The organism is Acinetobacter sp. YH01010, assembly GCF_013420775.1.
Lineage (GTDB): Bacteria > Pseudomonadota > Gammaproteobacteria > Pseudomonadales > Moraxellaceae > Acinetobacter > Acinetobacter amyesii.
On the sequence record NZ_VOYF01000006.1, the window covers coordinates 114,452 to 170,292 of the forward strand.

The 55,841-nt window shown below is 42.4% G+C and carries 65 protein-coding genes and 4 tRNA genes (2 of these 69 running past the window's edge); 49 read left to right on the top strand and 20 right to left on the bottom strand.

The window, feature by feature from the left end:
* Positions 1-47: the 3' portion of a TIGR00730 family Rossman fold protein gene (locus FTT77_RS07360; protein WP_180026064.1), read on the top strand. The gene continues 559 nt to the left of window position 1, outside the view; the window shows 47 of its 606 coding nt (coding positions 560-606); the start codon falls outside the window, past its left edge; its stop codon occupies positions 45-47.
* Positions 47-454 carry an NUDIX domain-containing protein gene (locus FTT77_RS07365; RefSeq protein ID WP_180026063.1) on the top strand — a complete coding sequence of 136 codons (408 nt, stop codon included), beginning with the start codon at positions 47-49 and terminating at the stop codon, positions 452-454. Before FTT77_RS07360 ends, FTT77_RS07365 begins: the two co-directional genes overlap by 1 nt.
* Positions 455-500: 46 nt before the next feature.
* Here the strand turns inward: FTT77_RS07365 and FTT77_RS07370 are convergent, their stop codons facing one another.
* On the bottom strand, positions 501-1,133 hold the full coding sequence (locus FTT77_RS07370; protein ID WP_180026062.1) for a ComF family protein: 633 nt from the start codon (positions 1,131-1,133) through the stop codon (positions 501-503).
* A gap of 146 nt (positions 1,134-1,279) precedes the next feature.
* The gene (recG, locus tag FTT77_RS07375) at positions 1,280-3,325 is read right to left on the bottom strand and encodes an ATP-dependent DNA helicase RecG (protein WP_180003443.1); all 2,046 of its coding nucleotides are present in this window, start codon (positions 3,323-3,325) and stop codon (positions 1,280-1,282) included.
* Positions 3,326-3,384: 59 nt separating this feature from the next.
* On the opposite strand from recG, the gene FTT77_RS07380 reads away from it, so the two are divergent.
* Both FTT77_RS07380 and FTT77_RS07385 read left to right on the top strand, forming a co-directional pair.
* Positions 3,385-4,164: an NAD-dependent epimerase/dehydratase family protein gene (locus FTT77_RS07380; protein ID WP_180021597.1), complete on the top strand. Its 780-nt coding sequence runs from the start codon at positions 3,385-3,387 to the stop codon at positions 4,162-4,164.
* Positions 4,165-4,362: 198 nt separating this feature from the next.
* Entirely contained in the window at positions 4,363-4,911 is a 549-nt protein-coding gene (locus tag FTT77_RS07385) for a methyltransferase domain-containing protein (RefSeq protein ID WP_373685436.1), read from the top strand.
* Between the two features lie 87 nt (positions 4,912-4,998).
* Here FTT77_RS07385 and plsB read toward each other — a convergent pair whose 3' ends face one another.
* Positions 4,999-7,572: a glycerol-3-phosphate 1-O-acyltransferase PlsB gene (plsB, locus tag FTT77_RS07390; RefSeq protein WP_180010517.1), complete on the bottom strand. Its 2,574-nt coding sequence runs from the start codon at positions 7,570-7,572 to the stop codon at positions 4,999-5,001.
* A 287-nt stretch (positions 7,573-7,859) separates the two neighbouring features.
* On the opposite strand from plsB, the gene FTT77_RS07395 reads away from it, so the two are divergent.
* On the top strand, positions 7,860-8,732 hold the full coding sequence (locus tag FTT77_RS07395; RefSeq protein ID WP_180026061.1) for an acyl-CoA thioesterase II: 873 nt from the start codon (positions 7,860-7,862) through the stop codon (positions 8,730-8,732).
* 249 nt (positions 8,733-8,981) lie between these two features.
* The gene (locus tag FTT77_RS07400) at positions 8,982-10,241 is read left to right on the top strand and encodes a dicarboxylate/amino acid:cation symporter (RefSeq protein WP_180026060.1); all 1,260 of its coding nucleotides are present in this window, start codon (positions 8,982-8,984) and stop codon (positions 10,239-10,241) included.
* Here FTT77_RS07400 and FTT77_RS07405 read toward each other — a convergent pair.
* The 7 genes from FTT77_RS07405 to FTT77_RS07435 all read right to left on the bottom strand — a co-directional run bounded on the left by FTT77_RS07405 (position 10,238) and on the right by FTT77_RS07435 (position 17,621).
* Entirely contained in the window at positions 10,238-10,663 is a 426-nt protein-coding gene (locus FTT77_RS07405) for a VOC family protein (RefSeq protein WP_180026059.1), read from the bottom strand. The genes FTT77_RS07400 and FTT77_RS07405 overlap by 4 nt on opposite strands.
* Positions 10,664-10,883: 220 nt before the next feature.
* Positions 10,884-11,828 carry a metal-dependent hydrolase gene (locus FTT77_RS07410; protein ID WP_078189287.1) on the bottom strand — a complete coding sequence of 315 codons (945 nt, stop codon included), beginning with the start codon at positions 11,826-11,828 and terminating at the stop codon, positions 10,884-10,886.
* 157 nt (positions 11,829-11,985) lie between these two features.
* Positions 11,986-12,846 (bottom strand): ribosome biogenesis GTP-binding protein YihA/YsxC, encoded by an 861-nt coding sequence (gene yihA, locus FTT77_RS07415; protein ID WP_180010522.1) that lies wholly within the window; start codon positions 12,844-12,846, stop codon positions 11,986-11,988.
* Between the two features lie 85 nt (positions 12,847-12,931).
* Positions 12,932-13,375, bottom strand: coding sequence for an Rrf2 family transcriptional regulator (locus tag FTT77_RS07420; RefSeq protein WP_078192461.1), 444 nt, complete (start codon positions 13,373-13,375; stop codon positions 12,932-12,934).
* 86 nt (positions 13,376-13,461) lie between these two features.
* The gene (gene hmpA, locus FTT77_RS07425; RefSeq protein ID WP_180026058.1) at positions 13,462-14,670 is read right to left on the bottom strand and encodes an NO-inducible flavohemoprotein; all 1,209 of its coding nucleotides are present in this window, start codon (positions 14,668-14,670) and stop codon (positions 13,462-13,464) included.
* A gap of 150 nt (positions 14,671-14,820) precedes the next feature.
* The gene (locus FTT77_RS07430; protein ID WP_180026057.1) at positions 14,821-16,404 is read right to left on the bottom strand and encodes a helicase HerA-like domain-containing protein; all 1,584 of its coding nucleotides are present in this window, start codon (positions 16,402-16,404) and stop codon (positions 14,821-14,823) included.
* A gap of 14 nt (positions 16,405-16,418) precedes the next feature.
* Positions 16,419-17,621, bottom strand: coding sequence for a PLP-dependent transferase (locus FTT77_RS07435; RefSeq protein WP_180026056.1), 1,203 nt, complete (start codon positions 17,619-17,621; stop codon positions 16,419-16,421).
* A gap of 158 nt (positions 17,622-17,779) precedes the next feature.
* Here FTT77_RS07435 and FTT77_RS07440 point away from each other — a divergent pair, with 158 nt between their 5' ends.
* The 31 genes from FTT77_RS07440 to FTT77_RS07590 all read left to right on the top strand — a co-directional run bounded on the left by FTT77_RS07440 (position 17,780) and on the right by FTT77_RS07590 (position 34,978).
* Entirely contained in the window at positions 17,780-18,517 is a 738-nt protein-coding gene (locus FTT77_RS07440) for a type 1 glutamine amidotransferase (RefSeq protein ID WP_180026055.1), read from the top strand.
* Positions 18,518-18,785: 268 nt separating this feature from the next.
* Positions 18,786-19,097 (top strand): 30S ribosomal protein S10, encoded by a 312-nt coding sequence (gene rpsJ / locus FTT77_RS07445; RefSeq protein WP_000070912.1) that lies wholly within the window; start codon positions 18,786-18,788, stop codon positions 19,095-19,097.
* Positions 19,098-19,156: 59 nt separating this feature from the next.
* Entirely contained in the window at positions 19,157-19,795 is a 639-nt protein-coding gene (rplC, locus tag FTT77_RS07450) for a 50S ribosomal protein L3 (RefSeq protein ID WP_078189280.1), read from the top strand.
* 11 nt (positions 19,796-19,806) lie between these two features.
* Positions 19,807-20,409 carry a 50S ribosomal protein L4 gene (gene rplD / locus FTT77_RS07455; protein WP_078189279.1) on the top strand — a complete coding sequence of 201 codons (603 nt, stop codon included), beginning with the start codon at positions 19,807-19,809 and terminating at the stop codon, positions 20,407-20,409.
* Positions 20,406-20,726: a 50S ribosomal protein L23 gene (gene rplW, locus FTT77_RS07460; RefSeq protein ID WP_005012992.1), complete on the top strand. Its 321-nt coding sequence runs from the start codon at positions 20,406-20,408 to the stop codon at positions 20,724-20,726. The genes rplD and rplW overlap by 4 nt, the downstream gene beginning before the upstream one ends.
* A gap of 11 nt (positions 20,727-20,737) precedes the next feature.
* On the top strand, positions 20,738-21,562 hold the full coding sequence (rplB, locus tag FTT77_RS07465) for a 50S ribosomal protein L2 (RefSeq protein WP_078189278.1): 825 nt from the start codon (positions 20,738-20,740) through the stop codon (positions 21,560-21,562).
* Between the two features lie 19 nt (positions 21,563-21,581).
* Positions 21,582-21,857, top strand: a complete 276-nt coding sequence (gene rpsS, locus FTT77_RS07470; protein WP_004281508.1) for a 30S ribosomal protein S19 — start codon at positions 21,582-21,584, stop codon at positions 21,855-21,857.
* 11 nt (positions 21,858-21,868) lie between these two features.
* Positions 21,869-22,198 carry a 50S ribosomal protein L22 gene (rplV, locus tag FTT77_RS07475; protein ID WP_035265103.1) on the top strand — a complete coding sequence of 110 codons (330 nt, stop codon included), beginning with the start codon at positions 21,869-21,871 and terminating at the stop codon, positions 22,196-22,198.
* 1 nt (position 22,199) lies between these two features.
* Positions 22,200-22,952: a 30S ribosomal protein S3 gene (gene rpsC / locus FTT77_RS07480; protein WP_078189277.1), complete on the top strand. Its 753-nt coding sequence runs from the start codon at positions 22,200-22,202 to the stop codon at positions 22,950-22,952.
* 3 nt (positions 22,953-22,955) lie between these two features.
* Positions 22,956-23,369 (top strand): 50S ribosomal protein L16, encoded by a 414-nt coding sequence (rplP, locus tag FTT77_RS07485; protein WP_068909575.1) that lies wholly within the window; start codon positions 22,956-22,958, stop codon positions 23,367-23,369.
* The gene (gene rpmC / locus FTT77_RS07490; RefSeq protein WP_005012982.1) at positions 23,369-23,566 is read left to right on the top strand and encodes a 50S ribosomal protein L29; all 198 of its coding nucleotides are present in this window, start codon (positions 23,369-23,371) and stop codon (positions 23,564-23,566) included. The genes rplP and rpmC overlap by 1 nt, the downstream gene beginning before the upstream one ends.
* The gene (gene rpsQ, locus FTT77_RS07495; RefSeq protein ID WP_078189275.1) at positions 23,563-23,820 is read left to right on the top strand and encodes a 30S ribosomal protein S17; all 258 of its coding nucleotides are present in this window, start codon (positions 23,563-23,565) and stop codon (positions 23,818-23,820) included. The genes rpmC and rpsQ overlap by 4 nt, the downstream gene beginning before the upstream one ends.
* A gap of 89 nt (positions 23,821-23,909) precedes the next feature.
* Entirely contained in the window at positions 23,910-24,278 is a 369-nt protein-coding gene (gene rplN, locus FTT77_RS07500; RefSeq protein WP_005012978.1) for a 50S ribosomal protein L14, read from the top strand.
* A gap of 9 nt (positions 24,279-24,287) precedes the next feature.
* Entirely contained in the window at positions 24,288-24,605 is a 318-nt protein-coding gene (rplX, locus tag FTT77_RS07505; RefSeq protein ID WP_078189274.1) for a 50S ribosomal protein L24, read from the top strand.
* A gap of 15 nt (positions 24,606-24,620) precedes the next feature.
* Entirely contained in the window at positions 24,621-25,157 is a 537-nt protein-coding gene (rplE, locus tag FTT77_RS07510) for a 50S ribosomal protein L5 (RefSeq protein WP_067762907.1), read from the top strand.
* Positions 25,158-25,166: 9 nt separating this feature from the next.
* Complete coding sequence (gene rpsN, locus FTT77_RS07515; protein WP_067762906.1) at positions 25,167-25,472, top strand: 30S ribosomal protein S14; 306 nt, start codon at positions 25,167-25,169, stop codon at positions 25,470-25,472.
* Positions 25,473-25,484: 12 nt separating this feature from the next.
* A complete protein-coding gene (gene rpsH / locus FTT77_RS07520) occupies positions 25,485-25,880 on the top strand; it encodes a 30S ribosomal protein S8 (RefSeq protein WP_078189273.1) in 396 nt (131 codons plus the stop codon).
* A gap of 13 nt (positions 25,881-25,893) precedes the next feature.
* Positions 25,894-26,427 (top strand): 50S ribosomal protein L6, encoded by a 534-nt coding sequence (rplF, locus tag FTT77_RS07525; RefSeq protein WP_078189272.1) that lies wholly within the window; start codon positions 25,894-25,896, stop codon positions 26,425-26,427.
* A 14-nt stretch (positions 26,428-26,441) separates the two neighbouring features.
* On the top strand, positions 26,442-26,792 hold the full coding sequence (gene rplR, locus FTT77_RS07530) for a 50S ribosomal protein L18 (protein ID WP_067762903.1): 351 nt from the start codon (positions 26,442-26,444) through the stop codon (positions 26,790-26,792).
* 2 nt (positions 26,793-26,794) lie between these two features.
* Positions 26,795-27,292 carry a 30S ribosomal protein S5 gene (gene rpsE / locus FTT77_RS07535; RefSeq protein WP_067762902.1) on the top strand — a complete coding sequence of 166 codons (498 nt, stop codon included), beginning with the start codon at positions 26,795-26,797 and terminating at the stop codon, positions 27,290-27,292.
* A gap of 6 nt (positions 27,293-27,298) precedes the next feature.
* A complete protein-coding gene (gene rpmD / locus FTT77_RS07540) occupies positions 27,299-27,475 on the top strand; it encodes a 50S ribosomal protein L30 (RefSeq protein WP_005012961.1) in 177 nt (58 codons plus the stop codon).
* A gap of 3 nt (positions 27,476-27,478) precedes the next feature.
* Positions 27,479-27,919 carry a 50S ribosomal protein L15 gene (gene rplO / locus FTT77_RS07545; RefSeq protein WP_078189271.1) on the top strand — a complete coding sequence of 147 codons (441 nt, stop codon included), beginning with the start codon at positions 27,479-27,481 and terminating at the stop codon, positions 27,917-27,919.
* Positions 27,920-27,964: 45 nt separating this feature from the next.
* The gene (secY, locus tag FTT77_RS07550) at positions 27,965-29,284 is read left to right on the top strand and encodes a preprotein translocase subunit SecY (protein WP_171263746.1); all 1,320 of its coding nucleotides are present in this window, start codon (positions 27,965-27,967) and stop codon (positions 29,282-29,284) included.
* Positions 29,285-29,304: 20 nt separating this feature from the next.
* On the top strand, positions 29,305-29,421 hold the full coding sequence (gene rpmJ / locus FTT77_RS07555; protein ID WP_000867907.1) for a 50S ribosomal protein L36: 117 nt from the start codon (positions 29,305-29,307) through the stop codon (positions 29,419-29,421).
* A 107-nt stretch (positions 29,422-29,528) separates the two neighbouring features.
* Entirely contained in the window at positions 29,529-29,885 is a 357-nt protein-coding gene (gene rpsM / locus FTT77_RS07560) for a 30S ribosomal protein S13 (protein WP_078189269.1), read from the top strand.
* Between the two features lie 19 nt (positions 29,886-29,904).
* On the top strand, positions 29,905-30,291 hold the full coding sequence (gene rpsK, locus FTT77_RS07565) for a 30S ribosomal protein S11 (protein ID WP_001040166.1): 387 nt from the start codon (positions 29,905-29,907) through the stop codon (positions 30,289-30,291).
* A gap of 12 nt (positions 30,292-30,303) precedes the next feature.
* Positions 30,304-30,930, top strand: coding sequence for a 30S ribosomal protein S4 (gene rpsD, locus FTT77_RS07570; protein WP_078192454.1), 627 nt, complete (start codon positions 30,304-30,306; stop codon positions 30,928-30,930).
* Positions 30,931-30,947: 17 nt separating this feature from the next.
* Positions 30,948-31,955 carry a DNA-directed RNA polymerase subunit alpha gene (locus tag FTT77_RS07575; RefSeq protein WP_004650465.1) on the top strand — a complete coding sequence of 336 codons (1,008 nt, stop codon included), beginning with the start codon at positions 30,948-30,950 and terminating at the stop codon, positions 31,953-31,955.
* Between the two features lie 18 nt (positions 31,956-31,973).
* The gene (gene rplQ / locus FTT77_RS07580) at positions 31,974-32,339 is read left to right on the top strand and encodes a 50S ribosomal protein L17 (RefSeq protein ID WP_005012953.1); all 366 of its coding nucleotides are present in this window, start codon (positions 31,974-31,976) and stop codon (positions 32,337-32,339) included.
* 216 nt (positions 32,340-32,555) lie between these two features.
* Positions 32,556-34,046: an NAD(P)/FAD-dependent oxidoreductase gene (locus tag FTT77_RS07585; protein WP_180026054.1), complete on the top strand. Its 1,491-nt coding sequence runs from the start codon at positions 32,556-32,558 to the stop codon at positions 34,044-34,046.
* 134 nt (positions 34,047-34,180) lie between these two features.
* On the top strand, positions 34,181-34,978 hold the full coding sequence (locus tag FTT77_RS07590) for an alpha/beta fold hydrolase (RefSeq protein WP_257246880.1): 798 nt from the start codon (positions 34,181-34,183) through the stop codon (positions 34,976-34,978).
* Between the two features lie 44 nt (positions 34,979-35,022).
* Here the strand turns inward: FTT77_RS07590 and FTT77_RS07595 are convergent, their stop codons facing one another.
* On the bottom strand, positions 35,023-36,195 hold the full coding sequence (locus FTT77_RS07595; RefSeq protein WP_180109105.1) for an acyl-CoA dehydrogenase family protein: 1,173 nt from the start codon (positions 36,193-36,195) through the stop codon (positions 35,023-35,025).
* A 182-nt stretch (positions 36,196-36,377) separates the two neighbouring features.
* Between FTT77_RS07595 and FTT77_RS07600 the strand changes: the two genes are divergently transcribed.
* The 5 genes from FTT77_RS07600 (at position 36,378) to FTT77_RS07620 (ending at position 41,691) form a co-directional block, all read left to right on the top strand.
* Positions 36,378-36,635, top strand: coding sequence for a succinate dehydrogenase assembly factor 2 (locus FTT77_RS07600; RefSeq protein ID WP_078189264.1), 258 nt, complete (start codon positions 36,378-36,380; stop codon positions 36,633-36,635).
* Entirely contained in the window at positions 36,628-37,014 is a 387-nt protein-coding gene (locus FTT77_RS07605; RefSeq protein WP_078189263.1) for a hypothetical protein, read from the top strand. Before FTT77_RS07600 ends, FTT77_RS07605 begins: the two co-directional genes overlap by 8 nt.
* A 520-nt stretch (positions 37,015-37,534) precedes the next feature.
* Positions 37,535-38,599, top strand: a complete 1,065-nt coding sequence (locus FTT77_RS07610) for a hypothetical protein (RefSeq protein ID WP_168379121.1) — start codon at positions 37,535-37,537, stop codon at positions 38,597-38,599.
* Between the two features lie 43 nt (positions 38,600-38,642).
* Entirely contained in the window at positions 38,643-39,215 is a 573-nt protein-coding gene (gene rrtA, locus FTT77_RS07615) for a rhombosortase (protein ID WP_168379122.1), read from the top strand.
* 190 nt (positions 39,216-39,405) lie between these two features.
* On the top strand, positions 39,406-41,691 hold the full coding sequence (locus FTT77_RS07620; RefSeq protein WP_180026052.1) for a TRAP transporter large permease subunit: 2,286 nt from the start codon (positions 39,406-39,408) through the stop codon (positions 41,689-41,691).
* Positions 41,692-41,778: 87 nt separating this feature from the next.
* Here the strand turns inward: FTT77_RS07620 and FTT77_RS07625 are convergent, their stop codons facing one another.
* The 5 genes from FTT77_RS07625 to rnr all read right to left on the bottom strand — a co-directional run bounded on the left by FTT77_RS07625 (position 41,779) and on the right by rnr (position 48,042).
* On the bottom strand, positions 41,779-42,654 hold the full coding sequence (locus tag FTT77_RS07625) for a DMT family transporter (RefSeq protein WP_180008432.1): 876 nt from the start codon (positions 42,652-42,654) through the stop codon (positions 41,779-41,781).
* Positions 42,655-42,720: 66 nt separating this feature from the next.
* Positions 42,721-43,158: a hypothetical protein gene (locus FTT77_RS07630; protein WP_180026051.1), complete on the bottom strand. Its 438-nt coding sequence runs from the start codon at positions 43,156-43,158 to the stop codon at positions 42,721-42,723.
* A gap of 16 nt (positions 43,159-43,174) precedes the next feature.
* Positions 43,175-43,384: a YheV family putative zinc ribbon protein gene (locus FTT77_RS07635; protein WP_171256675.1), complete on the bottom strand. Its 210-nt coding sequence runs from the start codon at positions 43,382-43,384 to the stop codon at positions 43,175-43,177.
* Between the two features lie 40 nt (positions 43,385-43,424).
* The gene (locus FTT77_RS07640; protein WP_180026050.1) at positions 43,425-45,464 is read right to left on the bottom strand and encodes a M3 family metallopeptidase; all 2,040 of its coding nucleotides are present in this window, start codon (positions 45,462-45,464) and stop codon (positions 43,425-43,427) included.
* A 160-nt stretch (positions 45,465-45,624) separates the two neighbouring features.
* Complete coding sequence (gene rnr / locus FTT77_RS07645; RefSeq protein ID WP_180021624.1) at positions 45,625-48,042, bottom strand: ribonuclease R; 2,418 nt, start codon at positions 48,040-48,042, stop codon at positions 45,625-45,627.
* A gap of 268 nt (positions 48,043-48,310) precedes the next feature.
* Here rnr and FTT77_RS07650 point away from each other — a divergent pair.
* From FTT77_RS07650 to FTT77_RS07665, 4 genes are all read left to right on the top strand, one after another.
* Positions 48,311-48,400 (top strand) — tRNA-Ser (locus FTT77_RS07650).
* A 15-nt stretch (positions 48,401-48,415) separates the two neighbouring features.
* Positions 48,416-48,492 (top strand) — tRNA-Arg (locus tag FTT77_RS07655).
* A gap of 45 nt (positions 48,493-48,537) precedes the next feature.
* A tRNA-Arg gene (locus FTT77_RS07660) sits at positions 48,538-48,614 on the top strand.
* Positions 48,615-49,165: 551 nt separating this feature from the next.
* Positions 49,166-49,242 (top strand) — tRNA-Arg (locus FTT77_RS07665).
* A 92-nt stretch (positions 49,243-49,334) separates the two neighbouring features.
* Here FTT77_RS07665 and FTT77_RS07670 read toward each other — a convergent pair.
* Entirely contained in the window at positions 49,335-50,618 is a 1,284-nt protein-coding gene (locus FTT77_RS07670; protein WP_257223979.1) for an SRPBCC family protein, read from the bottom strand.
* Positions 50,619-50,802: 184 nt separating this feature from the next.
* On the opposite strand from FTT77_RS07670, the gene FTT77_RS07675 reads away from it, so the two are divergent.
* On the top strand, positions 50,803-51,300 hold the full coding sequence (locus tag FTT77_RS07675; protein WP_180026048.1) for a YcxB family protein: 498 nt from the start codon (positions 50,803-50,805) through the stop codon (positions 51,298-51,300).
* A gap of 32 nt (positions 51,301-51,332) precedes the next feature.
* Positions 51,333-51,974, top strand: a complete 642-nt coding sequence (locus FTT77_RS07680) for a fumarylacetoacetate hydrolase family protein (protein ID WP_180026047.1) — start codon at positions 51,333-51,335, stop codon at positions 51,972-51,974.
* A gap of 79 nt (positions 51,975-52,053) precedes the next feature.
* Here FTT77_RS07680 and FTT77_RS07685 read toward each other — a convergent pair whose 3' ends face one another.
* Both FTT77_RS07685 and FTT77_RS07690 read right to left on the bottom strand, forming a co-directional pair.
* Complete coding sequence (locus tag FTT77_RS07685; RefSeq protein ID WP_180109104.1) at positions 52,054-52,803, bottom strand: tetratricopeptide repeat protein; 750 nt, start codon at positions 52,801-52,803, stop codon at positions 52,054-52,056.
* Between the two features lie 95 nt (positions 52,804-52,898).
* Positions 52,899-53,714, bottom strand: a complete 816-nt coding sequence (locus FTT77_RS07690; RefSeq protein WP_180026045.1) for a helix-turn-helix domain-containing protein — start codon at positions 53,712-53,714, stop codon at positions 52,899-52,901.
* A gap of 103 nt (positions 53,715-53,817) precedes the next feature.
* Here FTT77_RS07690 and FTT77_RS07695 point away from each other — a divergent pair, with 103 nt between their 5' ends.
* Complete coding sequence (locus FTT77_RS07695) at positions 53,818-54,747, top strand: DMT family transporter (protein WP_180026044.1); 930 nt, start codon at positions 53,818-53,820, stop codon at positions 54,745-54,747.
* 54 nt (positions 54,748-54,801) lie between these two features.
* Here the strand turns inward: FTT77_RS07695 and FTT77_RS07700 are convergent, their stop codons facing one another.
* On the bottom strand, positions 54,802-55,841 hold the 3' portion of the coding sequence (locus FTT77_RS07700; RefSeq protein ID WP_078192438.1) for a YihY family inner membrane protein. Its footprint extends 208 nt past the window's final position; 1,040 of the gene's 1,248 nt are visible here — the last part of the coding sequence; its start codon lies beyond the right edge, outside the window — the gene reads right to left on this strand; it ends in the stop codon at positions 54,802-54,804.

Sequence of the window (55,841 nt, forward strand, 5' to 3'; positions counted from 1 at the left end):
GCATGGTTGAACGTACAGCCTTTATCGCGGATTTGGAACAAGATTGATGAAAACCATAACCGTTGCCGCAGCCATTATTTTAAATGAACAGCATGAACTCTTAGTGGTTCGTAAAAAGCACACGGCATTCTTTATGCAAGTGGGTGGTAAATTAGAACCCAATGAAGCCCCTGAAATTACCATGCTACGTGAAATTCAGGAAGAAATAGGCTGCGCTGCACAGATTGAGCAATTCATTGGTCGTTTTGAAACGGCAGCTGCCAACGAAGCCGATCATCTATTGGTGAGTTATGTCTATCTTGTTCAGTTGCAAGGCGAACCGAAAATTGATGCGGAAATTGCAGCGATGCAATGGGTCAGCTTAGATGATAAACAAACAAAACTCGCACCTTTAACACGTGAGGTGGTGATTCCTTGGGTGAAGCAGCAGGCGCGATCTCTTGCTGAAAGCTAAACCGCTTAGCTTGCTCAGTTTCTTTATTAGTGGTTGATGTTAGAAACTAAGGCTGTGCCGCAGCAATGCATGCGACATATACCTGCGTGCAATGTAGCTGATGTAACAGCGTACTTAATGCATGGATTGAACTCCCCGTGGTCACCACATCATCAATGATGAGGACTTTACGGAAACGGCGTTTTTCGGTTGGGTTGATAATAAATTGTTGTTCGATATTTTCTAGGCGTTCTAGCCGACTTAAACCTTTTTGAGCGTGCTGTGCTTGACGAATCACCGGTTGCCAAACAGGGATGCGCAATTTCTTTGCCATCATCTGTGCAACGAGCAGCATTTGGTTATACCCACGGTCTTTAAGGCGTTCTACTGAAATAGGCATGGGGACGATGGCTTGAACCCTAGCTAAGCGCAAGCTTAAAAGGCTCTGTGCCAGTAAATTTTGATAGTGCAATTGTTGCTCATACTTATAGCTTTGAATGATGCGATCTATAGGGAAATCATAGTAAAAGGCACAAGAGATGCTGTGTTCATGGCGATCAACCGCTTGTTTAAACCAAGGCAGTTGTGCCCAGCAGTCGGTACAAAGCGAATGATGTTGTTGTCGATCGATACCGCAGAGCAGGCAAGGGGAAACGCTCTGTATTCCTTTTTGGATGAAGTGTTGGATAGATTGGAGCATGTTTTTATTCTAATCATTCTTTTTTGAGTATTTTGCACAGTTCGTGGTGAAGTGCAATCACAACACCACAGCAACCTGTTCGACAAGCTTATTGGTTCAAGCCAATCTGTATAATTAGGATGATCGATCTGTCATCCTAATAATTATTATACATAGGCGTATCGAGGAGCTTCCGGCAGCCATCGTTTTAAAAGCGCTTGAGCCTGTGCAGGATAGTCATTCAGGACTTGTTGAGCCACATAGTGAGCCTGATTGAGTAAATGGTCATCTCGCTCTAATTTTGCTACACGAAAGCCCATATCGCCCGTTTGTTTAGTGCCGAGGAGCTCACCGGGGCCGCGAATTTCCAAATCTTTTTCAGCAATAATAAAGCCGTCATTGGTCTCGCGCATAATGCGTAAACGCTCTTGCCCATTTTGCGACAAGGGATTTTTATACAGCAAGGCACAGAAACTGGCTTTGGCACCACGCCCTACACGACCACGTAGCTGATGTAGTTGTGAAAGCCCTAGGCGTTCTGCATTTTCAATCACCATGATTGAGGCGTTCGGGACGTCAACACCGACTTCAATGACGGTGGTTGCAATTAGTAATTGCAATTCATTATTTTTAAATTGCTGCATCACTGCTTGCTTTTCATCGGCCTTCATTTTGCCGTGAACCAGACCAATATTGAGGTCTGGGAAGCGTTCTTTAATTTCATTAAAAGTTGCTTCAGCGGCTTGAGCATCTAAGGTTTCGGATTGTTCCACTAGGGTACAGACCCAATAGGCTTGTTTGCCTTCAGCACAATTGCTGGCAATCCGCTGTAGCACTTCTTCACGACGATCCAGTGGAATGGTGACCGTTTGAATCGGTGTACGACCGGGTGGTAGTTCATCAATGACAGAGGTGTCTAAGTCGCCATAAGCCGACATCGCCAAGGTACGAGGAATAGGGGTTGCTGTCATCACCAGTTGATGTGGTGTCATGCCATTGAGACCTTTGTTCCGAAGTGCCAAACGCTGATCGACACCAAAACGGTGTTGCTCATCAATAATCACTAAACCCAATTTGGCAAATTGAACATTGTCTTGAAATAAAGCATGTGTGCCGACCACTAAATTAGCAGAACCATCTTGAATACTTTGTTCTGCTGCAGCTCGAGCTTTACCTTTTTGCTTGCCTGAAAGCCAGGACACGGTCAGTCCCATAGGCTCAAACCATTTTTTGAAATTTAGATAATGTTGTTCGGCCAAAATTTCTGTTGGCGCCATCATGGCCACTTGCCAACCTTCCTCAAGCGCATGACAGGCTGCAACGCCTGCAACCAAGGTTTTACCTGCACCTACATCGCCTTGTACGAGTCGCAGCATAGGTTTGTTCTTTTTCAGATCGACCGCAATTTCTTTGGACACGCGTTTTTGTGCGCCGGTCATTTCAAACGGTAGTGTACTTAAAAGCTGTTTGGTGAAGTTCTTACTTGCAGAGAATGACGGTGCTTCGATTTGTTGAATATAAGCACGGCGGCTGAGCAAACTGACCTGATGGGCAACCAATTCTTCGAAAATTAAACGTTGCTGTGCAGGATGAGAACCTTGGCTGAGTTGCAACATATTGGCATCGACAGGGGGGTGATGAATATAGTCCAGTGCTTGTTTTAGGGCATAGCCATTGGTGAATTTTTCTGGCAATAATTCAGGTAAGTCATCACTATATAACTGTAGTGCTTGTTTGACGTATTCACGCAGTTTGGGCTGTGTTAAGCCTTCAGTTGCAGGGTAAATCGCAGTGAGTTGGGTTTGAGGTAAAGGCGTGTGTTCAGTAATCACCTGTAGTTCAGGATGATACATTTCTAAGCCACGAGCACCAACACGGACTTCACCAAAAATCCGTAAACGATTTCCCGGTTTTACCCGATCAGTAATGCCTTTGTAGATATGGTAAAAACGTAAAGTGACTTTGCCACAATCGTCATCCAAAAGGGCGGCCATCGATTTACGCTTACCGGGTGGGAAGTCGATATTTTTGACCGTGCCTTCTAGTAAATAACTGCGGCCCACGGTTAATTGGTTCATGGGGATGATCGTGCTACGATCTTCATAGTCGCGTGGCAGATGAAACAAAAGATCATCTGTCGTGAAAATATTTAGTTTTTCAAGTAAAGCAGCGGCGGCATTGCCAACCCCTTGCAATTGATGGACGGCAGCCATGTCCCCTCAACTTCGGTTTATATGATCTAAATGGATCAGTTCTGAGAATAGGTCGTTTGATGCATATTCTATTTATCGGTTATGGTAAAACATCGCAACGTGTTGCTAAACAATTATTTCAGCAAGGTCACCAAATTACTACAGTGAGTCGTAGTGCGAAAGAGGATGATTTTGCAGAACATTTAATCCAAGATGTTCACCAACTGGATTTGTCGCAGGTTCAACCGATTGATGTAGTCTATGTTCTTTTGGCTCCTGCACGTCATGCTCAACTCAATGCTGTGGATGCTTACCGACACACTTATGTCGATTCTGTACAGCCGATTGTTCAAGCATTAGCACATCATCCAATACAACGTTTAATCGTGGTGTCTTCCACTCGTGTCTATGGTGAACATGCGGGGGAGCGGATTGATGATGACACTGTGCCACATCCGATCGATGAGCAGGGCATGTTGTTACTGGAAATGGAGCATCGCTACACACAAGCATTTCCTAACGAATGCGTGATCGTACGTCCCTCTGGGATTTATGGCACATCGACAACACGAATGCAGAAACTGGCAGAAACGACTCATCGCTATCCCAATATTCATTGGTCAAATCGAATACATATCGATGATTTGGCAAAATTTCTGTGTCATCTACTTCACGTGGAACATCCTGAAAAATCATATATTTGTACTAATAACCAACCTCAACCTTTGCATGAGCGAATCTTGGAATTGCAAAGAGCTATGCATTTACCCGAATTGGTTTTAGAGAGTGAAGTAGAAACAGGTAAAAAGATTTATGCAACGCGGATGATGGAGAGTGGTTTTAAGTTAGCGCACGATTGATTGTGATGTGTATGTAAAATTGGCGTGACGTATAAAATTCAGAGCAGCTTTGTGAGTATTAAAAGAAATTCTATAAATGAATAAGATAGGTCTTTTACAACATGTATTGTTCAAATTTTCGGATGGATCTCAAAGGATAAAAATTAAATAATGACAAAATCATTTGCTGAACTTACTTAGAATCTACCCCATAGACCGATTCTGGAAAAAGCTTTGAGTTATTTTGAAAATTTACCAAAGATCTCGATTGATTGTGGTTGTGGTGCAGGAAATGAATCATCATTTCTACTCCGTCATAATTTTAAAGTATATGCATTTGATCCAACTGTTGAAGCTAAAAATATCTGTCTAAGTAAATTTAAAGACAATAAGAATTTTTTATTTTCTAATCAGGCCTTTGAAGACTATAGCTTTCCTAAAGCTAGTTTAATTATTGCTTTATTCAGTTTATTTTTTTGTTCTACGGATTCGCTTGAAAGTGTTTTAAAGAAAATGCAGGAATCCTTAAGTGAGCAAGGCATTTTACTCATACAACTATTAGGGAAAGATGATGATTGGGTAAATAATTTTTCTGAAAAATTTATAGGTTTTGAACAGGAAGAGCTTAAACAATTGTTTGATGCGGACTTTGATATTATTTATATCGATGAATTTAAAGGCAATAAACCGCTAGCCAATGGAAATCCAAAATTTTGGAATGTACATACCTTAATTTTAAAAAAGAAAATATTAAATACTTTTGTATAGTCCAAAAAATAGAGACAAGCTTTTTACAACTTGTCCCTAATTTTGCTCAAATTCTTTTGCTTTTATAGTGAAAAAAATCAGAACCGTTTATTTTTTCTTACGTTTCAAGCGCTTTTTAGCTTGTTCCGCAGCAACTTTATCTAGTGCTTCTTTTAACTCTTCATCACTAAAGGTTGTAATGTGCTGCAACATTTGCAGGGTCACATCATCCAAAACGAGGTTGGCATACTGCGCAACATTTTGGAAATTTTCATCAAACACAATGGCGTTGTTTTCATTGGTGCTGATATAACCTTGTTGGGTTAAGACTTTAATAAAGCTTTGGAATAAGGCCTTATCAAAGAACTCAGGCGAGTTAAATTCATACAACACAGATAGACGTTGACCAACCAAGTGACTGAGTTCTTCAACCTGACGCGTAGAGATATTGCCCGAACCACGTTGTGTGATTAAGGCCAAAGTCATGTAGTAACGCTCAAGACTTTGCATCACGGGTGCAGCTAAGACCACTAACTGATTGTGCTGCTCTGAGTTAGGCGCAGGGGAGATCAGGTTGCCTTCTGCATCTTCAGAAATTAGCTTGGCTTTGATCAGTACTTCTGCATACGCACAGATCTGATCTTTAAGTTCTTCATCATTCCATTTAAGGAACAACTCAGCTTTTAAGAACGGATACAGTGTACGAATGACATTAATTAAATCACCACGGCGAATAGAACCATTATGTTCAACCAAAGCGGCAATGAGTGATGGCAAAATAAATGCGTGCAGGATGTTGTTGCGGAAGTAGGTTAACAGCACCGCTTGATTATCAGCAATGGCAATAATATCGCCAAGGACATGATGAACACGTTTAATCAGCTTGAGTTTTAAACCATAAGCAATGATTTCTTTACCTGACAGCGGTGTTACTTGCATGCGCTCATCGTAAGGTAAGGCAGTTAAAAGATCACGATAGGTATCTAACTGCTTAATGCAAATCTCTTCATCTAAAGTATGTTTAGATGTTGCCAATAAAATCAGTGAAAGCAATGAAACTGGGTTCACCACTGCTGCACGGTTAATATTTTCTAAAATCACGTGTGCAGAACTGTTAATGGCATCCGAAACTTCTGGCGGAATTGGGTCGTCATTTTTCTCGATTTTGATGTTGCTTGCATTATGCTGTTTCAACATATCATCAAGGAAAACCGGCTCACCAAAGTTCAAATGCACTTTACCGAAAATACGTTCGATCTTACGCAGAGTTTTCATAATCCCGATGATCGATTCGCCCTCTTTCGGCTTACCATTCATTTCGCCAACGTAGGTCGCACCTTCCATTAAACGCTCATAACCAATATAGGTCGGTAAGAACACGATCGGTTTGGCTGGATTACGTAAATGACCATGGACAGTCATGGCGAGCATGCCGGTCTTCGGTGGTAATAAACGACCAGTACGTGAACGACCCCCTTCGATGAAGTATTCAAGCGGCGTATTACGCGCCAAAATACTGTAGAGGTATTCTTTAAATACGGTGGTGTAGAGACCATTGCCACGGAATGAACGACGAATAAAGAACGCGCCGCCGCCACGTAAAATTTGCCCGACAAATGGCATGTTTAAGTTATCGCCCGCAGCAATGTACGGCACCATCAAGCCACGTTTATAGATCACATAAGACAATAATAAATAGTCGATATGACTACGATGACATGGGGTGTAAATGATCTCATAGTCTTTGGCTAGTTCACGAACGGTACTGAAGTTATGCACTTCGACGCCATCATAAAGCTGTGTCCATAGACGAGTCAGGGCTAAGTCAGCAAAACGAACCGTTGAGGCTGAATAGTCAGAAACGATTTCATTTAAATAACCAATCGCACGACGTTCAGCTTCAACCATACTGATTTTACTGCGAATGCTTTCACGACGAATCGCATCTTGCACATCCGTAGATTTGATCAGGCCGTGCATCACATTACGACGATCAGATAAATCCGGCCCCAAAACTACTTCACGCTGTGCATCTAAATAATCATTCAGTGTGCTGACAATATAAGTCGCAGGTGACAAGTTTGGATGTGTAGTTTTGGCATATTCAACCAAACGACGCAAAGACTGTGGCTCATGGAATTCAAGGTAGGATTGACGACCGTGCAAACCAATATTGACCAACTGCTTCACTTTGCTTGGTGTAGACCATGTATCGGTAAATAATAATTTAAACCAAGAATCTTCTTTATCGGGTTCACGGCCCCACAGCACGGTTACAGGAACGAGCTCAACATCCGCATCAGGATTTTTTTCCAAAACCTCAATTAAACGTAATAAACGAGGTGGAAAGGCATGTGGCGGTGGATTGAGTAAATTGTCTTCATCATGATGTTGTAAAAACACCACAGAGGCTTTTTCTGTTTGCGTACCCACTGTCATTGGGTCGAGTGCAGGGTGTAGCTTTAAACGACGGGTTTCACCATCGACAATTAAAGCATTACTCCGTGAATGATTTTGCAGAACGTAGCAGGTAATTTTCGTTGTCTGTACGCCGGTATCTGTATCGGTTTCAGTCACTACAGGTTCTACAGGGACTTCACCTAAAACATGCGGTGTTACCACAAGGTCAAGCAGTTTACTCGAAAGCTTTCGATACATCTGACCAAAGCCGCTCTTGGACATACAAACTCCTACTTTTCATGACCAAACCACAGAGATTCTGAGGGGAATCTATTCTGCGTAATTGTACTTAAAAACTGTATGTCATTTTCTGACAAATTGCATAGATATTGTAAGATTTTATCGTTAAAAAACGTATTTTTAGCAGTTATATTGCATCAGCAAGGTGACAGATCAGTCAGCGAATCTTTAGGGTTTTAGTCTGGATTTATGGCAAAATGGAAAATATATTTAAACATCTGTTGATGTTGCCTGCGTTAGCTTAATCCCGAATGATAGATAGGTTTGTTATGAATGCCTTAACACAAGAGTTGGTTGATTTACTCAGCCTTGAAAAATTAGAAGAAAATATTTTTCGTGGGCAAAGCCGAAATTTGGTCGGGAAACGTGTCTTTGGTGGACAGGTTTTAGGTCAGGCGCTACGTGCGGCATCTTATACCACAGATCGACCTGCTCATTCCTTGCATGCCTATTTCTTATTCGGTGGTGATATCAATGCACCGATCATTTATGAAGTGGATCGTATTCGCGATGGACGTAGTTTTGTGAGTCGTCAGGTTCGTGCGATTCAACATGGTAAAACCATTTTTATGTGTATGGTGTCATTTGCAGAGCAAGAAGAAGGGTTGAACTACCAAGTTGCAGAGCCAGAATATCCAGCCGTGGAAGATTTAAAATCTGAAGCTGAGCTGAAAAGAATGATGGTGGAATTTGTCCCTGAAAACGTCCGTGCATCTTTTATGCGCGACCGCCATGTGGAAATTCGCCCGATTGATCCGCAAAACCCGTACCAACCGCAGCCTGCTGCGCCATCGTATGCACACTATATTCGTACCCATGACACGATTGCTGCCGATGTTGATGACATCTCTTTACATCAGGCCATTGCAGCATTCTATTCAGACTTTACATTGATGACGACTGCACTACGTCCACATGGTTTAAGTTATTTATCACCAAGTTTACAGTGTGCGAGTATTGACCATGCCATGTATTTCCATAAGCCATTCCGTGTAGATGAGTGGATGCTTTATGACATGGATGCCACGGTCAGTGCCAGTTCACGTGGTCTAAATTTCGGTCGCATGTGGCAAAACGGTGAGTTGGTCTGTAGTACGACACAAGAAGGCTTGATTCGTTTACGTGAAATTGAAACCCAATAAGCTTTGAGCACTATGTGTTAAGTCGTGCATGTTGAAATACTGAAAAAACCGAATCTTCTGATTCGGTTTTTTATATCCGTCAATTTTTGATATGAAGCTACTTGCGGAATGGAGTTATCTAGTTAGGGGTACTGTACAAGTTGAATGGAGCTGAATTCATGCTTTGCAGAAATGCAGCAGTACATGTGACAAAAAATTCCTCGATTCCCAATGGGTCGCATGGCATAGTGCCTGAATAAAGGATGATAAATGCAAGGCACAATGAGCTTAAATACGCAGATTTTAATTGCCGCAATATTGGGTGTGGCATTTGGGTTTTTATTAATTCAGTTTCCAGAGACGCAGTTTTTATCCGCCAGCCTGTATGGCTTGGGGATTGCCAGTAGTATTTTTATTGGTTTGCTGAAAATGATCTTGGTTCCCCTGATCTTTAGTTCGATTGTGGTGGGGGTATCGAATTTACAAGCGGGTGGTCAGCTGAGTCGAACGTGGAAAATTACCTTAGCGTGCTGTGTCACTACCACAACTTTGGCACTGATCTTGGGTCTAGCATGCGCGCATATTTTTAAAGTCGGGCAGGGCGTGGACATCGTCATGTTCCAAGATGTAATGCAACAGCATCAGAGTCCTGACACCCTCACAGCAGGTTCATTCTTTACCAATTTTATTCAAAATACACTGATCAATCCGTTTAAAGCCTTTAGTGATGGCAATGTACTCGCTGTCGTGGTGTTTTCACTATTTCTCGGTGTGGCCTTGGTCAAAGGCGGTGAAAAGTTCCGAAGCGTGAGAAAGCTCAGTCAGCAATTTTTTGACATCATGATGATGATCATTGGCTGGGTGATGAAGCTTGCACCGATTGGTATTTTCGCATTATTGGCTAAATTGATTGCTACAGAAGATATTTCGGTGTTGAGTCGCCTCGCGGAGTTTGCTGCAGTGGTCACTGGGACGACGATTTTCCATGGGGCAGTGGTATTACCTCTGCTGCTATGGATTTTTGGGAAAATGAGTCCTCTGACATTTTTTAGAGGAACACGAGCTGCCTTAATCACTGCTTTTGCAACCAGTTCAAGTTCAGCAACGATGCCACTGTCGATGAAATGTGCGCAGGAAAATTTAGGTGTACGTCCTCAAACGGCAGGCTTTGTGATTCCTTTGGGCACGCAGTTGAATATGGATGGTACAGCGCTGTATGAAGCTGCCGCGGCATTATTTATTGCCAACTTGATGGGTTTAGATTTAACCTTGGGGCAGCAGTTAATTGTCTGTGCAACCGCCATGATTGCGTCACTCGGTGCGCCGGGTATTCCAAGTGCTGGAATGGTGACGATGATTATGGTTTTACAATCAGTCGGGCTCCCTGCAGAAGCCATTGCGATTTTACTGCCGATCGATCGACTATTAGATACGGTGCGAACTGTGGTGAACGTACAGGGCGATATGATGATTAGTGTGGTGGTGGATCGTCATACGCGAGATGTAGATGAACCAGCATTATCAAATTAAGCAGATAAAGCACTGAAATGCGGGTTGTAGACGATCTCCCACAGATGCCCATCTAAGTCTTGAAAATAGCCTGCATAACCATCGTAAAACGTGGGCTGTGCGGGCTTAATTGTTTTTGCACCTGCGCGTTGGGCTTGTTGCATGATTTGATCGACGGCTGCGGGACTGTTGACGTTATGTTCAAGAGACATTTGAGTTGGACAAAACGCTGATGTACTGATTCCGGTGTTATGACTAAGGCTATCTTGTGGCCAGAGTGCGAGCTTTAAACCGTGTTGTAAATCAAAAAATGCCACAGCGCCATGTTCAAATTCAGTCCCAATAATCCCTGCGCTATTTAGACCTAAACCCTCCTGATAAAACGCGAATGCAGCGTGTAAATCTTTCACAGCCAGTGTAATAACGGAGATGTGAGCGTGCATGGAGATGCTCCTGAACGGTGTATTTTTATTTTAGGATAAGGCTGAGTATAAATGCATTTTAAAGAGAATAGGGAACTTGGAATAACTGTACTTTAAACATCGAACTTATGAGCCTATCCATCTTGAGTGTGTTGATTGCTCAGTAAAAAAATGGAGCGTAATGGATGTGAGCACAAAAAAAGCAGGGCGAACCCTGCTTAATACAAATTTTAAATGGTGTTTAAGCAACTTTCAGTGCGGCGCGTTTTGCAGCAGGAGAGTTGTCGAGATAGGCAATCGCATCTTCAGTTTTTGCTTCATGTACAGGATCGTACCAAGGCATTAAATACCCCAATTGCTGCGACACCAACCAAAGCGGATGTGGCAATAAGCGATTGTCTTTTTGCGCGATACGCGCCCATTCACGCCAAATCCACGGTTTATATACGGCAGGTTTAATCGATGCATAGCGCGAGTCTTGCTGCATGATATGTGCTGCACCATCGACCCATAGACCAAGTACGGCAGCAATCACGATCACACTTTGATAATAGCGAGAAATATAGCCCCCACCGAGATGACGATACAAATCAAAAGCCACGGTACGATGTTCTATCTCTTCTGCACCATGCCATTTTACTAGATCGAGCATATTCGGATCGGCACCGAGGCGTTCCCACTCTTTGTTATATAAAGCATATTTGCCTAGTACGCAGGTCATGTGCTCAACTGTTGCAATCACCCCTAAACGAAAGAGATCCCATTGATGATCCAAAGCTTTAGGTACGTTGAGCCCTAAAGGTTGGTCCGCAAGCAGTTTGCCAAAGAGGAAGTCCATGATTTCAAGGTTGCGTTGAATACTGATATTGCGCTGAGACAGATATTCTTTATTGGCAGAGTTATGCGCCTGAGCATGCATGGCTTCTTGGCGGATAAATGCTTTAACGTCCTCTGCTAATTTTTCATCTCTAATTTGTGGCAATACTTTGTTATACAGACGGCAAAACCAAAACTCACCAGCCGGTAAGATCATATTAATTTCATTAATAAAATAGCTGACAAATGGTTGGTTGGGCACCCAGTCAACTTGAGTATCTTGCCACTCAAATTTCACTTTGCGTGGCTTAATTTTATATTCGATTGATGATCCAAGTTTTGTGTTTCTCAAGCGGGAGAGTAATTTCATGACCTATCCTTGTTTTTATGTGATCGAGTACACATCTGATGTATTCAGTATCCAAAAAAAATCCTGCATTGTGATTAGCAATACAGGACATTTCATTATCTTCAGATGATACTTTTTGTCAGACAATCATCCTTGCGCTGACTTTAAAATTACTGGATTAGTGGTCTGAATTTTTGCCTTCAGCTTGGGGTAAATCTTCAGATGTAGTGTCGACGTCATCGAATGCTTCCGCATCTGCATCGATTTCAATATCATCTTCCGATGCTTCAGGAATGCTATCAAGATCAAACTCTGTCGATTGTTCTAGAGTGAAGTTAAGACGACCCGCCATGACACTCGCTAACTCTTCTAAACCTTGTTTATTCAATGATGAGAACAATTGGATAGAGAAGTTCAGCTTCATTTTTTTCAATGCTGCTTTCACTTCTTGTAGTGCTTTAGAGGCTGGGCCACGGTTTAATTTATCTGATTTGGTGAGCAGTACGTGCACGAACAATTTACGAGAATGTGCCCATTCCAACATCATGACGTCAAAGTGTTGTAGTGGATGACGGATATCCATCAACAGCACAAGACCTTGTAAACTTTCACGGTGTATCAGGTAGTTTTCTAACTCTTTTTGCCACACGATTTTCATCGCTTCAGGTACAGCGGCATAGCCATAACCCGGTAAGTCGACCAAACGTTGATCAGGATTTCCTAAACTGAAAAAGTTGATCATTTGGGTCCGACCCGGTTTTTTCGACGCACGAGCCAATTGTTTTTGGTTAGTGAGCGCATTAATGGCACTTGACTTACCCGCATTGGAGCGGCCAGCAAAGGCAATTTCATAGCCGGTATCTTCAACGCAGAGGTTGAGTTTAGGCGCACTCATTAAGAACTCAGCTTTGCGTAGCCAGTTGAGCGAGCGCACAGCATATTCAGTAATCGCAGAGTCTACTTTTTTCTCATAAGTAATCTTTTGCTTCGGCGCATTGGCCGCTTTACTGTTTCGTGATTTTCCTCTGTGCTGATGCATAACCCAACTTCAATAACTGATTTAACAACACGCATTATAAAGGAAGTCGGGCAGGCAAGCGAATTTTGTCGCAGGCAAAGTGAAATTAGAGATTGATCATTTGAATCGGAGATTGTGTTGTAAATTTAGATGCGCTGCTTGGTTGCAAGACATCGGCAAGTTTGTACTGATCGAGACTTTGATAAAACTGTTCTAAAGCTTGGTCTAAAATGCTTTTTAAACCACACTGACTGCGCAGTACGCAGGGTGGGTCATTGCATTCAACAATCTGGTGATTACCTTGCAAAATCCGTACGATTTGACCGAGCTGAGCCTCAAGTGCTTCAGGGTTAAGGCGGATGCCGCCACCTTTGCCGCGGCTGGTGATTAACCAGTTTTGCTTTGCCATAAAATGCACAATTTTCACCAAGTGATTACGCGAAACGTGCAGGTCTTCTGCAATTTCAGCAATGTTATAAGGCACATCACGAGGACGTGCGATATAGAGCAAAATGCGTAATGCATAATCGGTGAATTTATTGAGTTGCATGATAATACTGTGAGTCTGAGAGAAATAAATAAGGGCTAGTCTAGCATAACTAAACTAACCCTTTGTATTTCAGGTGAATAGCTTAGTTAGTGTTTTACACCACCAGTGCCGAAAGCTTCGCTGTGAATATTGCTAGCAGGAATACCACGAGCAATTAAAGCTTTCTGTTGTTCAGCCATAAATGGCATTGGACCGCAAAGGTAATAATCCGCATTGATCGGTAACAGTGCAGTATCCATGCTGCCTAAGTCTAGACGACCAGCAGCATCATAATCTTCACCTAATTTATCATTAGCATGAGGGAACTCATACGCTGTAAAGGTGCTAAGACGTGGGTATTTTGCTTCCAAATCCTGAATGTGTTTATGCATTGCATGCACTTGTTTGCTACGGCAGGCATGGATAAATGTTACAGGTTGTGGCATGTCTAAAGTCACCAACTGATTTAGCATCGCAATCATTGGTGTTAGACCTACACCACCACTGATAAAGACATTGCGTTTTTGTGAATCAATCAGGAAGAAATTACCTGTTGGTGCAGACACTTCGATTTCTGAACCGATCTCCAAGCCATGCAGTGTATTTGATACCCAACCTGGAACCAAGTCACCTTTCTGATCTTCACGTTTTACAGAGATACGTAAGTAGTTGTCTTGTGGGTTGGTCGACAGTGTATATTGACGTGGTTGTTTTAGACCCAGCTCATCGACCAATACACGTACAGAGATGTACTGACCTGCTTCATATTTTGGTAAATCACCACCATCAGAAGGCTCAAGGTAGAATGAGGTGATTTCATCACTTTCAGCCACTTTTTTCGCGATTTTGAAATTACGCCAACCTAACCAACTGCCTTTAGTTTGCTGATGTTGCTCATAAATCGCTTTTTCAGTGCTGATAAACAAGTCTGCCAATTGTCCATATGCTGCTGCCCAAGCGGCAATCAGTGGATCTTCCATTGAAATGCTTAATACTTCACTGATCGAGTGCAGCAAATTTTCGCCGACAATATTATAGTCTGGCGCTTGAATGTTAAGACTCACATGTTTATGCGCAATTAATTCTACAACTGGTAAAAGTACAGATGGGTCCTCAATATTTTCAGCATAAGCCAATACAGCACCCGCCAAGGCTTGTGCCTGAGCACCGCTGCGCTGATGTCCCATGTTAAAGGTTTCTTTGAGGTCAGGGTTATTGCCCAACATACGATTATAGAAGTAACCAGTCAGCGCGACACCATTTTCACGTAGAACAGGAACAGTAGCTTTTACTAGGTCAATTTGCTGCGGAGTCATAGCTGATCTCTCATGGCTGTTATTTATAAGATGTATTTAAAATACATTTTTAAATACATCCGCGCAATACATGTTTTAGTAAAAACCATAAAAAAATTATGGAATATAAAAAGATTCCATAAATTTGTACTTTTTAATTGGGCTTTTAGATTATTTCTTGCCGAAGAGAGAACCTAAGAGGCCACGGATAATTTTCTGACCTGTCGACCCACCCAAGCTGCGTGCTGCACTTTTTGCAAAAGTTCCTACAGTGTCTTGAATCAGTTTTTCACGTTGTTTGGCTGAGCGCTCAGCGTCTTTTTGTTGTTCGCGTGCAAGGCGTTCTTGTTCACGCGCTTGCTGTTTAGCGAGTGCATCCGCTTCCTTGGCTTTTTGTTTGGCCAAGGCTTCTTGCTCTTTGGCTTCTATTTTATCTTGTTCCGCTTGGATGGTTTGTTGTTGGCGTTCGGCCACTTTGTTTTGCAAAAGTTCATAGGCACTTTCACGGTCTGCTTCGGTGTCATACACACCTGCGACAACGCTATTTGCCATGAGTGCTTTACGTTCATCTACAGCAATTGGATTAAATGAAGAGTAGGGTGGCATCACCCAAGCACGCTCAACGATTTGGGGTGTGCCTTGTTCATCTAGACAGCTAATCAGTGCTTCACCTACAGCTAGCTCCGTAATCACTTGATCGACTTGAAATGCAGGATTGGCTCGGAAAGTATCTGCTGCGGTTTTTACGGCTTTCTGATCTTTTGGGGTAAATGCACGTAGCGCATGCTGAACGCGGTTACCTAGTTGTCCTAAAACACTCTCGGGTAGGTCAAGTGGATTTTGCGTTACAAAGTAAATCCCGACGCCTTTAGAGCGAATTAGACGAACCACTTGTTCAATCTTTTCTTGTAAAGCAGGGCTGGCATTATCAAACAATAAATGCGCTTCATCGAAGAAGAACACCAGTTTGGGTTTATCCATATCTCCAACTTCAGGCAATTGTTCAAACAGTTCTGACAGCATCCAAAGTAAGAAGGTCGCATAGAGCTTAGGGGTATTCATTAACTTGTCAGCGGCAAGCAGGTTGATGTTGCCACGACCTTGTGCATCCGTTTGAATGAAATCCATGATATTGAGCGCAGGCTCACCAAAGAACTTGTCACCGCCTTGATCTGCCAAGGCAAGCAAATTACGTTGAATTGCACCTAAACTTGCAGGCGATAAATTGCCATATTCATTTTTAAATTCAGCTGCATGTTCACTGACGTAGCTAATCATGGCTTTTAAGTCTTTAAAGTCGATGAGCAATAAGCCCTGATCATCGGCAATACGAAAGACCGCAGATAACACGCCTTCTTGCGTGTCGTTTAAATTCAGAATTCTGGCAAGGAGAAGTGGACCAATTTCAGAAATGGTGGTGCGAATGGGATGTCCTTGTTCACCAAACAAATCCCAAAACACCACAGGGGAGGCAGCAAAAGGAATGCTCTCGATATTTAAACTTTTAATTCGTTCGTCAAACTTAGGATTGCTTTCACCTGCTTTGGCAAGGCTAGAAACATCCCCTTTGGCATCGGCTAAAAATACAGGTACACCCAGCCGAGAAAAACTTTCTGCCAACACCTTCAACGTCACCGTCTTACCAGTACCTGTGGCCCCAGCAATCAAACCATGGCGGTTTGCAAATTGTGAATGAAGCACCACATCTTGTGTGGTGTCTTGTGTTTTTTTGCCAATAATAATTGGTGTACCCATAGATGTTCCTGTATTTATTCGAGTTGCTGTTTATTTAAATGTTGTAGTGCGTTTTCTATATCTTGTATTAAATCTGCAGGATGTTCTAGTCCTATACAAAAGCGAACCAGTAAGCCGGCTTGAATATGTGAATGTTCGAGTACACGCATATCTTTTAAGTTATATAGCATCACTAAACTGACTGGGCCACCCCAGCTAAAACCGAGCTTAAATAGTTTAAGTGCATCACAAAAGCGGCGTACATCTTGCAGGCTATATTTTTCATTAAATACCACGCTGACCAAGCCGGCACTGTGTTGTTCTGTACAAATTTCTTTCCAATACTGATGTCCTGCGGAAGCTTCATCAGCAGGATGTAAAACCTGTACAAAGGCTGGTTGCTGTTTTAGCCAATTTAATAAAGTTAAAGCACTTTGTGACTGGTGTTCATAGCGAAGGCGCATAGAAGCCAGACTGCGTTGTACTTGCGCGGCGTCATCACCAGAGATACTAATGCCTTGAATGGCGTGCGCACGAAACAGTTTGTGATGAAGCTTTTTATCTCGTGTAATTATCGAACCCATCAAAATATCCCCGCCGCCACTTGGGTATTTGGTCAAGGCATGTACACTGATATCGACACTCAGATGCTCAGCACTGAAATCAAAAGCATTAAAGGCAAGTCCTGCTCCCCAAGTATTGTCCAGTGCAGTGAGAATGTTGTGGGCTTGGGCTTTTTTGACCAAGCCGACTAAATCTGGAAACTCTAAAGTGACAGAACCTGCCGCTTCTAACCAGATAAGCTTGGCTTGCGCTGAAGGTGTGAATGAGTTGACATCAATCGGGTTATAAACCTTGACCACGATACCGTAGTGGGTTTCTAGGTTGCGTAGATGTTCCATATTTGGGCCATAGATATTATCTGCGACCCAAACCTCATCCCCTTGACTTAAAAAACATGAATTGACCAAATTAATTGCAGACAAACCGCTTGGTGCAAGTAAGTGATACAAGCCTCCTTCAATCTGAGCAAGCTGATCGCCTAGGGTAAATGTCGTGGGGGTACCATGCGTGCCATAGCTATAGTCATAATCATCGGTCCAATGGCGATTAAATAGCGCATCTGTATTTTCGAAAATTATAGTGGATGCACGAAACAGGGGAGGTTGAACACTATTGATGTATTGCGGTGCCATTCTTGGTGCATGAATGAGTTCAGTTTGAGGATTCTTTTTCACGTGGCGCTCTGAAATGATCAAAATAATAATGAATGTTCAAAAGAATACGACTAAAACGCATGGATTTACGATGCTTTTGTATAGAAAATTAAGTGAAAAGCAAAGTTGGCTTCATTCTTGCAAAACCGATATCAGAGCAACAACAATAGGTTTAGCGCATGAAGTCGCATTTAAAAGTACATTATTTTCAGCATATTGCTGGCGAAGGGTTCGGCAGTTGTTATGAATTTTTAAAACAGCATCAGGCCAAAATTACGGCCACAGAATTCTTTGCATTACCTGTCGATCAAGCCCTAGATCTCGAGGCTTTGCCGCATGTTGAAGATGTCGATTTACTTATCATTATGGGTGGGACCATGAGTGTAAATGATGAAGCAAATTTCCCATGGTTAAAAATAGAAAAGCGTTGGCTGCGACGCTATTTGGCCCTCGGTAAAGCCGCAATCGGGCTTTGTTTAGGTGGGCAATTGATTGCTAATGCTTTGGGCGGTGCAGTGAGTCGAAATGCACAACAAGAATTGGGTTGGACGACCATCCGTAAGGTCGCTAACGTACCGCATGACTGTTTCAAACTACCTGAAGAGTTTAAAGTCATGCAGTGGCACAGTGAAACATTTGAAATTCCCAAAGGAGCGGTATTACTGGCGGAAAATGATGCATGTCGTAATCAAATGTATCAAATCGGGCAAAATGTTTTGGGCTTTCAATTTCATCCTGAAATTACCCCTGAAGTACTCGATTTATTTTTGGAAAATGATGAAGAGGTGGCATTTTTTTCAGGAACATCTGTACAGCCAGTACATGATCTACGGAAAAGCGCAAAAAACAAATTTATTGAGGGAAATCAAATACTAAACCAAGCAATAGAGTATGTATTAAGAAAAAATGCCTATTGATTAAAAGTTAAGCAATTGATCTTGCATAAAAAATGAAAAATATAAGAAAAACAGCAAAAGAGATTTGCTTATGCAGTAAACAATAGCTATAATGGGCGACCCTTTGATGAAGGGGGTTGGCTACGAAAAAAGTAGTTAACATCGTGACAGTCGCGGCATCGATCGTGACCTTAGTGATATTTCACTGCTCTTGACACTTGCCTCTTTTAAAGTGGGGTGAGATGCGTCAAGGGTGATTCTTTATATATTTGGCTTGGAGTTAACTGGTATGTCTAACCAGAGAATTCGTATCCGTCTTAAGTCTTTTGATCACCGTCTAATTGATCAATCAGCTCAAGAAATCGTAGAAACAGCAAAACGTACTGGCGCACAAGTTTGTGGTCCAATCCCGATGCCTACACGTATCGAACGTTTTAACGTTTTAACATCACCACACGTTAACAAAGATGCGCGTGACCAATACGAGATCCGCACTTACAAACGTTTGATCGACATCGTTCAACCTACAGATAAAACTGTTGATGCATTGATGAAGTTAGATCTTGCAGCTGGTGTTGATGTTCAGATCGCTTTGGGTTAAGGCTTTCGGTTAATTAACGCTCTAAGTTAATTAGGCCGCTTTTTTAGAGGTTTATGCACATGGCTATTGGTTTAGTCGGTCGCAAGTGCGGTATGACACGTATCTTTACAGATGCTGGTGTTTCTGTACCTGTAACAGTGATTGAGGTTGATCCTAACCGCATCACACAAATCAAAACGCTTGAAACTGATGGTTATCAAGCGATTCAAATCACTACTGGTGAACGTCGCGAATCTCGCGTAACTAACGCTCAGAAAGGTCACTTTGCGAAAGCTGGTGTAGCTGCTGGTCGTCTAGTTCAAGAATTCCGCGCTACAGAAGCTGATCTTGAAGGTCGTGAAGTTGGCGGAACTATCGGTGTGGATGTGTTTACAGTGGGTCAAATTGTTGACGTTACTGGTACATCTAAAGGTAAAGGTTTCCAAGGTGGTGTTAAGCGTTGGAACTTCCGTACTCAAGACGCTACACATGGTAACTCTGTATCTCACCGTGTTATCGGTTCTACAGGTCAAAACCAGACTCCTGGTCGCGTGTTCAAAGGCAAAAAAATGCCTGGTCACTTAGGTGCTGAACGTGTAACTACACAGGGTCTTGAAATCGTTGCTATCGACGCAGAACGTTCAGTTCTAGTTGTTAAAGGCGCGGTTCCTGGTGCTACTGGTGGCGACGTTACTGTTCGTCCTACTATCAAGGCCTGAGGGGAAATAACGTGAATTTAAATACTGTTTCCGGCTCTGCTGTTGAGTTATCTGAAGTTGCGTTTGGTCGTGATTTTAACGAAGCTCTTGTACACCAAGTTGTTACAGCTTACTTAGCTGGTGGTCGTCAAGGTTCTAAAGCGCAAAAATCACGTGCTGACGTTTCTGGCGGTGGTAAAAAACCTTTCCGTCAAAAAGGTACTGGCCGCGCTCGTGCTGGTTCTATTCGTAGCCCAATCTGGGTTGGCGGTGGTAAAACTTTTGCTGCTCGTCCACAAGACTGGTCTCAAAAAGTAAACCGTAAAATGTATCGCGGTGCTATGCAATGCATCCTGGCTGAGCTTGTTCGTCAAGATCGCCTTGTTTTAGTTGAAGAGATTGCTGTTGCAGCTCCAAAAACTAAAGAATTGCTTGCAAAACTTAACGACTTGAATGCACCTCGTGCATTAATCGTTACAGATGCTGTTGATGAGAACTTGTATCTTGCTGCTCGCAACATTCCACACGTTGATGTGGTTGATGCTGCTGCAATCGATCCTGTTAGCTTGATCGCGTTCGATAAAGTTGTTATGTCTGTTGCTGCTGCTAAGAAAATTGAGGTAGAACTCGGATGAACAACGAACGTATCTATCAAGTCCTACAAGGACCTGTATTCTCAGAAAAAGCACAAGTTTTAGGCGAAACTGCTGGTGTTCAAGTGTTCAAAGTTGCACTAGATGCAAACAAACTTGAAATCAAAAAAGCTGTTGAGCAACTATTTGGTGTTCAAGTTGTTAAAGTTAACACAACGATCACTAAAGGTAAGACTAAACGCTTTGGTAAAACATTAGGACGTCGTTCTGATGTTAAAAAAGCATACGTCACCCTGAAAGCTGGCCAAGATGTTGAAATGGCTGACTTGGGCGATACCGCTGAAAACGCAGCGGAATAAGGACGAAAATTATGCCGATTCAAAAATGTAAGCCAACGTCTCCAGGACGTCGCTTTGTAGAGAAAGTGGTTCATAACCACCTTCACAAAGGCGCGCCATATGCTCCGTTGGTTGAAGCTAAAAAACGTACTGGCGGTCGTAATAACAACGGTCACATTACAACTCGTCACGTTGGTGGTGGTCATAAACAGCACTACCGTATCGTAGACTTCAAACGTAACAAAGACAGCATCCCTGCTGTAGTTGAGCGTATTGAATACGATCCAAACCGTACAGCTCATATTGCTTTATTGAAATATGCTGACGGTGAACGTCGCTATATTATTGCACCTAAAGGCCTTCGCGCTGGTGATCAAGTTCAATCTGGTAACGATGCTCCAATCCGTCCAGGTAACTGCTTGCCACTTCGCAACATGCCTATCGGTTCTACTCTTCACAACATCGAGCTTAAAATCGGTAAAGGCGCACAATTAGTACGTTCTGCTGGTACATCTGCTCAATTGTTGGGTCGTGACGGTTCTTACGCTATCATTCGTCTTCGTTCAGGCGAAATGCGTAAAGTACACGTTGAATGCCGTGCTGTGTTAGGTGAAGTTTCTAACTCAGAAAGCAACCTTCGTTCACTTGGTAAAGCAGGTGCATCACGCTGGCGTGGCGTTCGTCCTACCGTACGTGGTATGGCGATGAACCCAGTAGACCATCCACATGGTGGTGGTGAAGGACGTAACAAAGGTATTCAACCTGTAAGTCCATGGGGTCAAAAAGCTAAAGGGTACAAAACACGTACCAACAAGCGTACGACTAAGATGATCATTCGCGACCGTCGCGTTAAGTAACAAGTAAAGGAATCTGACAATGCCTCGTTCTCTGAAAAAAGGCCCATTCGTCGATGCGCACTTGTTCGCTAAGGTTGAAGCGGCTATCGCGGCTAATAACCGTAAGCCGATCAAAACTTGGTCGCGTCGTTCGATGATCTTACCGGATTTTGTTGGTCTAACAATTTCTGTACACAATGGCCGTAACCATGTTCCAGTGATCGTATCTGAGCATATGGTTGGTCATAAATTAGGTGAATTCGCGCCAACTCGTACCTATCGTGGTCACGGTGTTGACAAGAAGTCTAAACGTTAATAGGTGCTATGATGGAAGTAACTGCTAAATTACGCGGTGCCGCTATCTCGGCACAAAAAGCACGTTTGGTTGCAGACCTAATTCGCGGCAAATCTGTTGCGCATGCTTTAAATATCTTAAACTTCAGCAACAAAAAAGCTGCAGTTTTAGTTAAAAAAGCATTGGAATCTGCGATTGCAAACGCTGAACACAATAACAGTTTAGATGTAGACGACCTTAAAGTTTCTACGATCTACGTTGATGAAGGCATGAGCCTGAAACGTATTTTGCCACGTGCTAAAGGCCGTGCAGATCGTATTACTAAGCGTACTTGTCACATTACCGTTAAGGTAGGGGTTTGATATGGGTCAGAAGGTTCATCCAATCGGTATCCGCCTAGGTGTTGTGAAACGTCATAACGCTAACTGGTATGCGAATCCGAAACAATATGCTGAATATTTGCTAAAAGATCTTCAAGTTCGTGAGTTTTTAACTAAAAAACTTAAGAATGCGATGGTAAGCAATATTCTTATCGAACGCCCTACAGGCGCAGCTAAAGTAACTATTAGCACTGCACGTCCTGGTATCGTGATCGGTAAAAAAGGCGAAGACATTGAGAAATTACAACGCGAATTAACAGCCATTATGGGTGTTCCTGCGCAAGTAAGTATCAACGAAATCGATCGCCCAGATTTAGACGCTCGTTTAGTTGCTGAAGCAATCGCTTCTCAATTAGAAAAACGTGTAATGTTCCGTCGTGCTATGAAGCGTGCGGTTCAAAACTCTATGCGTGCTGGTGCTAAAGGTATCAAAGTAGAAGTTTCAGGCCGTCTAGGTGGTGCTGAGATTGCTCGTACTGAATGGTATCGTGAAGGTCGTGTACCTCTTCATACTCTTCGTGCTGACATCGACTATGCTACTATGCGTGCTGAGACTACTTACGGTACGATCGGCGTTAAAGTATGGATCTTCCGTGGTGAGATCTTGGGCGGCATGAAACAAGTCATGAACCCAGCTCCAGCTGAAGAACGTCCAGCTAAACGTGGCCGTGGTCGTGGTGAAGGTCAAGAGCGTCGTGGTCGTCGCAATGATCGTTCTGCTGAAAAAGGAGAATAATCCATGTTACAACCTAAACGTACTAAATTCCGTAAAGTGCAAAAAGGCCGTAACACTGGTCTAGCACATCGCGGTAGCTCAGTATCTTTTGGTACTATTGCACTTAAATCAGTTGAACGTGGTCAAATGACCGCACGTCAAATTGAAGCAGCGCGTCGTACAATCAGCCGTCGTATTAAACGTGGTGGTAAGATCTTTATCCGTGTTTTCCCAGACAAACCAATTACTGAAAAACCATTAGAAGTTCGTATGGGTAAAGGTAAAGGTTCTGTGGAATACTGGGTTTGCCAAATCAAACCAGGTAAAGTCTTGTACGAAATTGATGGTGTTAACGAAGAACTTGCTCGCGAAGCGTTTACGCTTGCTGCTGCAAAACTTCCGTTTAAAACCACTATCGTGACTCGGACGGTAATGTAATGAAAACTAATGATCTACGTGAAAAGTCGGTAGAAGAGTTGACAGCTTTGCTTGATGAGCAACAGCTTAACCAATTCCGTCTTCGTATGGCGAAAGCAACTGGTCAATTGGGTAAATCGCACGAAGTTGCGCTTACTCGTAAGACAATTGCTCGTATTAAGACCCTCCTTACCGAAAAACAGGGGAACGGACAATGAGTGAACAAACAGTTCGCACGTTAACCGGTAAAGTAGTTAGCGACAAGATGGACAAGTCTATCGTTGTTCTTATCGAACGCCGCGTTCAACACCCGTTGTATGGCAAATCAATCCGCCGTTCAACTAAATTACACGCTCATGATGAAAATAATGTTGCTAAAGTTGGCGACGTAGTAAGCATCAAAGAAAGCCGCCCAATTTCTAAAACTAAGTCTTGGACTTTAGTTGAAGTTGTTGAAGCTGCTGCTGAGTAATTAAACGTTCTTGCATCATCGGTCAATTTCGAGTACTCTTTGAGCCTTTCGAAATTGCGACCGGTGATGCTCGGTTTTGGAGTAGGGCAATGATTCAAACCGAAAGTATGCTCGACGTAGCAGACAACAGTGGTGCTCGCCGCGTACAATGTATTAAAGTACTTGGTGGTTCACATCGTCGTTATGCTTCTGTTGGCGACATTATTAAAGTTACTGTAAAAGAAGCTATTCCACGTGCACGTGTTAAAAAAGGTGACGTGATGAATGCTGTAGTTGTACGTACAAAATTCGGCATCCGTCGTGCAGATGGTTCAGTTATTCGTTTCGACGATAACGCAGCTGTTATTTTGAACAACAACAAAGCGCCGATTGCAACTCGTATTTTCGGACCAGTGACTCGTGAACTTCGTACTGAACAGTTCATGAAAATTATTTCATTGGCTCCTGAAGTTCTATAAGAGGCACTCATGGCTAAGATTAAAAAGGGCGATCAAGTAATTGTGATCGCAGGTAAAGAAAAAGGCAAACAAGGTACTGTTTTGTCTGTTTCAAATGACCGTGTTAAGGTTGAAGGCCTTAACTTGGTAACGAAGCATCAAAAGCCTAACCGAGCTACTGGCGCTGAAGGCGGCATCGTAACTCAAGAAGCTGAGCTTCATATCTCTAACGTGGCAATTTTTAATGCTACAACCCAAAAGGCTGACCGTGTTGGTTACCAAGTGATTGAAGGCGTGAAAACTCGCGTATTCAAATCTAATGGTGAATCAGTGGCGGTAGCGAAGTAATAGGTTGACTAGGCAATGGCCAGACTTAAAACGCGTTACAACGACGAACTTAAGGCTCAATTAAAAGAAACATTGGGCGTTAAGAATGTGATGGATATTCCTCGCATTACAAAAATCACCATCAACATGGGTGTTGGTGCTGCATCAGCTGACAAGAAATTGTTAGATGGCGCTCTTTCTGATATGCAAGCAATTGCTGGTCAAAAACCAGTACTTACTTTAGCTCGTAAATCTATCGCTGGTTTCAAAATCCGTGATGGTTGGCCGATCGGCTGTAAAGTTACTTTACGCGGCGAACGTATGTACGAATTCTTAGACCGTTTGATCTCTATCGCGATCCCTCGTATCCGTGACTTCCGTGGTTTCTCTGCGAAATCATTCGATGGTCGTGGTAACTACTCAATGGGTCTTAAGGAACAAATCATGTTCCCTGAAATCGATTTTGATAAGATTGATCGTATTCGTGGTATGGACATTACCATCACTACGACTGCTCGCACCGATGACGAAGGCCGTGCGCTTATGCGTGCATTCGGCTTCCCGTTCAAATAAGAGGTCGATATGGCTAAGAAAGGTATGATTAATCGCGAATTGAAACGCGAAGCTACTGTTGCTAAATACGCTGCGAAACGTGCTGAATTAAAAGCAATTATCGCAAACGTTAATGCATCAGACGAAGAACGTTTCGAAGCGATGATGAAATTTCAAGCATTACCACGTAATGCGTCTCCAGTACGTCTACGTAACCGTTGTGGTTTAACTGGTCGTCCTCATGGTTACTTCCGTAAGTTCGGCTTAAGCCGTAACAAATTACGTGAAACAGTAATGCAAGGTGATGTACCGGGCGTTGTTAAGGCAAGCTGGTAAGGAGCACTATAAATGAGTATGCAAGATACCGTTGCCGACATGCTAACACGTGTTCGTAACGCACAAATGGCAAAGAAACAAACTGTTTCTATGCCAAACTCAAAGTTGAAAGTTGCGATTGCTAACGTACTTCAACAAGAAGGTTATATCGCTGATGTAGCTGTTGCTGACAATGAAGGCAAAGCGACTTTAACGATTACTTTAAAATATTTCGAAGGCAAACCAGTTATCGATACTGTGAAACGCGTAAGCCGTCCTGGTCTACGTCAATATCGCGGTAAAGATGCACTTCCTAGCGTTAAGCAAGGTTTAGGTATTGCAATTGTTTCTACAAGCAAAGGCATCATGACTGATCGCGCTGCACGTGCTGCAGGTATCGGTGGTGAAGTTATTGCTTTTGTTTCTTAATAGGTGATTCCTCATGTCTCGTGTGGCTAAAGCCCCAGTAACTGTACCTAACGGTGTTACAGTTACTCAGAACGGCCGGCAGGTCGAAGTGAAAGGCAGCAAAGGTACATTGTCTTTCAACCTGCATGCGCTGGTCGAGCTAAAACAGGAAGACGGTACTCTAGTTATTGCTCCTAAAGCTGAATCTAAAGATGCTTGGATGCAAGCTGGTACTGCTCGCGCTGTGCTTAACAACCTTGTAAAAGGTGTTAACGAAGGTTTCGAACGTAAGTTACAGCTTATCGGTGTTGGTTATAAAGCTGCGGTTAAAGGTAACATTGTTAACCTTAACCTTGGTTTCTCTCACCCGATCGACTACAACCTTCCTGAAGGTGTAACTGCAGAAACTCCTACTGCAACTGAAATTGTACTTAAATCTGCTGATAAAGCTAAATTAGGTCAAGTTGCTGCAGAAATCCGTGGTTACCGTCCGCCAGAGCCTTATAAAGGTAAAGGTGTTCGTTATTCTGACGAAGTTGTACTTCGTAAAGAAGCTAAGAAGAAATAAGGCGCGAGGTTCTTATGAACGAAAAGAAACAATCCCGTTTGCGTCGTGCGAAAAGCACACGCTTGCACATCCGTGCATTGGGTGCGACTCGTTTGTGTGTAAACCGCACTCCGCGTCACATCTATGCTCAAGTTATCTCTGCAGATGGTGGCAAAGTATTAGCGCAAGCTTCTACTTTAGACGCTACTCTACGTGCTGGTACTACTGGTAACGTTGAATCGGCTCAGAAAGTTGGTGCTTTAATTGCAGAACGTGCTAAAGCGGCTGGTGTAACTAAAGTTGCATTTGACCGTTCTGGTTTCAAATATCATGGTCGTATCAAAGCCTTGGCTGATGCTGCTCGTGAAAACGGCTTGGAGTTCTAATCATGGCTAAAGTTGAACAAAACGAAGGTCTTGTTGAAAAGCTGGTTGCCGTTGATCGTGTAGCCAAAGTTGTTAAGGGTGGTCGTATCTTCTCTTTCACAGCATTAACTGTTGTGGGTGATGGTAATGGTCGCGTAGGTTTTGGTCGTGGTAAAGCACGTGAAGTTCCAGCTGCTATTTCTAAAGCACTTGAAGCTGCTCGTCGCAACATGATTACTGTTGACCTTGTTGACGGTACTGTTCAGCACCCTATCAATGCTCGTCACGGTGCAAGCCGCGTTTACATGCAACCTGCTTCTGAAGGTACTGGTGTAATTGCTGGTGGCGCTATGCGTGCAGTTTTAGAAGCTGTAGGTGTACGTAACGTATTAACTAAGTGTTATGGTTCTACTAACGCTGCTAACGTAGTAAACGCAACTTTTAACGGTTTGCGTGATATGACTTCTCCTGAGAAAGTTGCTGCGAAACGTGGTTTATCAGTAGCACAAATTCAAGGGTAATCAATCATGAAAACGATTAAAGTTACCCAGACTAAATCTTCATCGCACCGCTTGAAAAATCACAAGCTTAGCCTTAAAGGTTTAGGTCTGCGTCGTATTGGTCATACAGTTGAAGTGCAAGATACGCCTTCTAACCGTGGTATGATCAACCAAGTTTACTATATGGTTAGTGTAGAGGAATAAGCCATGACTCTGCGTTTAAATACAATTGCACCTGCAGAAGGTGCTAAGCGTGACAACCTTCGTTTAGGCCGTGGTATCGGTTCTGGCGTTGGTAAGACTGGTGGCCGTGGTGTCAAAGGTCAAAACTCACGTAAGAGCGGTGGTACACGTCCTGGTTTCGAAGGTGGTCAAACTGCGTTATACCGTCGTTTACCTAAATTCGGTTTCACTAGCCAAATGGCTTTGAAAACTGCTGAAGTACGTTTATCAGAACTTGCTAAAGTTGAAGGCGACATCGTGTCTCTTGAAACTTTAAAAGCTGCTAACGTTGTACGTAAAGATATGTTGCGTGCACGCATCGTACTTTCTGGTGAAATTACTCGTGCATTCACTGTTCAAGGTGTTGCATTGACTAAAGGCGCTAAAGCTGCTGTTGAAGCTGCTGGCGGTAAAGTCGAGGAGTAATCCCCAGTGTCTATGACTCCTAGTTCGACAGGTCATGTTAACATGATGAAAGGCCAACCTTTTCATGTGAAATATCGTGAAATTATTCGCCGTATGATGTTCCTCATCGGGGCGTTGTTGGTTTTTCGACTGGGAGCACATATTCCAGTACCGGGCATTAACAATGCCGCACTAGAGAATCTGTTTAATGCAAACCAAGGTACGATCCTTGGTTTGTTTAACATGTTCTCAGGTGGTGCATTAGAGCGTATGTCAATTCTTGCTCTTGGGATTATGCCGTATATCTCTGCATCGATTATTGTGCAGTTAATGTCTACGGTTGTTCCTTCGCTGGAAGCTTTAAAGAAAGAAGGCGAACAAGGTAAGCGTAAGATCAATCAATATACGCGACAAGGCACATTGTTTCTTGCACTTGTGCAAGCTGTTGGGATGTGTGCAGGTCTGATTAGTCAAAATATTACTTTGACTAGTGGACTTGCTTTTTACGTTCCTGCTGTAACTTCTTTAGTTGCAGGTACAATGTTCCTGATGTGGTTAGGTGAGCAAATTACAGAGCGTGGAGTAGGGAATGGTATTTCCATGATCATCTTCGCTGGTATTGTTGCTGGTTTGCCGAACTTGGTTCTGCAATCTTTAACCTCAGTAGATAATGGCCAATCAAGTTTAATTGGTCTTGCAATTTTTGCATTGCTGTCTGTTGCAGTGTTAGCAGCAATTGTGTTTATTGAGAAGGCGCAGCGTCGTATTCCGGTAAACTATGCTCAAAAACAACAAGGTCGTCGTGTATTTACTGCCCAGCAAACACATTTGCCATTAAAAATTAATATGGCGGGTGTGATTCCTGCAATTTTTGCTAGTTCATTGCTATTGTTCCCAGCGAGCTTAGGGCAATGGGTAGGCAGCGCAGATCCAAATGCTGGCGTGATTAAACGTGGCCTACAAGATTTGGCACTCGTATTGTCGCCGGGTCAACCGATGTATTTGGTGCTATTTGGCGCATTAATTATCTTCTTCTGTTACTTCTATACTGCGCTAGTATTTAGCCCGAAAGAAGTGTCAGAGAATTTAAAACGTAGTGGTGCTTATGTACCGGGTATTCGTCCTGGTGAGCAAACTGCACGCTATTTAGATCATATTTTGAATCGTTTGACTTTTATTGGCGCGGTTTATATCACAATCATCTGTTTAATGCCGATGATTCTACAAAGTTCATTTGGTATTCCATTTAGCTTAGGTGGTACGTCTTTACTGATCGTAGTGGTGGTGGTGATGGACTTTATGGCTCAGCTTCAAGCTCATCTCACATCGCATCAATATGACAATCAATCGTTAATGCGTAAAACGACTGCTCATCCGAAAGGATAAGCGCACTTAGAGGTTTCATTATGAAAGTTCAAGCTTCTGTAAAGAAAATTTGTGGTAGCTGTAAAGTTATCCGTCGTAATGGGGTTATTCGCGTAATTTGCAGCGCAGAACCTCGTCATAAGCAGCGTCAAGGTTAATCTGATCAAGACCTGTTGATTTCAGTAGGCTAATTAGGTTATTATCCGCCCCTCAAAGATTTTGTCGGGCGGTTGATTATCTTAACTGCCTTTTTGGAGAAAATTGAATGGCTCGTATTGCCGGTGTAAACATTCCGGATAACAAGCATGCTGTTATCTCTCTAACGTACATTTTTGGTATTGGTCGCCACACTGCAAAAGCTATCTTAGCTGCTGCTGGTATTGCACCAACAACTAAAATTCGTGAATTAGATGACGCTCAGCTTGATGCGATTCGTGCAGAAGTTACTAAGGTTCCTACCGAAGGTGATTTACGTCGCGAAATTTCCATGAACATTAAACGTTTAATGGATTTAGGCTGCTACCGCGGTCTTCGTCATCGTCGCAGCTTGCCTGTCCGTGGTCAACGCACCAAAACTAACGCACGTACCCGTAAAGGTCCGCGCAAACCTATTAAGAAATAAGATTTCTGGAAGCTAAAAGATGGCTAAAGATACTCGCACACGCAAGAAGGTCACTCGTACCGTCTCTGAAGGTGTTGCACACATTCACGCTTCTTTTAATAACACCATTGTGACTATTACCGATCGTCAAGGTAATGCACTGGCTTGGGCTACCTCTGGTGGACAAGGCTTCCGTGGATCACGTAAATCAACTCCGTTTGCTGCTCAGGTAGCTGCTGAGGTTGCTGGTAAAGCTGCTTTAGATTACGGTTTGAAAAACTTGGACGTCCTTGTAAAAGGTCCTGGTCCAGGTCGTGAATCTGCGGTTCGTGCTTTAGGTGCAGTGGGTTATAAAATTAACAGCATTACCGATGTGACGCCAATCCCGCACAACGGTTGCCGTCCACCTAAAAAACGTCGCGTGTAAGGAGAAACATTCATGGCTCGTTATATTGGTCCAAAATGCAAACTCTCTCGCCGCGAAGGGACAGACCTGCAATTAAAATCTGGCGTTAAACCATTTGACGTCAAAACAAAAAAAGCTGCTAAAGCACCTGGCCAACATGGTGGCGCTCGTGGTGGCAAACAATCTGAGTACTCACTACAATTACGTGAAAAACAAAAAGTACGTCGTATGTACGGTGTTTTAGAGCGTCAATTTAGTAACTACTACAAAGAAGCTGCTCGTGTTAAAGGCGCAACAGGTGAAAACTTGTTGAAACTTCTTGAAAGCCGTCTAGATAACGTTGTTTATCGCATGGGTTTTGGTTCTACACGTGCAGAAGCTCGTCAGCTTGTATCTCACCGTTCAATCACTTTAAATGGTCGTCGTGTTAACATCGCGTCTATCCAAGTTAAAGCTGGTGACGTTGTTGCGGTTCACGAAGGTGCTAAACAACAATTGCGTATTAAAAACGCAGTTGAGTTAGCGACTCAACGTGGCATTCCATCTTGGATTGAAATTGATCATTCTAAATTGGAAGGTACATTCAAAGCTGCACCAGATCGCTCTGATTTACCTGCTGAAATCAACGAAAGCTTGATTGTAGAATTGTATTCTAAATAATCCTTGAGGTAGCAATAATGACGCGTACTGCAAATGAGTTTCTAACTCCGCAAGCGATTAAGGTCGAAGCGGCAAGCGGGACCTCGGCAAAAGTTATTCTAGAACCATTAGAGCGTGGCTTTGGTCATACTCTTGGTAATGCTTTACGTCGTATCCTTTTGTCTTCTTTACCTGGCGCAGCCGTGGTTGAAGTAGAGATTGAAGGTGTCGAGCACGAGTACAGTACTTTGGAAGGCTTGCAGCAGGACATCGTCGAGCTCTTGCTGAACCTAAAAGGATTGTCTATTAAGCTGTTCGATCAAAATGAAGCTTATCTGACATTGGAAAAACAAGGTCCTGGCGACGTTACAGCCGCTGACCTTCGTTTACCACACAATGTTGAAGTGGTTAACCCTGAACATTTGATCGGTACTTTAAGTGCTTCTGGCTCATTAAAAATGCGCCTGAAAGTTTCTCAAGGTCGTGGTTATGAGACTTCTGATTCACGCTTCCCTGAGGGCGAAACTCGCCCAGTGGGTCGTTTGCAATTAGATGCTTCTTACAGCCCAATCAAACGTGTGTCTTACACAGTGGAAAACGCTCGTGTAGAACAACGTACTGATCTTGATAAACTGATCATTGATCTTGAAACCAACGGTACTGTTGATCCTGAAGAAGCAATCCGCAAAGCGGCAACAATCTTGCAACAACAAATTGCAATTTTTGTTGATCTTCAGAAAGATCAAGCACCAGTTGCTCAAGAGCCTCGTGAAGAAGTTGATCCGATTTTGCTTCGTCCAGTAGATGATCTAGAGCTTACTGTTCGTTCTGCTAACTGTTTGAAAGCAGAAAATATTTACTACATTGGCGATCTTGTTCAACGTACTGAAGTTGAGTTGCTTAAAACTCCTAACTTAGGTAAAAAATCGTTGACTGAGATTAAAGATGTTCTGGCATCGAAAGGCTTGCAATTGGGCATGCGTTTAGAGAACTGGCCACCGGCTAGCCTCCGCATGGACGATCGCTTTGCTTATCGTAGCCGTTAATTAAGTAGGACTATCACCATGCGTCATCGTAATAGTGGTGTGAAATTAGGCCGTACAAGCAGTCATCGTAAAGCGATGTTCCAAAACATGGCTAATTCTTTGTTCGAACACGAGTTAATTAAAACTACTGTTCCTAAAGCAAAAGAATTACGTCGTGTTGCTGAGCCTTTAATCACTTTAGCTAAAGTCGATTCTGTAGCAAACCGTCGTTTAGCGTTTGCTCGTACTCGTTCAGCTGCAACTGTTGGTAAATTATTTACCGTTCTTGGCCCTCGTTACAAAGAGCGTAACGGCGGTTATCTACGTGTTCTTAAAGCGGGCTTCCGTGCAGGTGATGCTGCACCGATGGCTTACGTTGAGCTAGTAGATCGCGAAGTTAACTAATTTCGTGAAGAGCAGCGTACGTTGTTCTAAAAAAGGTCGGTTTTTAACCGACCTTTTTTAATGCCTGCAGTTTTATGTTGGCTGTATATTGTTAGACAATAATTCAATTTGTCCTTAAAAGATAAAAATAAATCGCCTTTTGCTTAAACTTGACATTGTGCATTGTCAAAAATGTGATTTAATAAATATAAATCTAAGATAGGTTAAAAGAACAACATGGAAAAACAAGTTGATATTCTCATTGTAGGTGCAGGGATCTCCGGTGTAGGTTTGGCTGCGCATCTTTCAAAAAAATGTCCAAATCGTTCATTTGAAATTATTGAACGTCGTGAAAGTTTCGGTGGTACATGGGATCTTTTTAAATATCCGGGTATTCGTTCTGATTCGGACATGTCAACTTTTGGCTTTAATTTTAAGCCGTGGAAAAAATCTAGTGTGCTTGCTGATGGGTCTTCGATTAAAGGCTACCTTTCTGAAGTGATTGACGAATATAAAATCAAAGAAAAAATTCATTTTCAACATCGTGTTGTGAGTGCAAATTACGACTCACAAACTCGTAAATGGTCTGTTGTTATTGAAGATGCGAAGAAGAAACAACAAACTTGGGTTGCAAATTTCGTCTTTGGCTGTACAGGTTATTATAATTATGACCAAGGGTTCCAACCTGAGTTTAAAGGGCAGGAAAACTTTAAAGGTACCTTCATTCATCCACAACATTGGCCTGAAAATTTTAATTATGCAGGCAAAAAAGTGGTGATTATTGGCAGTGGAGCAACAGCGATTACATTGGTACCAGCTATGGCAAAAGGCGGTGTTGGGCATGTGACCATGCTACAGCGTTCTCCAACCTATATTGCCTCAGTACCTTCTATTGACATCATTTATGACAAGATGCGTAAAGTATTGCCTGAAGATGTTGCTTATAAACTGACCCGTGCACGAAATATCGGTGTCCAACGGGCTGTTTATGCTGTTGCACAAAAGCAACCTAAATTACTCCGTAAATTTTTATTAAAATCAATTGAGTTGCAGTTGAAAGGTAAAGTAGATATGAAGCACTTTACCCCAGATTACAATCCTTGGGATCAGCGCCTTTGTGTGGTGCCAGATGGTGATTTGTTTAAAATTTTACGCGATGGCCGTGCATCTGTTGAAACCGATCAAATTGAAAGTTTTACTGAAAATGGCATTCAATTGAAATCAGGTAAACATCTTGATGCAGATGTAGTAATTTCTGCTACAGGTCTCAACATTCAAATTTTAGGCGGCATTAGTGCCACAATCGATGGACAGCCACTGAATACCTCAAAACATATGTTATATCGTGGTGTTATGGTCAGTGATGTACCCAATATGGCGATGATTATTGGCTATATTAATGCTTCATGGACTTTAAAAGTCGATATTGCTTCTGAATACATCTGTAAATTGATTAACTATATGGATCAAAATGGTTATAACCAAGTGATTCCACAAGGCGATGCGACCGAGTTGTTAGAAGATACCGTAATGGGAAGTTTGACTTCAGGCTATATTGCACGTGCAGCAGATGTGATGCCAAAACAGGGTAAACATGCACCGTGGAAAGTCAGCAATAACTATTTGGCAGATCGTAAAGAATTAAAGCATGCTTCATTTGAAGATGGAGTGCTGAAATTTGAAAAAAAGTCAGATCAAGTGGCGGCTAAACCCAGATTAGTTTCTTAAGGCAGTTATAGAAAAAGGAGCATCATGCTCCTTTTTTTTTGCTTTAGATGAGTGACTTTAGGGTTTTATTTGATGCGCTTTATTTGTTGAAAAATATATCATGTTGAAAATAAGGAAAAGCACACAGGGTTAATGTGAATATTCAAGAACATTCAGAATTTATAAAATTAAATGATTATGAGCTATATACCAAAGCTTGGCAGCCCGAAACAGCAGATAAAGATGTAACTTTGGCCCCGATTATATTGATGCATGATTCACTGGGGAGTGTGGATTTGTGGCGTGATTTTCCTGCGCAATTGGCTTCTGTGTCTGGCAGAAAGGTCATTGCTTATGATCGATTGGGTTTTGGTCGTTCGTCAGCAAACCCTGATGTATTAAGTACGGATTTTGTCTATGCCGAAGCACAGCAGGGCTTTAAGGTGCTACTTCAACATTATTCTATTCAACAGTTTATCGTGATGGGGCATAGTGTTGGCGGAGGAATGTCTGTTGTGATTGCCAGTGAATATACTGAACAATGTCGAGGTCTGATTACTATATCAGCACAGTATGAAGTGGAAGAACTCACATTATCGGGTATACGTGAAGCTAAAACAGGGTTTGCGCAGCCTGGACAGCTTGAACGCTTGGCTAAATACCATGGGGATAAAGCCCAATGGGTTTTGGATGCTTGGACTGAAACTTGGCTCTCACCGAGTTTTCGTCAATGGAACCTCGAGCATTATGTTGGAAAAGTACAGTGTCCAAGCTTGATCATTCATGGAGAACTGGATGAATACGGGACGACAGCACAAGCTCAGAAACTTTTTTCGGGTATACAAGGCGATACCGAGCTAGAGATTTTGGAAGGGCTTCATCACATGCCGCACAAAGAGCAACCTGCTTTGGTCACTGCACTGATCTGTGATTTTGTGAATGATTTAAGTTGATATCGAAAGAATGAAAAAAGCCCATCAGATGATGGGCTTTGTTGTTATAAAGAGCGGGAAATCAGCTCTTTCATAATTTCATTGGTACCGGCATAAATACGATTGGCTCGATTGTCAATATAAGCCCGTGCAATTGGATATTCAAGCATATAGCCATAGCCACCATGCAACTGCAGACATTCATCCACAACTTTGGAAAACATTTCTGAAATTTTGTATTTAGCAGCGGCTGCAGCGTCAATACCGAGCTGTTCCTCAAGTTGTAGTTCCATACAGCGATCTAGATAAGCTCTACAAAAATCGATCTCAGTACGTAGTTCTGCCAATTTAAAACGGGTGTTTTGGAAACTAGATACGGTCTTGCCAAATGCCTTACGCTCTTTGGTGTATTGAACAGTGTGCGCAAAGGCTGCTTCTGCACCGGCTTGGCAAATAATCGCGACCAACATACGTTCCCAAGCCAATTCCTTCATCAGCATCATAAAGCCCATACCTTGCATGCCAAGTAAGTTGCTTTTAGGGACGCGGACATTGTCAAAGAACAGTTCACAGGTATCCTGACCTTTCATGCCAATTTTATTTAAAGGTTTGCCTTTGCTAAAACCGACGCGATCTGCCTCGACGATAATTAGCGATAAATTAGCTGAACCTTTTTCACTATTACCTGTCTTGCAGACCACAATTGCCATGTCACATAAATAGCCATTGGTGATAAAGATTTTTGACCCATTAATAATATAGTCATCGCCATCTTCTGTAGCGGTTGTGCGTACCGCTTGTAGGTCTGAACCTGTGCCTGGTTCGGTCATTGCAATGGCAGTCACGGTTTCGCCAGAAGCCATTTTCGGCAGCCAATGCAGCTTTTGTTCTTCATTGCCAAAGTTATGAATATAATTGGCCACAATGTCGGAATGCAGTGAAAAGCCAGTAGAGGAGTCCATAGCATAGGCCTGCTCTTCAATCAGAATCATGCTATAGAGTCGGTCTACACCATAGCCACCGTAAGCTTCGGGCATGGTCGGGCAAAGTAAGCCCATGGCACCGGCTTTATTCCATAAGTCACGGTCAACGTGTTGCTGATTTTCGTATTTTTCGATATTAGGTATGACTTCTTTTTCATAAAATTTTCGTACTGTTTCACGAAATGCATCATGTTCTGCATTAAATAATTGACGTGGCAGCATGTTGTTGAGTGGGCGAATCGCTCCAGATTGCATTTTGAATATCCTATTCATTTTTATGGCTTTGTCTTCAACTTATAAGATGCAGCGTGTGACTGCAATGTGCAGAACATTCAAAAGCAAGAATTGCGATGAAGCATTCGATCAATCTTTGAAAACACTCCACTTCAATGGGGTGGATGAGTTACACTAGACGGGTTCAACGATTGGGGAAGACAATGACTGATGAAATCAGCTTAGAAGAGCGTAAAGTGATCTACCGCGCACGTCGTGGTTTAAAAGAGATTGATGTTTATTTTGATCCCTACGTCAAAAATTACTATTTACAAGCCGATGCAGCTGAAAAAGACATGTTTGCAGAACTCGTTGCTGCAGAAGATCCAGATTTGTTGGATTGGTTTATGGAAGTTAGTGAACCGCCACGTCCTGAATTAAAAACGTTTATTCAAAAATTAAAACATTACGTTCATGGATAATCGGCAATTCAAACTGAAACGCAGTTTTTTATCGCATGCGTTTCAGTTTTTTATTTTTGCGGTATTGATGACGCTGCTTTATCAGTTACTAACACCCATGCTTTGGGGGATATTTTTCCTCATCGGGCTAGTGGTTTATGTTCTGTTTTTCCGTAAGCATTTACACGTCACCAGTCTAGATTATTTGGATGGAACTGATTGGTCTTTGCAACGACTGAACCGCCCGGTGCAACGCGTTCAAATTAGCCATATTTTGGATCATCAAATGTATATCGTGGTGTATTTTATGCATGCGCGTGCAAAACCGGTGATTATTTGGCGCGATCAATTGTCATTGAAACAGTGGAAATCACTCAAAGTATTGGCCAAAATGATCTAATTGTTAGACAGCCTGTATTTTTAAAATTCTATAAAATGAAAATATTTCATTATCTTATATTGCAGGTAAAATAATCTTGTCTGACAGGATTGGATTTTATTGGCAAAATATTTAAATTGTCTGACAATTTTAAGCTGTGCGGTGATTCTCTGCCTATATATTAGCCTTACCAACAGCCGTTAAAGGAAATCATCATGATGATGCCAACTTGGATGTTTCTGGTAATAGCGATTGTGTTAGCAATTGTTATAGGACGACTAGGAACAGTGCTGAAGGAACAGTTAACTCAAAAATAAGCAGTCAAACGCTTTCACAGTTAATAAGTAGCATGTGCCGAACCGTCGCTATGCTACTTTTTTTTTGCCTAAAATTTAGTCTTTCTAAAAAATCAGTCAATTGCATTCAGCGTGATTCATGGCACAGTGTGTCGTTCAAATTAGAGCAAATACTCTTTTATTCATTTTTTGCTTCTGATATGTTTGTCGTGATGGACATAAACACAATTATAGAGGACAGGAAAATGTCGAGCGTCCAAAAAATATGCCAGGGTGTGGCAGTTGTAGCAATAACAAGTACATTATTCGCGGGTTGTTCACAGGTTGTAAAAACCGGTGCTAATGTTGCACTCGGATTTACCGAAAAACATATTGTGCCACCAATTTTAGCCATGGAAGATGCTGAAATGGTGTGTAATTCAGGTAATTCATTAACCCCAGCCATTATGGCCACCAAAGATATGGGCGCAGACCCAACACGTGTGGCTGTGTTGATGTATTCAGCAGCAGGGATTTGTGCAGAACAAAAAGCCTTGGATGCAGAGTTACGTTATTTACGTGCATCTAAAGCTAACCAAGTAACCGAAGCACAGGATGCCCGTGTTGAGCAAAAGCGTTGGGCGGCACTTGCGGCACAGCGTCAATATACCGGCTATCAATTATTTCAAGATCGTTTTGAAAAGAAGTATAAGAAAAGTCTAGGTGAAGGCTGTCCAAAAATGAACAGCGACATTGACCAAACAGTGTATATGTTGGGAATGTTAAGTGGCTTACAGGCCATGACCAATGATATTAACTCAGGTGGGGCGGTAAACGTTCCTAAAGACATTGCTGCGATTGTTGAACGCGGTATGGTGTGTCTGAATAATGAAAAATTCTGGGGCGCACCAAATGCAACCCGCGCTGTGATCTGGACTTTACTGCCGGGTGCTGGAGATGGAAAACCTGATCCATACCAAACCTTAAAACAATCCGCGCAAATTGGTGAGCAAAAAGGCGTGAGACTATCTCATGCGTTATATGCCGTTGCTGCACAGGCCAGTGGCGATGATGCGAAAATCCGTGATGCCTTACGTACCTTTGCACAAGCGCGTAGTGATGAAAAACCTGTTAACCCACAATTTAAACTCATCGATAGTATGGCTGAAAGCATGGTGAAAGGGATTTCAGATCGTTATTGGACTGAACATACAGGCGTTCGTACGGCTGATGATGGTATGGAACATTTCTGGGATGAAAGTGCCAATAGTTCTGAACTCGATGATTTGTTTAGTGGTGATATTGAAACCAGTGGCACAGCTGCAAATTAATCTTTGCAATAGCGTTTAAAAGTGAGGTACAGGAGGAGCGAAAATGAAACTACAATTTTTAATACCGAAAATTGTCTTTCTTGCCGTATTCGTTTCGATCTGTGCCTCGCTACAGGTATTTAAAGATTATTTTATCTATTGGCAAGATGACTTATTTCATGATTTTTGGCGCTTATGGACCGCACATTGGGTTCACGTCGGTTGGATTCATTTTGTTTTAAATATATTGGCCTTTATTTGCTTACCGTTTATTTTCCCACGAGTTTCGACATGGCATTTTGTTGCCATTTTATTGATTTTATCTCCTTTAATCAGTCTAAGTTTCTATTTTTTCTTACCCGATATTGAAGCCTATGCCGGATTATCTGGTGTCTTGCATGGTGCCTATGTCGCGGTCGCTTGTGTGCATTTGATGTATCGACGGGAGCGAAATTTTGCAGCCTTTGTATTGTTGCTGATTTTGGCAAAATTGGTGTGGGAAAATACCGTGGGCAATACGGGAACGGCTGAATTAATTGGAAGCCCCATTTTAGTCGAAGCACATTTATTGGGGGTGATTTGGGGCATTATCATCGCCTTGTTCTATCTTGTTGGCAATTATTTCTGGGATCGTTAGCTCACTTTAGGTGATTGGGTTGACAAAAAAAACCGAAAAGAAAATACATATTGTCATTTTAATGTTTTGAGTATTGATGCAAATTTAAACGTAATAATAAAACAGTTAGGTCAGGGAAAGGAACTTCTCGAACCGATAAGGAAGAGGGTGCTTAGTCTAGCTAGGCTCCAAAATAAAAATAGGAAGACTCATGCAAAATGATGCACAAAACAGATCCAGCATCGTTGGTCTGTTACGTTATGTCTGGACAGAATGGATTTCGACTCTAGTCGTATTGATCTTGCTTCTGCTTACACTAATTATCGGTACAGGGGAGATGATCCATGGGCAGTTGCTCCGTATGGGAGAGCGACTGTATGGTGACCCTGCAACAGGTATGCAGTACTCTTTTTTAAGGGCTGAGCCTGCCAAGCCTGAATGTGACCGTAACCCGAATGTCGATGCGTTGGTGAAAACTCAAATGCAAGCCAATGCAGCAGATGAGTTTGCTGATTTTTTTGGTACGGCATCTGAGAATGACGTTCGTTCGTCTATTTTAGCGAGTGTGCAGCAGTGTGAAGAAAAGTATCAATTTTATGATAAAGCCATGCAACATATGGAGAAGCATCCGAGTATTCGCGCCTATCGTAATTTTGAAACAAGCTTCTTCGGTATCTTTAAATTTGGTACTGAAAATCGCGCCATTTTGTTGATTTTTATGGTGGTTATAGCTGCGATTAGTGCGACATTGAAAATTCATCATATTGGTCTACGCGGTCCTGCAACCAAGAAGGATTATCGTGTTTATAGCCTGATGATGAGCTTCGGTAATGGACTGTTAACCTACTCAAGTATCAGCCAATTCAATTCAGTGAAAAATTCGGGAGTTCCAATGACCACCGAAACTGAACTGATTTATTGGATGTGGATGACGCTGTTCTCAATCCTGACATTGATCAGTGTTTTGCAATTGTTTAGTCCGCCAAAAGATGCCAAAGAGGGCGGTAGTCTTAGTTTCGCGTTCCTAAGCGTGCCTTTATATGCGTATATGGCGTTGATTACAGGTATCGCCTTTATCTTCTTTATGGACTACCCGATGGGGCAAGGCATCTATTTAGGGCAATTGGTCGAGTTTTCAAGTATTTTCCTGAATCTAGCGTTATTCATTTGGGCGGGTATGTTGTTGAAGCAAACCCGTGTCGTAGATTTATTCTTGAATATTTTACGCCCATGGAACTTAGCTCCTGAGACTTTAACATGGCTGATTTTAATCGCAGCAGCATTGCCTACAGCCTATACTGGCGCATCGGGGATCTTTGTCATTGCGGCAGGCGCGATTATTTATAAGGAAGTGTGGAACGCTGGCGGACGCCGTCAATTTGCCTTGGCTGCAACAGCAATGTCCGGTTCGCTTGGGGTGGTTTTACGTCCATGCTTATTGATTGTGGTTGTTGCATCGCTAAATAAAGAAGTGACCACGGATCTGCTTTATCAATATGGTATTTATACGTTCTTGCTGACATCTACGATGTTTTTAATTGTGTCGTTATTTTTTGCAGAACATAAGTTCCGTATTGCTCAAGCCAATGTGGCAGCGCCGCAGTCAGGACGTGCCTTCTTAGCCGTTATTCCTTATATTGTGATTTTCGTGCTGATCTGGATGTTCTATAAATATTTATTGAATACAGATTTAAATGAATTTACTGCACCAGTCATGATGCCTGTTATTCTGCTGATGATCGTTTTAGTGGATAAATTACGTCATCAGCCAGCACCATTGTCAGCAGTTGGGCATTGGGATGAAACACTAACAGCAAATTATAGTGCGAATGCTGAACCTGCTTTAGCCGGCGCACAGGTTGCACATGCAGAATACCGTGAAGGATTACATGGCAATAGCACAGATGATGGGCAGGCTGCGAATCATACAGTGGCTCAATCCAGCTCTATGCAGATTCTACGTCAAGTTGGTTTTTGGAAGTCGATGCATATTTCGACCAGTGAAACCGTTGGACATATCGGTGCTTTGGTTATTTTGATGGCGCTTTCGGTAAGCGTTGGTGGATTGCTAGAGCGTACTGAAGTCATGAGTTTATTCCCAACTGATATCAGCAGTACTTTTTTGGTTATCACATTGATTGTCGGATTGATGGTCTTTGTGGGTATGATTATGGATCCGTTTGGCGCAGTCATTTTAATTTCTGCAACTATTGCTCCTGTAGCCTATCAATACGGTATTCATCCTGTGCATTTTTGGATGATTACACTCATTGGTTTTGAGCTAGGTTATGTTACGCCTCCAGTTGCATTGAACCACCTCTTGGCCCGACAGTCGATAGGGGATGCTGAAGTCAATGAAGCGGATGCTGAAGTTCGTCACTTGTCGTTTTATTACCGTTATGAACGTTGGATTTTGCCGCTGATTGTGCTGTTCCCTGCAATGTTGATTATTGCGTATCTGCCGTATTTCTTTAAGCTGTTTGGTTGGTATCAATAAATTAATTTTGAAGCATTAAAAAAGCACCTTCGGGTGCTTTTTTATTGAATAAGGGGCTGTGCATTTGATGGTAAATGGTTTGAATCTTTATGACTTTTTAAACTTATTTTGTAGGATTGGACTACAGAGCAAAATCGCTAAAAATATAAAAGCAAAGCCGAATAGGCTGTAAATGTCTGGCAGTTCCTGCCAAAGAACAAAGCCCCAAATACCTGCAAAAATAATCGTGATATAGTTCACGGGGCCAATTTGACCTGCGGGTGCGAGCTTATAGGCATTGGACATAAAAATTTGACTGATATTGGCCAAAAGTCCCGCTGTAATCAGAAAAGCTAACTCTTTTAAACTATAGGGACGCCAGAGCCAAAACATTGGGATCATGGAAATAAGTGTGCCAAAAAAGCAGAAATAAAACACAATGCGTTCAGGCGGTTCTGTTGCTGTAAGCGCACGGACAGTGACAAATGCCATGGCTGCCAAGAAGCTTGCGCTCAGTCCGATGAGTGATAACTGATTGAACATTCCTGCATCGGGCTTTGCGACGAAGAGCACGCCGATTAAACCAATGACTGCGGCAATGAGCATACTCAGGGTCATTTTTTCTTTTAAAAATAACCATGCAATTAAGGGGATAAAGATCGGTGAGGAATAGGTGAAGACCATGGCATTGGAGAGTTTTAAGTGTGCAATGGCATAAAAAAAGCCATACATTGCCACCAAGCCTACGATTGAACGCCATGTATGCATCCACAGTTTTTCAGTTCTAAAAAATGTGCTCCCTTTTTGCAGGATCAAAGGGAGAAAGATCAATAAGCCAACCGCATTTCGAAAAAATACGATGGTGGCATTATCTACCGTGTGAGATGCGTAGCGTATACAAACCCCCATGATGGAAAAAAGCAGCGCTGACAGCATGAGAAAGCCAATTGCTTTGGGGATATTCTGTGGTGTAGTAGTGGACATAACAAAAAGGCTAGAAAATCTGATGATATTCTAGCCTATAAGTACGCATGGTGTAGCAGAAGTCAGTTATTTTGCTTGTTGCGCTAACTGTGCTTCGAGTAATTTAATTTGTTCTTCTTTCAGTTTAATCAGCTCATCTGCATCTGAATGTTGCTGTTTTAAACTTTGCTCCTGATCATTCAATTGTTGTTGAATGTCATCTAATTTGGCAATTTCTTCTTTGGCTAAAGAGGCATTTTCAGGCACAGCTGCATCTAAAATGTCTTCTTCGACCAATTTAATGGTGTCAGTCTCTGCGGCAGGGACTGATGCTTCAGTCTCAGATTGGACAGGGGTTGCAACAGGCGGTTTAGCCGGTGCAGCGACCAGTTCTTCTTGAAGTGCAGATTTATCTGCTGTACTGCTGCTTAACCATTGATATGCAAAAAAGATAGCAATCAATAACGTTAAGCCCCCAATGATTCCAACTAACAATTTTGGATTATGTCTTTGATCTTCTGTCATTGCTTGACCTTAATTTTTATTTAGGCTGACGTGGCTTAAATTGGATCACACCGATATCGTCTGGCACGGCGGGTTGTTCAGGTTGATCGACATGAGTCGGTCGATTTTCACTGTAACCACAATCAATGCATTCGATCCATTCGTCTTCGCCAGAGGTCAGCATGACAACCCGGTCCATCGCTTGGCATTTTGGACATTTTGCACCTGCAATGAAGCGTCGTTTAATGGTCATCATACTTACCTTGAATCTAACTAAGGTCCCTAGTTTAAGCGTTTTTAGATGCGTTCGTCCAACCTTGATGACGCAGCAAAGCATCTATTTTTGGCTCGCGTCCGCGGAAATTGATAAATGCGTCAAGTGCCGTATCTTTTCCGCCAACTGCTAGAATAAATTGTCTAAACGACTTGCCAGTCGAAGTATTAAAAATTCCTTCATTTTCGAATCGGTCGAAGGCATCACTTGCCAAAACCTCTGCCCATTTGTATGAATAATAACCAGCAGCGTAACCACCTGCAAAGATATGACTGAAACCATGTTGGAAACGGTTGTACGAAGTAGTGGGTGCAACTGCATATTTTTGACGAATATCATCTAGGGTGTGTTGGATGCCTGCAGCGTCCAAAGCAGGGTTGGCCTTATGGATATTTAAGTCAAACATGGCAAATTCAATTTGACGTAACGTTTGCATCCCTGACTGGAAGAAACGCGCATCTTGTAGTGCTTTTAACAGATCGGCTGGTAAAGTTTGTTTTGATTCGATATGTTCACTGAGTAAATCTAAACTTTCTTGATCCCAAGTCCAAAATTCCATGAATTGACTTGGTAGCTCTACTGCATCCCACGCCACGCCATGTGTACCAGCCACAGCAATATTATCGACTTCAGTGAGCATGTGATGTAAGCCATGACCAAATTCGTGGAACAACGTCGTTACTTCATCATGGGTAAGTAAAGCAGCTTGCTCACCGACAGGTGGGGTAAAGTTGCAGACCATGTAGCAAATTGGTTTTTGCAGACCATTTTCAGTTTGCATGCGTGAACGGAAGCCGCTCATCCATGCACCGCCACGTTTACCGCTTCGTGCATACAGGTCAAAGTAAAAACCGCCAATCACGCTGCCTTGATCTTCAAGTTCAAAATAACGTGCATCAGGATGCCAAACAGGCGCTTCACGCTCGATTACATTGATGCCATAGAGACGATTTACAATGCTGAACAAGCCTTGAATAATCTTAGGTGCAGGGAAGTAGGGCTTCAGGTCTTCTTGTGACAAATTAAACTGTTGAACTTTGAGTTTTTCTGAGTAGAAAGTGGCATCCCACGGTTGTAACTCAGTGATACCGTCTTGCGCTGCAATGGCTTTCAGTTCAGCGATTTCTTTCTCTGCTGGTTCACGCGCATGTTCTGCCAATTCAATCAGGAACTGATCTACAGTCGCTACATCGGGTGCCATTTTGCTTGCCAAGGACAATTCGGCGTAGTTGTTAAAACCAAGCAGGCTTGCCATTTCCTGACGTAGCTTCAAGATTTCTTCCATGACCGCTGTATTATCAAATTCAGCAGAGTCTGCCTGATCAGAAGCACGTGTGGTATAGGCTTTATAGAGCGCTTCACGCACTTCGCGGTCTTCTGCATAGGTCATAATGGCAATATAAGACGGGAAGTCGAGTGTGGCTACAGCCTGTTCGAGTTCGCGTTGCTGACCATATTGTTTCAGAAGTTCAATACTGCCTTGAGGTAGTCCTTTGAGCTGCGCTTCAGTTAAAGGTTTGAAGTAGGCTTGGGTGGCATCCAATACGTGATTGGAAAAGTCTGATGATAACTGTGAAAGTCGTGCAGATATTTCTGCATAGCGTTTTTTCGGTTCACCTTCTAAGGCTACGCCTGAAAGTTTAAAATCTCGTAACGCAAGTTTAATCGCGCTTTGCTGTGCTGCAGGAAGCGTGTCGAAAACACTGTTGTCATGTACATGCTGATACGTTTGATACAACACTGTATGTTGACCTAGCTGCGTATAGTACTCACTCAGGACGGGTAGTAAAGATTGGTAAAGTTCACGAGTTTCAGCATTATTCATCACGGCATTTAGATGCGACAGCACGCCCCAAGCTTCACTCATATTATTTTCAAGGTCATCGACCTGTTCTAACGTATTTAGTTGTTTTTGTACCGAATCTGGAACAACTGTCAGTTCATTTAGAAATTGTTGACCGTGTTGAATCGCATTTTGAATTTTTTCTTTGAGTTGATCTAAGGTAATTTGATCAAATTGAGGAACGGGCAAAGTTGCCTTTTCTAAAGTCATATTTTCTACTTCATATAAATCCTGAGTTATTTATAGATGTAGGGTTTGTTGCGGGTTAAATCAAGACTAAATCAGGAATTATTCATCTTCTGCAGAGGTCGAGAAGTCTTCACTGACCTGAAGAATCAAAAAGAGCGCCGAAGCGCTCTTGATTTAAACCTTAATCCGCAGATGATTTTGCATTGGATTTTTTCTTTTTCGGTTTTGATTTTTTCTTCACTTTATCTTTAGCCTTCGCTTCAGATTTGCTTGCAGATTTTTTAGCAGGCTTTTTACCGAATGAACTGGGCTTAGATTTCGATTTTTTGCGTCGTATGGGCTGTTCTCCATCTTCAGCAGCGTTGGTTTTACGTTCTGAAAAGACTTCTTCTTTGGCTGTAGGTTTTGCAACACGAGGGGCACGCGCGCGAATAGCACGACCTGCATGGCTCAATTGTTGAATCAATTCAAAGTCGATTTTGCGCTCTTCTAGATTCACACCAGCGACTTTAATTTTCACTTCATCGCCGAGACTGAAAACTTGACCTCGAGATTGACCAATTAAGCTCTGACTCGGTTGGTCATAGACAAAGAAGTCATCACCCAATTGGCTGACGTGGATCATGCCATCAACATATAAGTCTTTGAGCGTTACAAACAGGCCAAATTCAGCAGTTGCACTGATGGTACCGACAAACTCTTCACCCAAATGCTGCTGCATGTAATGGCACTTCAACCATGTAGTGACAGAACGTGAAGCTTCATCCGCACGGCGTTCGGTCGCAGAGAAGTGTTCACCTGCATCATCCAGCGAAGCACCAGAAATTGGGTAAGGCTTTTTCTTTAATTGTGCTTTGATGGCACGGTGAAGTAACAAGTCTGGATAACGACGGATTGGAGATGTGAAATGCGTATACGCTTCATAAGCCAAGCCAAAGTGACCTGCATTGTTCGCGCCATAATAAGCTTGCATCATTGAACGGAGTAAAACGGCATGAATACTTGGAGCATCAATACGGTCTTTGGTGGCATCGATTACGGCTTGATAGTCAGCTTGAGTCGGCTGTTCAGGGAATGGCAGCCCCAATAACTTCACAAAATCACGAACCTTTTGAATACGTGAAAACTCAGGTGGCTCATGCACACGGTACAGCATTGGAATTTCATTTTTTAATGCATATTCTGCCGCTGCGACGTTTGCCAACAACATGCATTCTTCAATTAGCTTATGTGCATCATTACGGCTGCGCGGTAGGATTTCGTTAATACCGCCTAGCTCATCAAAGGTCATATAAGTTTCAACGGTTTCAAATTCCATCGCGTGGCGTTCAGCACGTAAGCCTTTCAACACTTGATACAATTGGAATAAGGTATTGACCGATTTACGTACATCACGGTCTTCAGGAATGGCTTGACTATTACCCTCAAAATATTCGGCCACTTGAGTATAGGTCAAACGAGCTTTTGAATGCATTACACCCGGATAGAACTCAAACTTAGTGACACGACCCGCGCGAGATAAGTTTAAATCACAGACCATACATAAACGGTCTACGTGTGGGTTCAAAGAACATAAACCATTCGACAGCGCCTCAGGCAACATCGGCAATACAAAATGAGGGAAGTACACCGATGTACCGCGCTCTTGAGCTTCGTCATCGAGCGGTTTACCCGGACGTACATAATGGCTGACATCGGCAATTGCCACGACAACACGATAACCACCACCCGGACGTTTTTCCGCATACACGGCATCATCGAAGTCGCGGGCATCTTCACCATCAATGGTGACAAGCGCTAAATCACGTAAGTCGACACGATCTTCACGATCTTGTTCTGATGGCTCTTTAAAGCTGTTGGCTTCTTGTTGTACCGCTTCAGGGAATTCGTAAGGTAAACCAAACTCTAAAATGGTTTGCGGAATAATAATTTCAGTGTCTGCTTTATCTGCCATCGACTGAACAATATGACCTGTCGCAAATTCTTCTTTGGTTGGGTAGCTGTCAATCGCAATACGCACAGAGTCGCCGAGTTTGACTTTGGCATGCTCGATTAATTCTTTTTCTAAAGTAATCGGTTGGTGTGCATTGGGATTTGCCGGTTGAATAAAATATTCACCTTCATATTCAGACACTTTACCAATAATTTCTTTGACACGATGCTGTAGAACTTCAGTAATAAAGCCCCATGCCTTGCCTTTACGGTCTACCGATGTTTGGCGGACTTTAACACGGTCACCATTAAACACCTGACGCAACTCACGTTCAGGAAGTAAAAGGTCATCTTCACCGCTAATATTGGCTGTGCCTAAACCTTTTGAGTTGATATAAACCGTTGCTTCATGAGTCGGTTGCTCAGCTGCAAGCTGGAACTTAAATCCATCTTTCATCAACTGACCATCTCGAACCATCGCAATCAGACGATGACTCAGTGCATCAATACTTTTTTGATCGGCAATTTCAAAATGTTCTACAAGATCGGCATGCGACATTGCAGTTTTCAGTTGTTCAATCGTCTCTTGAATTAGAGTACGGCTTGGAATTGGATTGTCATAACGTTCGGCTTCAGCTTTTGCTTCAGGGTCGACCCAGTTTTTCATATGTATTTGGCTTCAAATCAGAAGATTAGGATTAGCATAAGTCATGCAAGCAGATACTGCACGCAATTGATTGCAATAAAGTGTTTTATGCCGATATTTTATAATGTTTAAAGCTGAAATGTAGGGGACAGCAGTGTGTGCTGAACTAATTTTGCACTAATTTTTTGAAAATCGTTTAAAAAATATCTAATTGAGTAAAAAAATGAAAAAAATATAACGACTGTGCTTGCAGTCGTATCATGATCTTTGTATTATGGCGGCACGTTACGGTGAGATGGGTGAGTGGCTGAAACCACATCCCTGCTAAGGATGCATACGGGCAACTGTATCGAGGGTTCGAATCCCTCTCTCACCGCCACGATTTACTTATGTCGCGCTCATAGCTCAGCTGGATAGAGCACTTGGCTACGAACTAAGGGGTCGGGAGTTCGAATCTCTCTGAGCGCACCAATAAGTAAATCTGAAAACGTAGTCTTTTAAGACGACACAAGTTACGCGCTCATAGCTCAGCTGGATAGAGCACTTGGCTACGAACTAAGGGGTCGGGAGTTCGAATCTCTCTGAGCGCACCAACTTGAACAAATTACCGCACATGTTGTGGTTTTTTTGTGCCTGTGATTTATCGTTTTGATGCAGCCTGTCTTTTGTCTTTTGTCTTTTGTCTTTTGTCTTTTGTCTTTTGTCTTTTGTCTTTTGTCTTTTGTCTTTTGTCTTTTGTCTTTTGTCTTTTGTCTTTTGTCTCTTACTTAGATTGTATAAAGCGTTGTATTTTATAAGACGACCCATCAGTAAATTTGATTTTGCTTTTTTCAGCAGATAAACCCTCATTTCAGATGTTCATGGCGATGCATTTTTTAAAGCTAAGATAAAGAAAAGTTGGTGAGTTAAAGCCGCGATTCAATGATGGCGATATACTTGTTATCTATCTTGAGCATTTATACGTGAGTATTGCTAAGTTTAAATTCCAAACTTGTGATGCAAAAGTCATTAAAAAAGTAAATCTAGCTGATTTTTAGCGTGTTTAAAGGGTAATTGTTTATTTGCTGTGCGTTTGGTTAAATTTATATGAAAAAGCTCTTAACAAAAAATAAAAATCACGTATAATGAGCCTCATCAAGACGTCGCGCTCATAGCTCAGCTGGATAGAGCACTTGGCTACGAACTAAGGGGTCGGGAGTTCGAATCTCTCTGAGCGCACCAACTTGATCAAGATTGAAAAACCGCACATGTTGCGGTTTTTTTGTGTCTGAAATATAGCTAAAAACAATAAATTCAGTTCATCAATCAAGGTTCTAACTTAGCTTTTGTTTAACTTTGAGTGCAAAGACCGTATTTCCGCCTAAAGCCGGTAACATGTCGTGATACGGCATACTGCGCATAGCACGAAGTAAAAACGGTGCTTTGTCATCAATCTTCACCGCACTGGTCAATTGTAATAACGACCCTTGTTGTAAGGGGCGAATATGCATTGCACCTCGGACAAACTTTAAGTCCCCACCTGTTGCGGTATATTGATTTTGCAGTAAGTCGGGATAGTTAAAACGCATCTTAAAATCAAAGGGAATATTGATCACACCTAAACCCACCGAAATTTTATAGTCGGCATCCATGAGGTGCGGATTAATTTTCTGCACTTGCATATGTTTGACTTGTCTTGGAAATAAGTGCTTGAACGAAGACACATTAATCCAGCGCTGTAAGCTCGAAGGCTCTTGTGCATAATATTGAAAACTGGTGCTAAAGCGCATGAATTCATAATTTTGCCCAAAGGGAACGCGCTGCGCTGTCAAAATAAAGGACACAGGTTCTTTCGAGCTTTGACTTAATTGGGTGATTTTGTCGAGTTGAGAGGCATTCAATTTGAGTTCAGGCAATTGATTTGCAGCGAGAGTTTCACTACTAAAGGCTTTAAATCGGCGCTGTAATGATTCGAGTAAAAAACCATTGGCTCCCGCAGGAATCCCTAATTTGGCATCGGGTAAGGCATTTAATATTTTGCTAAACAAAAAACCTTTGGGCTGATTTAAATCGCCCCATTGGGTCACACTAATCAAGGTGTGTTGTGCATCAATCTCAAACCATTCAATTTTCCCTGCACCAAAGGGCACTGGTGCTTCTAGAACCAAACTATTAATGCTGTTGTGCTGAATTTGGTGCTGCATCACCACAGTTTCTTTAAAGTTTAAAACCGGAATCGGCGTCGGGATGTGGATGCGATATTCAACTTGGCTGGTTGAACCTTGCTGTTGCAAAACCTCAGCAGATTTTAGCGTGGGAAATAAGCCGGCGTAGTTTGGATAATTACTGAGTAATCTGGCGACATTTTTACTGTTGGTTGGGACAACCACTGCGGCACTTTGAAATTTACCAACGACTTTTTGTCCTGCTTTCATCGTGGGTAGACTAATTTGCTGTGAAGGATGTGCAAAAATCACGATGTGATCACCGGCAAGATTTGCCAAGGCTTTGGCATTGCCATTAAATAAGTCCAAACTACTAGGGATCTGGGGTTGCCATTGAACGAATTTGGCCCAACTGGTCGATATACTCAGTCCACTCAGAAACACTAGCATCATGATTATTTTTGTTATCTGCATGTCACATCCTGCGTATGCAATCTTTTATTTGTTGCTGTTTTTAACGTATTTCTAGAGGGAAGGGAAGTAGTGATGTGTTACAACCGATCATTAAAAAGCATGAAGCAAGTTTGAATTGTGGTGTAGTATTTAGCGCAATTCATTTTTAAATATTCATACGCTTATGTCTGAAAATCTACCTGCATTATCGCTGCGCTATTTTTTAAATCTAGAAGAATCACAGGATGGTTTTGCACTAGCTACTTTTGGCAAAAAGCAATTTACGCGTTTTTTAACGCCAGCCATTAGCCTTGGGATTATCATCTGGGGTTTTTACTTAGGTGTAAATGGTGTCGGTGCCTACTATGTTGGGCTGGGTGCTTTCTTTTTACTTCTTCAAGGTATCATGCGTTATTGGTTTTTACCGATGATGTTTAAACGCCAGTTTGTAAAATACCAATTAGGAAAAAGTGAACAAGGTATTGATTTATTTCAAGACTATGCAGAAATTCATGCCAATGGTCGTAAGAATATCTTCCATTATGTTGAAGTGGCCAATTTTGCTGAAGGCAAATTGACCTATATGCTTGAGCTGAAAAATAAAACCGTGATTATTGTGCCGAAAAGTGCATTTAAAGATACTGCGGACCAAGCGATTTTTAGCAATACTTTTCAGCACTAAGACAATCTATTCATAACAAAAGAGGGAGTAGTATGCAGTCACGTCCATCTAAAATTGTTTGCGTCGGTCGTAGTTATGCAGATCATGCCAAAGAATTAGGCAATGCAATTCCTGACCGTCCTGTGCTTTTTATGAAGCCGCCAAGTGCATTAACCGCATTAGAGCAAGGCATCACATGGAATCCTGCATGGGGCAGTTGCCACTATGAATGCGAATTAAGTTTACGTATTGATCGCCCTTTATCGGCTGAAACTGATCCTCTCAAAGCCTTAGAAGCAGTTGGAGCTGTGACTTTGGGCCTAGATCTGACTTTGCGTGATCTACAAGATTACTTAAAGAAAAAAGGTCAGCCTTGGGAGCGTGCCAAAGCTTATGATGGTTCTTGCATCCTTGCGGATTGGGTCGATGTCCAAGAGGTGGTTCAAGATTGGAAAGATGTGCATTATACCTTGCATGTCAATGATGAATTGCGTCAGAACGGTGATACTGCATTGCTGATTTTTGATGTGGGTACTTTGTTGGCCGATATTAGCCAAGTGTTTAGTCTTGAGGCGGGTGATGTGGTCATGACGGGTACGCCTGCAGGTGTCGCGGCACTACAGTCAGGTGAGCAGTTGAAAATGACCCTAAAAGGCAAAAATCAGGACTATGTCTGGACAACCTTTGTCAAATAATCTGTGAACGACATACAAAAAGGCTGCTTAATGCAGCCTTTTTTGATTGATCTATTCAGTACTGCTTGATGGTGGTGGCTCATTGGGTTGTAAATAAAGGACCAGTGTCTTTCCATGTTTCATAGGTGTCTGCCATATGCTGTGAGTCGGTGTCTCCCAATGCACCAGCTTTGGCATACCATTGTCGCGCTTTTTCACCATCTCGAATATCATAATGATAATAATGTGCCATTTTCATCGCCGCGTCAGCATCTTGCCCTTGTTCTGCGGTGTAGCTTAAATATTCAGCTGCTTTGTCGGGTGTAGACGAAGGATGTTCAGAAAAATAATGTTGATTTCCCAAGACTTTGATTGCTTCGACATTCTTTTGTTTGGCAGCTTTTTCATACCAAATTTGCGCTTGGTGCTTATCTTGAATTAAGCCTTTTCCCGTGTCGTACATCCAACCAACGGTATATTCAGCAGCAGGATCATGAGTCTTTTTTGCAAGGTCTAGCACCCAGTGTGCAAGGAAAATATTGCCATCTTGCTGCATCTTTCGAATCACTTGATCTGCATGCGGGTTTCCTTGGTAGGCTTGAGTCATCAACCATGCGAATGCGTCCGTAGTGCCTTGATCCGCAGCAGCTTTGTACCAATGTACACTTTGTTCGATATTTTGTTCTGTGCCCGTTCCAGTGAGGTATAAATCACCCACTTTCATTTGCGCAGTCGCATCACCACTTTGAGCTATTTTGAGTGCAGATTTAAATTCACGCTGTTCTTTGGAACTACAAGCCGTTAAAAATACGGCAGATAAACACAGCGCTAAAATGGTTTTTTTATTCATTTGAAATGGAATTATTATCATTTTCGTAGATTTTTTGATCTTAACGGATTGTTGAATCACTTTATAGAGACCCTTATAGCTAAATTTAAACACATTTAGGGTTTTAAAGCGGATTTCCTAAACTGATCTGGGGTGCAAAGCATCCATTTTTTAAACATATTTATAAACGCCGAGGCATTGGCATAACCAAGTTCTAAAGCAATATTTTCGACGGTTTGACCTGCGTTGAGCATGGACATGGCTTTCATGACTTTGAGACGTTGTCGCCATTCATGCAGGGACATCCCAAGTTCTTTTTGACAATAACGCGCCAGAGTACGTTCCGTCATATTTATCCGCTTTGCCAATTGCTCAAGCGTGCTCTGATCTGCAGGATGTTGATGTAAATAATCAAGCAGCTGTTTGAGGGCAGGGTGTTCCGAATGCGGTAAATAGCTACTGACCAATTTGGCTTGATGCAGTTGATCTAAGATCACATGGAGTAAGCGTTGATACTCGGCCGTATTTTCCATGAGATCGGCTTGTTGATGCAACAGACGCAAATGGCTGAATATCGCTGTAACTAAAGGTGAGCTGAGTAAAATCCCCGGTTGTTTCGGCAAGTGGGTGCATAGAGATTCATGTACATATAAGGTGCCATGTGAAACTGCAGTACGATTTAAACCACTATGTTCTAAGTGTGGGGGAAGCCAAATGCCATAAGGTGGTGGGGTAATATAGTCTATCTGGTTGATGTTCACTTCCATTACGCCATTAAAGGCATAGACAAACTCGCCCCAAGCATGTCCATGAACGGGATAAACAGACAGTGCAGGATCGTCACGAAAACTGATCCACAGTGCTGCTTGAATTTCATCGTTGGTGGGAAGTTGTTGCAACTGCGTATGATCTGCACGAGCTTTATGACGCATGAGAAATTTTGCCTGAATAAGAAGATCACTTGTCTATTTTGAAGTATATATTTTATTTCTGACAGTTCTATAGTGTTGCTTATCGTATTGTCGAGTAAATAGTGTGGAACAGCGTAAGGCGCTAGATGCAAAAGCTTCTGGCCTGATGATTATTTTGTGCATGATTTTAGGGATTCAGCAGGTCATTTTGAAATTGGCCGCGGTTGATATTGCGCCGATCATGCAAATTGCCATTCGATCGGGTTTGGCTGCGCTGTTGGTCTTTCCACTGATTCGTCTCAAGCCGGGAACACATTTATATACACGCGAATACTTGCTGCCGGGTATTTGGTTGGCGTTTTTATTTTCAGCCGAATTTATTTTAGTGGCAGAATCCCTGCGCTATACCTCTGCATCACATACCGTTGTCTTGCTCTATACCGCACCGATTTTTGTGGCATTAGGTTTACATTGGAAGTTGCCTGAAGAAAAACTCACAGCGATCCAATGGGTCGGTATTTTTATTGCCTTTTCAGGAATAGTACTGTCGTTTATGGGACGTGAAAGTAGTACTACAGTCAACACTCAAGCCCTGTTGGGTGATGCGATGGCATTACTTGCTGGGGTGATGTGGGCCTTGACCACCATTTCATTAAGACTCACCAAACTCTCTGATGCACCTCCGACTCAGACCTTGTTTTATCAGTTGGTTGGTGGTTGTGTATTTTTATTACCCGTGGCGTGGCTGACAGGACAAATGACTGTACATTGGACGGTGTTGTCCATCAGCAGTATGATTTTTCATGTGCTCATTATTTCATTTTTTAGCCTGATGCTTTGGTTTTGGCTGTTAAGTAAATATCTGGCCAATGGTCTGGGCGTTTTTTCATTCCTTACCCCAATCTTTGGACTGGTCTTTGGCGTATTGATCTTAAACGAAACGATTGAACTGAACTTTATTTTGGGAACGGCCTTAGTAATGGTTGGAGTGATGACGGTAACCTTGCATCGGTGGTTGTCTAAATTGATGGGACATCAGTGCACAGCGATCTAATATCATGTATAAATTAAAAGGGAGAACTGCAGTTCTCCCTTTTAATTTATACGGTTATTTTTCTTCAAAAATAGTCGCAAGCGGTATCGAGAGTTTGGCCGCGAGATAATCATCCGATTCGACCAGTTGCGGCCCAATTTTTTCCATCCAAACATCATCTGGATCGACGCGACCTAAATCTTGCCGTTTAGGGAGCGGATAGGGCAGCTTACTGTAAAAACTCCAAAAGTCCACTTGGGTTAAATTACGAACTAAAACATAATGATCATCATCTGTACGTTTAATCAGGTGTTGCTCTTCAAACAATAAAATATAGCTTGGCAGGCGGCCGATTTCATCACGCCCTAAAACCTCAAGCGCTTCTTTTTCTGTCACGCTCTGACCGAGTTTTTGCTTTTTATAAAATAATTCAAGCAAATCCATCAACATAATAACAGGATGACGTTTTTGGTCGTTGCCCGAATTGAAAGCGGTCAGTGCATAACTAATTTCTACCCCAATCAGTACGATATTCCATGAAAGGAATATCCAAAGCAGGAAAATTGGCACTGCAGCAAAAGCACCGTAAACGATTTGATAACTGGTGAAATTTGACATGACAAAACCAAAGAGGTTTTTGAGTAATTCAAATACCACGGCACTAAAGACACCCGCGATCAGCGCCGCCTTAATCGGCACACTGCGGTTGGGAATCGTCCAATACAGAATGAAAAAACCTAAAATGGTCAATGAAAAAGACAAGATCCACAGCAGAAAAGCCCCATCCAGTTCATAGCCGGCAAAATTATTGCTGAGGACATTCATAGAGGCCAAGGTAGATGACACAACAAATGCGCTACCCAATAAGATTGGGCCTAATGAGATAATAGTCCAATAGCGCATAAAGCCAATAATGCCGCCACGTGTCTCACGCACCCGCCAAATTCGGTTAAATACTGTCTCAATGCTGGTCAGCATCATAACTGTGGTAATGAATAAAAACAGTACACCAATAACAGTCAGGTTACTGGATTTATCGGTGAATGCATTCAGTGCTTTATCAAAAGCAATTGTCGTTTTCGGTAGGAAATTACTATAAATCAATTGTTGAAGCT

Excerpts from the sequence above, each read along its gene's own strand:
- rrtA (WP_168379122.1), top strand. The coding sequence starts at position 38,643 with ATGAAACTACAATTTTTAATACCGAAAATTGTCTTTCTTGCCGTATTC.
- rpsE (WP_067762902.1), top strand. The coding sequence starts at position 26,795 with ATGGCTAAAGTTGAACAAAACGAAGGTCTTGTTGAAAAGCTGGTTGCC.
- FTT77_RS07630 (WP_180026051.1), bottom strand. The coding sequence starts at position 43,158 with ATGACAGAAGATCAAAGACATAATCCAAAATTGTTAGTTGGAATCATT.
- rpmC (WP_005012982.1), top strand. The coding sequence starts at position 23,369 with ATGAAAACTAATGATCTACGTGAAAAGTCGGTAGAAGAGTTGACAGCT.
- FTT77_RS07430 (WP_180026057.1), bottom strand. The coding sequence starts at position 16,404 with ATGGGTACACCAATTATTATTGGCAAAAAAACACAAGACACCACACAA.
- FTT77_RS07605 (WP_078189263.1), top strand. The coding sequence starts at position 36,628 with ATGGATAATCGGCAATTCAAACTGAAACGCAGTTTTTTATCGCATGCG.
- rpmJ (WP_000867907.1), top strand. The coding sequence starts at position 29,305 with ATGAAAGTTCAAGCTTCTGTAAAGAAAATTTGTGGTAGCTGTAAAGTT.
- rplV (WP_035265103.1), top strand. The coding sequence starts at position 21,869 with ATGGAAGTAACTGCTAAATTACGCGGTGCCGCTATCTCGGCACAAAAA.
- rplQ (WP_005012953.1), top strand. The coding sequence starts at position 31,974 with ATGCGTCATCGTAATAGTGGTGTGAAATTAGGCCGTACAAGCAGTCAT.
- FTT77_RS07380 (WP_180021597.1), top strand. The coding sequence starts at position 3,385 with ATGCATATTCTATTTATCGGTTATGGTAAAACATCGCAACGTGTTGCT.
- FTT77_RS07685 (WP_180109104.1), bottom strand. The coding sequence starts at position 52,803 with ATGAATAAAAAAACCATTTTAGCGCTGTGTTTATCTGCCGTATTTTTA.
- yihA (WP_180010522.1), bottom strand. The coding sequence starts at position 12,846 with ATGCATCAGCACAGAGGAAAATCACGAAACAGTAAAGCGGCCAATGCG.
- FTT77_RS07410 (WP_078189287.1), bottom strand. The coding sequence starts at position 11,828 with ATGAAATTACTCTCCCGCTTGAGAAACACAAAACTTGGATCATCAATC.
- rpsD (WP_078192454.1), top strand. The coding sequence starts at position 30,304 with ATGGCTCGTTATATTGGTCCAAAATGCAAACTCTCTCGCCGCGAAGGG.
- rpsK (WP_001040166.1), top strand. The coding sequence starts at position 29,905 with ATGGCTAAAGATACTCGCACACGCAAGAAGGTCACTCGTACCGTCTCT.
- FTT77_RS07575 (WP_004650465.1), top strand. The coding sequence starts at position 30,948 with ATGACGCGTACTGCAAATGAGTTTCTAACTCCGCAAGCGATTAAGGTC.
- plsB (WP_180010517.1), bottom strand. The coding sequence starts at position 7,572 with ATGTCCAAGAGCGGCTTTGGTCAGATGTATCGAAAGCTTTCGAGTAAA.
- FTT77_RS07395 (WP_180026061.1), top strand. The coding sequence starts at position 7,860 with ATGAATGCCTTAACACAAGAGTTGGTTGATTTACTCAGCCTTGAAAAA.
- rpsM (WP_078189269.1), top strand. The coding sequence starts at position 29,529 with ATGGCTCGTATTGCCGGTGTAAACATTCCGGATAACAAGCATGCTGTT.
- rplN (WP_005012978.1), top strand. The coding sequence starts at position 23,910 with ATGATTCAAACCGAAAGTATGCTCGACGTAGCAGACAACAGTGGTGCT.
- FTT77_RS07440 (WP_180026055.1), top strand. The coding sequence starts at position 17,780 with ATGAAGTCGCATTTAAAAGTACATTATTTTCAGCATATTGCTGGCGAA.
- FTT77_RS07420 (WP_078192461.1), bottom strand. The coding sequence starts at position 13,375 with ATGCAACTCAATAAATTCACCGATTATGCATTACGCATTTTGCTCTAT.
- FTT77_RS07400 (WP_180026060.1), top strand. The coding sequence starts at position 8,982 with ATGCAAGGCACAATGAGCTTAAATACGCAGATTTTAATTGCCGCAATA.
- FTT77_RS07680 (WP_180026047.1), top strand. The coding sequence starts at position 51,333 with ATGCAGTCACGTCCATCTAAAATTGTTTGCGTCGGTCGTAGTTATGCA.
- FTT77_RS07690 (WP_180026045.1), bottom strand. The coding sequence starts at position 53,714 with ATGCGTCATAAAGCTCGTGCAGATCATACGCAGTTGCAACAACTTCCC.
- rplC (WP_078189280.1), top strand. The coding sequence starts at position 19,157 with ATGGCTATTGGTTTAGTCGGTCGCAAGTGCGGTATGACACGTATCTTT.
- rplP (WP_068909575.1), top strand. The coding sequence starts at position 22,956 with ATGTTACAACCTAAACGTACTAAATTCCGTAAAGTGCAAAAAGGCCGT.
- rpsH (WP_078189273.1), top strand. The coding sequence starts at position 25,485 with ATGAGTATGCAAGATACCGTTGCCGACATGCTAACACGTGTTCGTAAC.
- FTT77_RS07620 (WP_180026052.1), top strand. The coding sequence starts at position 39,406 with ATGCAAAATGATGCACAAAACAGATCCAGCATCGTTGGTCTGTTACGT.
- rplE (WP_067762907.1), top strand. The coding sequence starts at position 24,621 with ATGGCCAGACTTAAAACGCGTTACAACGACGAACTTAAGGCTCAATTA.
- rpsQ (WP_078189275.1), top strand. The coding sequence starts at position 23,563 with ATGAGTGAACAAACAGTTCGCACGTTAACCGGTAAAGTAGTTAGCGAC.
- rnr (WP_180021624.1), bottom strand. The coding sequence starts at position 48,042 with ATGAAAAACTGGGTCGACCCTGAAGCAAAAGCTGAAGCCGAACGTTAT.
- rpsS (WP_004281508.1), top strand. The coding sequence starts at position 21,582 with ATGCCTCGTTCTCTGAAAAAAGGCCCATTCGTCGATGCGCACTTGTTC.
- FTT77_RS07610 (WP_168379121.1), top strand. The coding sequence starts at position 37,535 with ATGTCGAGCGTCCAAAAAATATGCCAGGGTGTGGCAGTTGTAGCAATA.
- rplR (WP_067762903.1), top strand. The coding sequence starts at position 26,442 with ATGAACGAAAAGAAACAATCCCGTTTGCGTCGTGCGAAAAGCACACGC.
- FTT77_RS07675 (WP_180026048.1), top strand. The coding sequence starts at position 50,803 with ATGTCTGAAAATCTACCTGCATTATCGCTGCGCTATTTTTTAAATCTA.
- recG (WP_180003443.1), bottom strand. The coding sequence starts at position 3,325 with ATGGCTGCCGTCCATCAATTGCAAGGGGTTGGCAATGCCGCCGCTGCT.
- secY (WP_171263746.1), top strand. The coding sequence starts at position 27,965 with ATGAAAGGCCAACCTTTTCATGTGAAATATCGTGAAATTATTCGCCGT.
- rplF (WP_078189272.1), top strand. The coding sequence starts at position 25,894 with ATGTCTCGTGTGGCTAAAGCCCCAGTAACTGTACCTAACGGTGTTACA.
- rplX (WP_078189274.1), top strand. The coding sequence starts at position 24,288 with ATGGCTAAGATTAAAAAGGGCGATCAAGTAATTGTGATCGCAGGTAAA.
- rpmD (WP_005012961.1), top strand. The coding sequence starts at position 27,299 with ATGAAAACGATTAAAGTTACCCAGACTAAATCTTCATCGCACCGCTTG.
- rplW (WP_005012992.1), top strand. The coding sequence starts at position 20,406 with ATGAACAACGAACGTATCTATCAAGTCCTACAAGGACCTGTATTCTCA.
- FTT77_RS07600 (WP_078189264.1), top strand. The coding sequence starts at position 36,378 with ATGACTGATGAAATCAGCTTAGAAGAGCGTAAAGTGATCTACCGCGCA.
- FTT77_RS07365 (WP_180026063.1), top strand. The coding sequence starts at position 47 with ATGAAAACCATAACCGTTGCCGCAGCCATTATTTTAAATGAACAGCAT.
- FTT77_RS07585 (WP_180026054.1), top strand. The coding sequence starts at position 32,556 with ATGGAAAAACAAGTTGATATTCTCATTGTAGGTGCAGGGATCTCCGGT.
- rpsJ (WP_000070912.1), top strand. The coding sequence starts at position 18,786 with ATGTCTAACCAGAGAATTCGTATCCGTCTTAAGTCTTTTGATCACCGT.
- FTT77_RS07625 (WP_180008432.1), bottom strand. The coding sequence starts at position 42,654 with ATGTCCACTACTACACCACAGAATATCCCCAAAGCAATTGGCTTTCTC.
- FTT77_RS07595 (WP_180109105.1), bottom strand. The coding sequence starts at position 36,195 with ATGCAATCTGGAGCGATTCGCCCACTCAACAACATGCTGCCACGTCAA.
- rplB (WP_078189278.1), top strand. The coding sequence starts at position 20,738 with ATGCCGATTCAAAAATGTAAGCCAACGTCTCCAGGACGTCGCTTTGTA.
- rplO (WP_078189271.1), top strand. The coding sequence starts at position 27,479 with ATGACTCTGCGTTTAAATACAATTGCACCTGCAGAAGGTGCTAAGCGT.
- FTT77_RS07640 (WP_180026050.1), bottom strand. The coding sequence starts at position 45,464 with ATGACTTTAGAAAAGGCAACTTTGCCCGTTCCTCAATTTGATCAAATT.
- rpsC (WP_078189277.1), top strand. The coding sequence starts at position 22,200 with ATGGGTCAGAAGGTTCATCCAATCGGTATCCGCCTAGGTGTTGTGAAA.
- FTT77_RS07670 (WP_257223979.1), bottom strand. The coding sequence starts at position 50,618 with ATGATGCTAGTGTTTCTGAGTGGACTGAGTATATCGACCAGTTGGGCC.
- FTT77_RS07370 (WP_180026062.1), bottom strand. The coding sequence starts at position 1,133 with ATGCTCCAATCTATCCAACACTTCATCCAAAAAGGAATACAGAGCGTT.
- FTT77_RS07405 (WP_180026059.1), bottom strand. The coding sequence starts at position 10,663 with ATGCACGCTCACATCTCCGTTATTACACTGGCTGTGAAAGATTTACAC.
- rpsN (WP_067762906.1), top strand. The coding sequence starts at position 25,167 with ATGGCTAAGAAAGGTATGATTAATCGCGAATTGAAACGCGAAGCTACT.
- hmpA (WP_180026058.1), bottom strand. The coding sequence starts at position 14,670 with ATGACTCCGCAGCAAATTGACCTAGTAAAAGCTACTGTTCCTGTTCTA.